Annotated in this window: 57 protein-coding genes (2 of these 57 only partly in view); 18 read left to right on the top strand and 39 right to left on the bottom strand. The window is 42.5% G+C overall.

Features of this window, described 5'->3' with window-relative positions:
- The 10 genes from PSU72_RS04490 to gltX form a co-directional block, all read right to left on the bottom strand.
- Positions 1-969: the 5' portion of a DUF6513 domain-containing protein gene (locus PSU72_RS04490; RefSeq protein ID WP_300431074.1), read on the bottom strand. It extends 474 nt beyond the left edge of the window; only the first 969 of its 1,443 coding nucleotides appear in the window; its start codon is at positions 967-969; its stop codon lies off the left edge, out of view.
- Entirely contained in the window at positions 953-1,504 is a 552-nt protein-coding gene (locus tag PSU72_RS04485) for a flavoprotein (RefSeq protein ID WP_300431072.1), read from the bottom strand. Before PSU72_RS04485 ends, PSU72_RS04490 begins: the two co-directional genes overlap by 17 nt.
- Before the next feature lie 18 nt (positions 1,505-1,522).
- Positions 1,523-2,866 carry an adenylosuccinate synthase gene (locus PSU72_RS04480; protein ID WP_300431070.1) on the bottom strand — a complete coding sequence of 448 codons (1,344 nt, stop codon included), beginning with the start codon at positions 2,864-2,866 and terminating at the stop codon, positions 1,523-1,525.
- A gap of 110 nt (positions 2,867-2,976) precedes the next feature.
- On the bottom strand, positions 2,977-4,137 hold the full coding sequence (locus PSU72_RS04475) for an ATP phosphoribosyltransferase regulatory subunit (RefSeq protein ID WP_300431069.1): 1,161 nt from the start codon (positions 4,135-4,137) through the stop codon (positions 2,977-2,979).
- An 82-nt stretch (positions 4,138-4,219) separates the two neighbouring features.
- Positions 4,220-4,405, bottom strand: a complete 186-nt coding sequence (locus PSU72_RS04470) for a DUF2065 domain-containing protein (protein ID WP_300431067.1) — start codon at positions 4,403-4,405, stop codon at positions 4,220-4,222.
- Between the two features lie 10 nt (positions 4,406-4,415).
- Positions 4,416-5,288, bottom strand: a complete 873-nt coding sequence (gene hflC / locus PSU72_RS04465) for a protease modulator HflC (RefSeq protein ID WP_300431065.1) — start codon at positions 5,286-5,288, stop codon at positions 4,416-4,418.
- A gap of 10 nt (positions 5,289-5,298) precedes the next feature.
- Positions 5,299-6,471, bottom strand: coding sequence for an FtsH protease activity modulator HflK (hflK, locus tag PSU72_RS04460; protein ID WP_300431063.1), 1,173 nt, complete (start codon positions 6,469-6,471; stop codon positions 5,299-5,301).
- Between the two features lie 107 nt (positions 6,472-6,578).
- A complete protein-coding gene (hflX, locus tag PSU72_RS04455; protein WP_300431061.1) occupies positions 6,579-7,706 on the bottom strand; it encodes a GTPase HflX in 1,128 nt (375 codons plus the stop codon).
- A 30-nt stretch (positions 7,707-7,736) separates the two neighbouring features.
- On the bottom strand, positions 7,737-7,973 hold the full coding sequence (gene hfq / locus PSU72_RS04450) for an RNA chaperone Hfq (RefSeq protein ID WP_013147643.1): 237 nt from the start codon (positions 7,971-7,973) through the stop codon (positions 7,737-7,739).
- 201 nt (positions 7,974-8,174) lie between these two features.
- Complete coding sequence (gltX, locus tag PSU72_RS04445) at positions 8,175-9,584, bottom strand: glutamate--tRNA ligase (protein WP_300431059.1); 1,410 nt, start codon at positions 9,582-9,584, stop codon at positions 8,175-8,177.
- Between the two features lie 222 nt (positions 9,585-9,806).
- Between gltX and PSU72_RS04440 the strand changes: the two genes are divergently transcribed.
- Positions 9,807-11,552, top strand: coding sequence for a hypothetical protein (locus tag PSU72_RS04440; protein WP_300431057.1), 1,746 nt, complete (start codon positions 9,807-9,809; stop codon positions 11,550-11,552).
- Between the two features lie 50 nt (positions 11,553-11,602).
- Here the strand turns inward: PSU72_RS04440 and PSU72_RS04435 are convergent, their stop codons facing one another.
- The 3 genes from PSU72_RS04435 to PSU72_RS04425 form a co-directional block, all read right to left on the bottom strand.
- A complete protein-coding gene (locus PSU72_RS04435) occupies positions 11,603-12,976 on the bottom strand; it encodes an efflux transporter outer membrane subunit (protein ID WP_300431055.1) in 1,374 nt (457 codons plus the stop codon).
- Positions 12,977-13,041: 65 nt separating this feature from the next.
- Positions 13,042-16,167: a multidrug efflux RND transporter permease subunit gene (locus PSU72_RS04430; RefSeq protein ID WP_300431053.1), complete on the bottom strand. Its 3,126-nt coding sequence runs from the start codon at positions 16,165-16,167 to the stop codon at positions 13,042-13,044.
- Between the two features lie 100 nt (positions 16,168-16,267).
- Entirely contained in the window at positions 16,268-17,485 is a 1,218-nt protein-coding gene (locus PSU72_RS04425) for an efflux RND transporter periplasmic adaptor subunit (protein ID WP_300431051.1), read from the bottom strand.
- Between the two features lie 305 nt (positions 17,486-17,790).
- On the opposite strand from PSU72_RS04425, the gene PSU72_RS04420 reads away from it, so the two are divergent.
- Both PSU72_RS04420 and PSU72_RS04415 read left to right on the top strand, forming a co-directional pair.
- Positions 17,791-18,411, top strand: coding sequence for a TetR family transcriptional regulator (locus PSU72_RS04420; RefSeq protein WP_300431049.1), 621 nt, complete (start codon positions 17,791-17,793; stop codon positions 18,409-18,411).
- Positions 18,412-18,514: 103 nt separating this feature from the next.
- Complete coding sequence (locus PSU72_RS04415) at positions 18,515-18,838, top strand: hypothetical protein (protein WP_300431047.1); 324 nt, start codon at positions 18,515-18,517, stop codon at positions 18,836-18,838.
- A gap of 9 nt (positions 18,839-18,847) precedes the next feature.
- Here PSU72_RS04415 and PSU72_RS04410 read toward each other — a convergent pair whose 3' ends face one another.
- Positions 18,848-19,396, bottom strand: coding sequence for a flavodoxin family protein (locus PSU72_RS04410; protein ID WP_300431045.1), 549 nt, complete (start codon positions 19,394-19,396; stop codon positions 18,848-18,850).
- A gap of 201 nt (positions 19,397-19,597) precedes the next feature.
- Here PSU72_RS04410 and PSU72_RS04405 point away from each other — a divergent pair, with 201 nt between their 5' ends.
- Positions 19,598-20,005, top strand: a complete 408-nt coding sequence (locus PSU72_RS04405; protein WP_300431043.1) for a helix-turn-helix domain-containing protein — start codon at positions 19,598-19,600, stop codon at positions 20,003-20,005.
- A gap of 68 nt (positions 20,006-20,073) precedes the next feature.
- Here the strand turns inward: PSU72_RS04405 and PSU72_RS04400 are convergent, their stop codons facing one another.
- Genes PSU72_RS04400 through rimO form a run of 3 tightly spaced genes read right to left on the bottom strand, consistent with a single transcriptional unit; the run spans position 20,074 to position 22,271 of the window.
- On the bottom strand, positions 20,074-20,403 hold the full coding sequence (locus PSU72_RS04400) for a hypothetical protein (protein ID WP_300431041.1): 330 nt from the start codon (positions 20,401-20,403) through the stop codon (positions 20,074-20,076).
- A 6-nt stretch (positions 20,404-20,409) separates the two neighbouring features.
- Positions 20,410-20,931: a gamma-glutamylcyclotransferase family protein gene (locus PSU72_RS04395; RefSeq protein WP_300431039.1), complete on the bottom strand. Its 522-nt coding sequence runs from the start codon at positions 20,929-20,931 to the stop codon at positions 20,410-20,412.
- Between the two features lie 2 nt (positions 20,932-20,933).
- Positions 20,934-22,271 carry a 30S ribosomal protein S12 methylthiotransferase RimO gene (rimO, locus tag PSU72_RS04390; protein ID WP_300431037.1) on the bottom strand — a complete coding sequence of 446 codons (1,338 nt, stop codon included), beginning with the start codon at positions 22,269-22,271 and terminating at the stop codon, positions 20,934-20,936.
- Between the two features lie 165 nt (positions 22,272-22,436).
- Between rimO and PSU72_RS04385 the strand changes: the two genes are divergently transcribed.
- Complete coding sequence (locus PSU72_RS04385) at positions 22,437-22,664, top strand: hypothetical protein (protein WP_300431035.1); 228 nt, start codon at positions 22,437-22,439, stop codon at positions 22,662-22,664.
- On the opposite strand, the gene PSU72_RS04380 is transcribed toward PSU72_RS04385, so the two are convergent.
- Positions 22,608-23,513 carry a ZIP family metal transporter gene (locus PSU72_RS04380; protein WP_300431033.1) on the bottom strand — a complete coding sequence of 302 codons (906 nt, stop codon included), beginning with the start codon at positions 23,511-23,513 and terminating at the stop codon, positions 22,608-22,610. The genes PSU72_RS04385 and PSU72_RS04380 overlap by 57 nt on opposite strands.
- Positions 23,514-23,666: 153 nt before the next feature.
- Between PSU72_RS04380 and ygiD the strand changes: the two genes are divergently transcribed.
- Positions 23,667-24,467: a 4,5-DOPA dioxygenase extradiol gene (gene ygiD / locus PSU72_RS04375; protein ID WP_300431031.1), complete on the top strand. Its 801-nt coding sequence runs from the start codon at positions 23,667-23,669 to the stop codon at positions 24,465-24,467.
- Between the two features lie 6 nt (positions 24,468-24,473).
- Here the strand turns inward: ygiD and pgeF are convergent, their stop codons facing one another.
- Both pgeF and rluD read right to left on the bottom strand, forming a co-directional pair.
- Positions 24,474-25,241 (bottom strand): peptidoglycan editing factor PgeF, encoded by a 768-nt coding sequence (gene pgeF / locus PSU72_RS04370; RefSeq protein ID WP_300431029.1) that lies wholly within the window; start codon positions 25,239-25,241, stop codon positions 24,474-24,476.
- 5 nt (positions 25,242-25,246) lie between these two features.
- The gene (rluD, locus tag PSU72_RS04365) at positions 25,247-26,338 is read right to left on the bottom strand and encodes a 23S rRNA pseudouridine(1911/1915/1917) synthase RluD (RefSeq protein ID WP_300431027.1); all 1,092 of its coding nucleotides are present in this window, start codon (positions 26,336-26,338) and stop codon (positions 25,247-25,249) included.
- A 40-nt stretch (positions 26,339-26,378) separates the two neighbouring features.
- Here rluD and PSU72_RS04360 point away from each other — a divergent pair, with 40 nt between their 5' ends.
- Positions 26,379-27,188 carry an outer membrane protein assembly factor BamD gene (locus PSU72_RS04360; protein ID WP_013147627.1) on the top strand — a complete coding sequence of 270 codons (810 nt, stop codon included), beginning with the start codon at positions 26,379-26,381 and terminating at the stop codon, positions 27,186-27,188.
- Between the two features lie 42 nt (positions 27,189-27,230).
- Positions 27,231-27,563 (top strand): hypothetical protein, encoded by a 333-nt coding sequence (locus tag PSU72_RS04355; protein WP_300431024.1) that lies wholly within the window; start codon positions 27,231-27,233, stop codon positions 27,561-27,563.
- Between the two features lie 13 nt (positions 27,564-27,576).
- Here PSU72_RS04355 and PSU72_RS04350 read toward each other — a convergent pair whose 3' ends face one another.
- From PSU72_RS04350 to ndk, 13 genes are all read right to left on the bottom strand, one after another.
- Complete coding sequence (locus PSU72_RS04350) at positions 27,577-28,038, bottom strand: ferritin-like domain-containing protein (protein ID WP_300431022.1); 462 nt, start codon at positions 28,036-28,038, stop codon at positions 27,577-27,579.
- A gap of 161 nt (positions 28,039-28,199) precedes the next feature.
- A complete protein-coding gene (locus tag PSU72_RS04345) occupies positions 28,200-28,685 on the bottom strand; it encodes a hypothetical protein (protein WP_300431020.1) in 486 nt (161 codons plus the stop codon).
- A 55-nt stretch (positions 28,686-28,740) separates the two neighbouring features.
- On the bottom strand, positions 28,741-30,195 hold the full coding sequence (der, locus tag PSU72_RS04340; RefSeq protein WP_300431019.1) for a ribosome biogenesis GTPase Der: 1,455 nt from the start codon (positions 30,193-30,195) through the stop codon (positions 28,741-28,743).
- A gap of 86 nt (positions 30,196-30,281) precedes the next feature.
- The gene (gene bamB, locus PSU72_RS04335) at positions 30,282-31,472 is read right to left on the bottom strand and encodes an outer membrane protein assembly factor BamB (RefSeq protein WP_300431017.1); all 1,191 of its coding nucleotides are present in this window, start codon (positions 31,470-31,472) and stop codon (positions 30,282-30,284) included.
- A 68-nt stretch (positions 31,473-31,540) separates the two neighbouring features.
- Positions 31,541-32,164, bottom strand: coding sequence for a tetratricopeptide repeat protein (locus tag PSU72_RS04330; protein WP_300431015.1), 624 nt, complete (start codon positions 32,162-32,164; stop codon positions 31,541-31,543).
- 45 nt (positions 32,165-32,209) lie between these two features.
- The gene (locus PSU72_RS04325; protein ID WP_300431013.1) at positions 32,210-33,013 is read right to left on the bottom strand and encodes an ABC transporter ATP-binding protein; all 804 of its coding nucleotides are present in this window, start codon (positions 33,011-33,013) and stop codon (positions 32,210-32,212) included.
- Positions 33,010-33,927 (bottom strand): ABC transporter ATP-binding protein, encoded by a 918-nt coding sequence (locus PSU72_RS04320; RefSeq protein ID WP_300431011.1) that lies wholly within the window; start codon positions 33,925-33,927, stop codon positions 33,010-33,012. Before PSU72_RS04320 ends, PSU72_RS04325 begins: the two co-directional genes overlap by 4 nt.
- 70 nt (positions 33,928-33,997) lie before the next feature.
- Positions 33,998-35,284, bottom strand: coding sequence for a histidine--tRNA ligase (gene hisS, locus PSU72_RS04315; protein WP_300431009.1), 1,287 nt, complete (start codon positions 35,282-35,284; stop codon positions 33,998-34,000).
- A gap of 61 nt (positions 35,285-35,345) precedes the next feature.
- On the bottom strand, positions 35,346-36,662 hold the full coding sequence (gene ispG / locus PSU72_RS04310; RefSeq protein ID WP_300431007.1) for a flavodoxin-dependent (E)-4-hydroxy-3-methylbut-2-enyl-diphosphate synthase: 1,317 nt from the start codon (positions 36,660-36,662) through the stop codon (positions 35,346-35,348).
- Positions 36,663-36,665: 3 nt separating this feature from the next.
- On the bottom strand, positions 36,666-37,760 hold the full coding sequence (locus tag PSU72_RS04305) for a helix-turn-helix domain-containing protein (RefSeq protein WP_300431006.1): 1,095 nt from the start codon (positions 37,758-37,760) through the stop codon (positions 36,666-36,668).
- 2 nt (positions 37,761-37,762) lie between these two features.
- A complete protein-coding gene (pilW, locus tag PSU72_RS04300; protein ID WP_300431004.1) occupies positions 37,763-38,524 on the bottom strand; it encodes a type IV pilus biogenesis/stability protein PilW in 762 nt (253 codons plus the stop codon).
- Positions 38,525-38,532: 8 nt separating this feature from the next.
- Entirely contained in the window at positions 38,533-39,636 is a 1,104-nt protein-coding gene (rlmN, locus tag PSU72_RS04295) for a 23S rRNA (adenine(2503)-C(2))-methyltransferase RlmN (protein WP_300431002.1), read from the bottom strand.
- A 30-nt stretch (positions 39,637-39,666) separates the two neighbouring features.
- Positions 39,667-40,071 (bottom strand): nucleoside-diphosphate kinase, encoded by a 405-nt coding sequence (gene ndk / locus PSU72_RS04290; protein WP_300431000.1) that lies wholly within the window; start codon positions 40,069-40,071, stop codon positions 39,667-39,669.
- A gap of 410 nt (positions 40,072-40,481) precedes the next feature.
- Between ndk and PSU72_RS04285 the strand changes: the two genes are divergently transcribed.
- The 7 genes from PSU72_RS04285 (at position 40,482) to PSU72_RS04255 (ending at position 47,516) form a co-directional block, all read left to right on the top strand.
- Positions 40,482-41,717 (top strand): formylmethanofuran dehydrogenase, encoded by a 1,236-nt coding sequence (locus PSU72_RS04285; RefSeq protein ID WP_300430998.1) that lies wholly within the window; start codon positions 40,482-40,484, stop codon positions 41,715-41,717.
- Positions 41,714-43,402, top strand: coding sequence for a formylmethanofuran dehydrogenase subunit A (locus PSU72_RS04280; RefSeq protein ID WP_300430996.1), 1,689 nt, complete (start codon positions 41,714-41,716; stop codon positions 43,400-43,402). The genes PSU72_RS04285 and PSU72_RS04280 overlap by 4 nt, the downstream gene beginning before the upstream one ends.
- Before the next feature lie 21 nt (positions 43,403-43,423).
- On the top strand, positions 43,424-44,083 hold the full coding sequence (locus tag PSU72_RS04275; protein ID WP_300430994.1) for a pyridoxamine 5'-phosphate oxidase family protein: 660 nt from the start codon (positions 43,424-43,426) through the stop codon (positions 44,081-44,083).
- Positions 44,084-44,118: 35 nt separating this feature from the next.
- Entirely contained in the window at positions 44,119-45,027 is a 909-nt protein-coding gene (fhcD, locus tag PSU72_RS04270; protein WP_300430992.1) for a formylmethanofuran--tetrahydromethanopterin N-formyltransferase, read from the top strand.
- A complete protein-coding gene (locus PSU72_RS04265; protein WP_300430990.1) occupies positions 45,024-45,827 on the top strand; it encodes a formylmethanofuran dehydrogenase subunit C in 804 nt (267 codons plus the stop codon). The genes fhcD and PSU72_RS04265 overlap by 4 nt, the downstream gene beginning before the upstream one ends.
- 81 nt (positions 45,828-45,908) lie before the next feature.
- A complete protein-coding gene (locus tag PSU72_RS04260; protein ID WP_300430988.1) occupies positions 45,909-46,844 on the top strand; it encodes a rhodanese-related sulfurtransferase in 936 nt (311 codons plus the stop codon).
- 3 nt (positions 46,845-46,847) lie between these two features.
- Positions 46,848-47,516: a hypothetical protein gene (locus tag PSU72_RS04255; RefSeq protein ID WP_300430987.1), complete on the top strand. Its 669-nt coding sequence runs from the start codon at positions 46,848-46,850 to the stop codon at positions 47,514-47,516.
- A 21-nt stretch (positions 47,517-47,537) separates the two neighbouring features.
- Here PSU72_RS04255 and PSU72_RS04250 read toward each other — a convergent pair whose 3' ends face one another.
- Positions 47,538-48,788 (bottom strand): adenylate/guanylate cyclase domain-containing protein, encoded by a 1,251-nt coding sequence (locus PSU72_RS04250; RefSeq protein ID WP_300430985.1) that lies wholly within the window; start codon positions 48,786-48,788, stop codon positions 47,538-47,540.
- A 253-nt stretch (positions 48,789-49,041) separates the two neighbouring features.
- Here PSU72_RS04250 and PSU72_RS04245 point away from each other — a divergent pair, with 253 nt between their 5' ends.
- The 3 genes from PSU72_RS04245 to PSU72_RS04235 all read left to right on the top strand — a co-directional run bounded on the left by PSU72_RS04245 (position 49,042) and on the right by PSU72_RS04235 (position 51,884).
- Complete coding sequence (locus tag PSU72_RS04245) at positions 49,042-49,644, top strand: cysteine hydrolase family protein (protein WP_300430983.1); 603 nt, start codon at positions 49,042-49,044, stop codon at positions 49,642-49,644.
- 245 nt (positions 49,645-49,889) lie between these two features.
- Entirely contained in the window at positions 49,890-51,410 is a 1,521-nt protein-coding gene (locus tag PSU72_RS04240; RefSeq protein WP_300430981.1) for an aldehyde dehydrogenase family protein, read from the top strand.
- Between the two features lie 96 nt (positions 51,411-51,506).
- On the top strand, positions 51,507-51,884 hold the full coding sequence (locus PSU72_RS04235; protein WP_300430979.1) for a DUF779 domain-containing protein: 378 nt from the start codon (positions 51,507-51,509) through the stop codon (positions 51,882-51,884).
- A gap of 38 nt (positions 51,885-51,922) precedes the next feature.
- On the opposite strand, the gene PSU72_RS04230 is transcribed toward PSU72_RS04235, so the two are convergent.
- The 5 genes from PSU72_RS04230 to cheD all read right to left on the bottom strand — a co-directional run.
- Positions 51,923-54,652, bottom strand: a complete 2,730-nt coding sequence (locus tag PSU72_RS04230; RefSeq protein ID WP_300430977.1) for an EAL domain-containing protein — start codon at positions 54,650-54,652, stop codon at positions 51,923-51,925.
- Between the two features lie 104 nt (positions 54,653-54,756).
- Complete coding sequence (gene cheZ / locus PSU72_RS04225) at positions 54,757-55,425, bottom strand: protein phosphatase CheZ (protein WP_300430975.1); 669 nt, start codon at positions 55,423-55,425, stop codon at positions 54,757-54,759.
- Positions 55,426-55,427: 2 nt separating this feature from the next.
- Positions 55,428-55,826 carry a chemotaxis response regulator CheY gene (gene cheY / locus PSU72_RS04220; protein ID WP_300430973.1) on the bottom strand — a complete coding sequence of 133 codons (399 nt, stop codon included), beginning with the start codon at positions 55,824-55,826 and terminating at the stop codon, positions 55,428-55,430.
- A gap of 152 nt (positions 55,827-55,978) precedes the next feature.
- Positions 55,979-57,049, bottom strand: a complete 1,071-nt coding sequence (locus PSU72_RS04215; protein WP_300430971.1) for a chemotaxis response regulator protein-glutamate methylesterase — start codon at positions 57,047-57,049, stop codon at positions 55,979-55,981.
- A gap of 48 nt (positions 57,050-57,097) precedes the next feature.
- Positions 57,098-57,671 carry the 3' portion of a chemoreceptor glutamine deamidase CheD gene (gene cheD / locus PSU72_RS04210; RefSeq protein ID WP_300430969.1) on the bottom strand. 35 nt of this gene lie beyond the right edge of the window, so 574 of the gene's 609 nt are visible here — the last part of the coding sequence; its start codon lies beyond the right edge, outside the window; the stop codon is at positions 57,098-57,100.

The raw sequence follows: 57,671 nt of genomic DNA, 5'->3' as shown, positions 1-57,671 counted from the left end.
ATGCGCACTTACAGAAGTGGCTAATACCGCATTAATATTCAACTCACTAATCATGCCAAACAACAGTGCGTTAATACCTGTCGTATCGGCATCTGTGAGTTCTGTCAGATTCCCAATCCCCATCATCATTTGAATATCAGGGTATTTCTTACGCAACTTTTGGTAGCGTACTATTGAGTTGGTTAATCCAAAATGAATCGGATCTAAAATTGCGTCAGCAATAAATGGTTTACCAGCTTTTAAACAAGCCTCAATTGCCCTATATAGTGAAAGCAAACTATGCGGTTTGGCTGGAATTAAAATAGGCGTAGAAGCCACTTCATTAGCAACCCATAATGTATTTTCTGTGAGGCTGAGCAAAAAGTCTGCGCCAGCATGTCCTGCAGTAAGTAGATCATCAGTATGAAGCGAATCCACGCTAACTTTAAAATCTAAAGCTTTAAGCGCTTTTACGGTATCTGCTAGGTGTAGGAATGGCACTGCTGGCAGACAACCCAAATCAATCACATTTGCGCCTTGCGACTGGTACTGCTGCGCTTTCTTAATAATTTCGTCTACGCTTAAAAAGGGCGCGTCCACTATTTCTGCAAAAATCTGCACGTCGTATCGGCTCAAATCAGGCGTCACACCCGCGTGACCAAAATACTGTGGCAAATCTTTTAAATCGTTAGGGCCTCGTTCAACAGGCACGCCATATTGCGCCTCTAATTGGCTAATATCGCCTAAACATAAGCCTGGTAAAATTACTTTATCCGCATCACCTGTTTCCTTAAGTCTGCGAGCAATTAATTCGGGGGTCATCAGCGCGGCGACTGAAACACCAATTTGCTGAATGCGATATTTGAATGGTGGAGTTTTAGGGTTGCTTTGAACTTCAGCTAGTATTTTATGCAGGCTTTTTTCAGCCAATTTACCTGTTAGAAACAGTAAATTTTCTGCGGGCTTTTTATCTTTAGTTGCGGATTTCATTTAAGCGCACATGAATTGCATGTGTAAGCGCAGCAATATCAGCAACCACTTGCGTTGCTTCAAAATCAGCGAGTTTTGCCACGTTTTCTAAATCAATTTTACGCGGATAAACTTTAACAACATTGTCACGCGGCGCTTCTGACTCTAGTTCTGGCGCGGTATCACAAGCAAATACAATGCTAGCAACACGCGTTTTACCAGCCTGTGCGAATAAATTAGTGACTAAAGAATCTGAAAAGCCATAGGCCATTTTAGCAATAGTATTGGAAGTAGCAGGTGCAATCACCAAAGTGTGATACTTACCTTCATAAAACAGCTCAACAGGTACGCTGCTTGCTGTTTTATCTTGATACACTCTATGGCCAGTCGCGTCTAACTGCACTTGAAAGCCGTATTGTTTAATGATTTCAGAAGCCGCTTTGCTTAGGAAAATATCAACATTTTCCAGCGTAGCAAGAACCGCTAAAGATTCGCGCAAATAATGGCCTGAACCTGTAATAGCCCATGCTAAGCGCTGCGTTTCTGAATTTACCATTGCTTGAGTAAACTACAATTAAGCGAACGGATGCTCAATCACAATAGTTTCATCACGCTCTGGGCCTGTAGAAACAATCGCAACTGGCACGCCACATAAGGCTTCAAGACGTTTTAAGTAGTTTTGCGCATTCTTCGGCAATCCATCCCAAGTTTTTACGCCAAAGGTATTCTCTGACCAACCTGGCACGGTTTCGTAAATTGGTTTGCAACCAGCAACGTCATCAGCACCGATTGGAAGTAAATCAATTTTCTTGCCATCCAACTCGTAACCTGTACAAATATTCAGTTCTTTAATGCCATCCAATACGTCTAACTTAGTAATACACAAGCCTGTTAGACCGTTAATCATGGCTGAACGGCGTAAGGCCGCAGCATCAAACCAACCACAGCGACGTTTGCGTTTAGTCACAGTACCGATTTCTTGGCCCTTTACTGACATTTGTGTGCCTGGTGCACCTTCAGTATCGATATCTAACTCACTTGGGAAAGGACCGCCACCTACGCGAGTGGTGTAAGCTTTAGTGATACCTAGAACATAATGCAACATATTGGCACCAACACCCGTACCCGCTGAAGCTTGGCCTGCGATACAGTTGCTTGAAGTCACATATGGGTAAGTGCCGTGGTCAATATCGAGCAAGGTGCCTTGTGCACCTTCAAACAATAAGTTTTCACCACGTGCATTCGCTGCATAAAGTTCAGCAGAAATATCGCTAATCATCGGTTTCAAAGCAATCGCATGCTGCATACTTGCATCATATTGCTGATTAAAATCAACGGCCTTTGCACCTAAGTAATTAGTCAGGACAAAGTTGTGATAATCCATCACCTCTTTTAGTTTTTCTGAAAAACGTTCTGGGTAGAATAGGTCATAAACACGTAAAGCGCGACGTGCTACTTTATCTTCATAAGTTGGGCCAATGCCTTTACCTGTGGTGCCGATTTTTTTATCTGCGCTACGTTTAGCTTCGCGCGCAACATCAACTGCTACATGATGACTTAAAATCAACGGACAGCCAGAGCTGACTTTTAAGCGGCTTTTCACTTCCAAGCCATCTTTTTCAAGGGCAGCAATTTCACCTAACAAATGTCCTGCATCTAACACGACACCATTACCAATATAGCAATTAATACCAGAACGCACGATGCCTGAAGGCACCAAATTAAGCTTGTAAACGCGTTGCGCATCGCCCTGACCTACTACCAATGTATGCCCAGCATTGTGACCGCCTTGAAAGCGCACCACACCTTGAGCATGGTCAGTCAGCCAATCAACGATTTTGCCTTTACCTTCATCACCCCATTGTGTGCCGATAACGACTACGTTTTTAGCGACATTCTTTGCTGCTGTATTTACCATGATATTTACTTTTTTACTTAGGTTTAGTTATAGGTTCGGGTGGGTTTAACCCGTCATTTGTCGTGTAATTCTGTTAAGTCGGGTTGAAACCCGACCTACGTATTAATCTACTATTTATCGACGGCAACTACATGCCAGCCAGAATTGTAATGCACAAGCTTTCTATCGCAATTCAATTCATCAAGATTTGACTCAAATCCTGATAACTCTTGAACCACTATTTGCCCATCGGCTCTCAAGCTATCAATTTTAACAGATAAACTGGCATCATCATTAGCTGGTGCAAATATTGCCATCATTGGCTTGGCTGGTTGCAAAGCGGTTACTACGCCGCGTAAATCCAAGCTAAATCCAGTGGCTGGGCGTGCGCGACCAAATGCTTGTCCGACCTCATCATAGCGCCCACCCAGCGCCAATGGGCCTTTGTAGCCTTGTGCGTAAGCGGCAAACACGATACCGCTGTGATAGTGATAACCACGCAACTCGCTTAAATCGAAACTTACCGTAACGTCTAAATCTTCTAAAGCCGTGCTTACTTGGCTTAAGCTTGTTAAAGCCTCTTGTACCGCTGGCATCACGGGTAATACTTTAGACGCTTTAACCAGTATAGATTTATCGCCATTTAACTCGGTTAAATGCAACAAAGCCTCGCGAGTGGTTTTATCTAAATGTTGTGAGAGTGCGGCAACGCTAGATTGATCTTTACTTTGCAAAGCAGCATATAGTTCTTGCTCTAACTGCGGTGCTACTTGACTAGCTTCAATCAAACTACCAAAGATATTTACATGGCTAAAATCCATGTGCAATTGATCAATGCCGATGGCTTGCAAGGCTTTAATAAGTAATCGTTGAATTTCAATATCGCTGGCAACACCTGCATGACCATATAACTCGGCACCCAACTGCAGCGGTTCGCGCGTCTGCGCTAGGCCATCTGGCTTGGTGCGCAACACGCTGCCGGCATAACACAAGCGGGTAATACCTTGATGATTCAATAAGTGCGCATCAATACGTGCCGCTTGTGGCGTCATATCAGCTCGCACGCCCATCAATCGACCGGTGAGTTGATCAACCACTTTAAAAGTGGCTAAATCTAAATCATGACCCACCCCTGTAATTAACGACTCCATATACTCCAACATTGGTGGAATCACATATTGATAGCCATGCACTTTGAACAAATCTAACAAAGTACGACGCAATGTCTCAATTCGAGCAGCTTCGGCAGGTAAAACATCTTCAATATATTCTGGGAGTAACCAATTACGCATTTTTTATCATCACTTTTTTATTACTGTAGCTACTTAAAATATAGCCACTTAAATTTCATTACTTAAATGACTAAATCAGCCGTTATTTACTTAGCAAAAACAATACTAATCCGCCAATCACTGACATTAACCCAACAAAACGTAACTGACCATCTTTGAGCTCTATCATACGTTTAAAAGTATCGCGCCAAGCTTGTGGCAACAATAATGGCAATAGGCCTTCTAATATCAACATTAGACCTAATGCCATTAATAGTGTACTTCCCATTTAGAGGTCTTTATTTCTTAGCAGGACTACGCATGTATTTGAAGAAGTCTGAACCTGGATCTAACACCATCACGTCACTCTTATTTTTAAAGCTGTTTTTATAAGCTTCTGTACTGCGGTAAAACGCATAGAACTCTGGATTCTTACCATAAGCTTGATTATAAATCGCAGCTGCGGAAGCGTCACCTTCACCTTTAGTTTTTTGCGCATCACGATATGCTTCTGCAATAATCACTTCACTCTGCTTGTCAGCATCAGCACGGATTTTTTCAGATGCCGCTGAACCTTCAGAGCGCAACTGATTGGCAATACGTTTACGCTCTGCAATCATACGGTCGAAAACTGATTTACTAATATCTTCAGAATAATCCACGCGTTTCAAGCGCACATCGACGACTTCAATACCCATTTGGCGGGCTTCTAAGTCTGCACTTTTACGTAAGCTATCCATCACTGCGTTACGCTCACCGGCAATCACGTCATGCACAGTGCGCTTACCAAACTCAGCACGCAAACCTGCATTTACAACGTTTGAAAGACGATTTTCAGCAGCAGATTCGCCACCTTCTTTGATTGAAACATAGTATTTTGCAGGATCAATAATGCGCCATTTTACAAACGAATCAACCAACATGTACTTATTTTCGCTGGTATTAAATTTAGCTGGCTCTTCCCAATCTAAAGTCACAATACGATTATCAAATGTCTTTAAATCATCGATAAACGGAATTTTAAAGAACAGTCCTGGCTGTTTTTTCACATCTACAATTTCACCAAGGCGCTTCACAACCACAAACTCAGTTTGAGTTACCATATAAGCAGAAGAGGCTAAGAATACGATGCCCACTAAAGCTAAAACTAAAATACTTGTTATATTTTTCATTATTTTTCGCCTATCTACTTTCTCTATCACGACTGCGGAAAGCATCACGCGAGCGATCCACTGATGGATCTGCCACTGGTGCCGCTGGCGTGTTCAGAGACTGCAATGATTGGGACTGTTGCGGTGCCGCAGCAGCATTAGAATTCATCAATTTATCTAATGGCAAGTACAACATACTGCCAGCTTTTTGATCAACCACCACTTTGCTCACGCTAGATAAAATCTGCTCTTGCGCATCTAAGTACAGGCGTTGGCGTGTGACATCTGGCGCATTATTGTATTGCGCTAAAATCTGCTCAAAACGGCTAGCATTACCACGTGCCTCGCTTTCAATCTTGAGTTTGTAACCCGCCGCTTCAGCCAATAGTCTTGAAGCTTTACCTCGTGATTTAGGTATCACGTCATTTGCATAGGCTTGACCCTCATTCACCTGGCGTTGATTGTCTTGGTTAGCTCTATTCACGTCTTCAAACGCTTCTTGCACTTGCTCAGGTGGTTGCGCACTTTGTAGAGAGACGCTGATAATGTGCACGCCTGTTTTATAACTATCTAATATCGTCTGCATACGTTGGGAAGTATCAGCCAAGCCTTTTTGCAATAAATCATCCAACTTATTTTTACCAACCACTTCACGAATCGCCGACTCGGCAGCCGACATCACAGCATCATCTGTGGCACGATTGTTAAACAAATAATACTTTGCATTATTAAGGTTATATTGCACGGCAAATTGCAAATCAATAATGTTCTCATCTTCGGTCAACATTAGAGCTTCACGCGGTTGTTTTGTTTTGCCACCACCGCCTTCACCCGTAGTTCTATAACCCACTTCTAAACGGCGTACTTGCTCCATATTGACTACAGTCACTTTTTCAATTGGATACGGTAAATGCCAACGCGGACCAGGTTCAGTGGTGTCATCGGTCATTTTACCAAAGCGCTGTACAACACCTTTAGAACCAGAGTCAACCATGTAGAAACCCGTTGCCAACCAGATTAACAATATGACAGCGAGGATTGGAAGGATAGGAAGGCTAATGTTTCCACCATTAGAGCTAGCAGGCTGATTACCACTACCTTTGCCGAACATATTATTAATCTTGCGGCTTAAATCGCGCATGACTTGATCCAAATCTGGCGGACCTTCATTATTTCGCTGAGCCCATCCGGGAAATTTAATCATTTAAAACTCCAAAGAAACTTAATCGTACAAATATATTTAAAGCTGAAAATTTCAGACTATTCACGACATTACAAGTTGCACTCAACTCAACACCGTTAAACTTAAGACTAAGCATAAACACTCTCTTCAGTGCTGAGTTTCTGCAAATACTGACTGTGTTCCGCCATGGCTAGTCTTAACAAATCCATTCCTTCACCTGTGCTAGCCGATGCGTGTATGGATGTGATTCTACCATATTCATCTCGGCTGATAGAGGGCGGCAGACCGACTCTATCTATTTGGTTGTGCACTAAAATCTGCGGTACATTAGCTGCACCGATTTCTAACAGCACTTTATTGACTTGTGCAATTTGCTCATCGCGATTGGTGCTTGCAGTATCGACGATATGCAGTAACAAATCTGCCTGCGCGGCTTCTTCCAAAGTTGCGCCAAAGGCTTCAACCAAAGCATGCGGTAAATGTTTAATAAACCCAACTGTGTCTGAAAGCACGACAGAGCCTGCATCTGCAATATAAATCTTGTGCGTTGTTGTATCGAGCGTTGCAAATAACTGGTCAGCTACGTAAATATCAGCCTTGGTTAGGCGATTAAAAACTGTAGATTTACCCGCGTTGGTATAGCCCACTAGCGAAACAGTCATGACATTAGAACGCTTACGCGCTCTACGTTGCATGCCGCGTTGCGCCTTGAGTTTAATGAGCTTTTCACGTAATTGCTTAACGCGTACACGCAACATACGGCGATCTAGCTCTAACTGTGTTTCACCTGGACCGCCACGTACACCAATACCACCTTTTTGACGCTCTAAATGCGTCCAGCCTCTGACTAATCGCGTAGATAAATGTTCTAGCTGTGCCAATTCAACTTGAAGCTTACCTTCATGGCTCTGCGCACGTTGGCTGAATATATCGAGAATTAAACCCGTTCTATCCACCACACGAGCTTTCAGCAAACGCTCTAAATTGCGCTGTTGTGAGGGAGATAAATCATGATTGAATACTGCGATATTAGATTCACTAGCTTGCATCATCTGCGCTAATTCATCAGCCTTACCACTTCCGATAAAGAGCTTGGCATCTGGTGTGGCACGTTTACCTTCAATTGTGCCGCGTATGGACAAGCCTGCGCTAATGCTGAGTTGACGAAGTTCATTTAAGCTTTCTTCGTAATCATTATCGCCAAAATCAACACTCACCATAATGGCAGCATCGCCACCACTTGGCCTTTCAAACATATCTTTCAACGGTTAATTTACCAGTCCTGTTTAAGCTTCATCTTCTGGCAAACTAACATTGACCATGCGCGCTGGCACGATAGTTGAAATCGCGTGCTTATAGACCATTTGAGTCACAGTATTTTTTAGCAAAATCACATATTGATCGAACGAATCAACCTGACCTTGTAATTTGATGCCATTGACGAGATAGATGGATACAGCGACGTGTTCTTTACGTAAGGCGTTAAGAAATGGGTCTTGTAACATTTGCCCTTTTTGAATCATGATGTCTCCTATTGCTTGGAGTTAAATAAATATTACGTAGCACCAGCTACATTACTGATGTTACTCTTGTTGAGATTTAGAACAATATAATTCGTTCTATTTTTTATCAAAATATCACAAAATTCTAAAGCACTTAGCCAATATGAGGTGATAGGCTAAAATTTCAATAGCCATCACCAATATTCATATGAAATTAAAATGCTATTTAAGTGCTGAGTTAACTCTAGCTAACACTTCATCTTTACCTAACAGCGCCATCACTTGATCGATACTTGGTGATTGTGCAATGCCAGTGAGCATCACTCGTAAGGGCATCGCTACTTTAGGAAATTTAAGTGAATTACTAGTAACAGCGGCTTCAATCTGATGATGGATTGCCTCTGCTTGCCAATCAATACTACGCAGGGATTGAACCAAAGCAGCTAAAACAGGTTTAATTTCGGCCGTTAAATGCTTTTCAGCAGAAGCTTCATCAATGATAGGATTTTGATAAAAATAAGCGATGCTAGCGGCTAGTTCATTCAAAGTGTTCGCGCGCTCTTTGTACAAATCAATTACGGCTGGTAAAGCTGGCTGCTCACTTATCGCTACACCAAGTTTGGCTAATCGTTTAGTAATGTCTTTAACCAAATATGCGTTATCAGCTTGCTTGATGTAATGGGCGTTCAGCCAATTGAGCTTTTCAGTATTGAATTGCGCGGCAGATGGCGTGATGTGGTCTAAATCGAACCATTCTGCAAACTGTTGTTTACTGAATACCTCTTCGTCACCATGGCTCCAGCCTAATCGCGCCAAGTAATTAATCACCGCTTCTGGCAAATAACCGTCATCATCATATTGCATCACGCTCACAGCACCGTGGCGCTTAGAAAGCTTTTGCCCATCATTACCTAAAATCATAGATAAATGTGCATATTGTGGAATAACGATTTTTGCATCTAACTCGGCCAGCGCTTTAAGCATATTGATTTGGCGTGGCGTATTATTCACATGATCATCACCACGAATCACCTGTGTAATACCCATGTCGCTATCATCAACCACCACGCAGAAATTGTAAGTAGGTGTACCGTCAGCACGAGCAATAATCAAATCATCAAGTTCAGCATTGGCAATTTCAATGCGGCCCTTCACCATATCATCCCAAGCCACTACCCCATCTACCGGATTTTTAAAGCGAATAGCAGGTGCAACACCTGCTGGCGGCATAGGTAAAACTTTCCCAGCTTCTGGGCGCCATTTGCCGTCATATCTAGGCTTTTGTTTATTAGCCATTTGCTGCTCGCGCAAAGCGTCAAGCTCTTCACGGCTAGAATAACAATAATAGGCGCTTCCAGCATCCAACATGGTTTGAATCACTTCTTTATAGCGATCCATACGCTGCATTTGGTAAAAAGGACCTTCGTCATAATCCAGTCCTAACCACTGCATACCATCTAATATTGCTTGCACCGCTTCCGGCGTGCTACGCGCCACATCGGTATCTTCAATACGCAGAATAAAATCTCCACCATGCTTTTTTGCAAAAGCCCAAGAGAATAAAGCGGTACGAGCACCACCAATGTGCAGAAAACCAGTAGGGCTAGGAGCAAAACGAGTACGAACAGTCATATTTAACAGTAGTTTACATTAACAATAAAACGGTTATTTTATCATGCGATGATAAATAGCTCTTATGTAATCAGGTTTATATCATCTATAATTTCACATAATTTGTACTACATAAGCTAGTCAATCAAACTTAGAGAAGTCACAACTGCTGGCACGCTACTTGCTTTTGTTAAAACATATTCGTATTTTAATCATTTATCAAAGTATTAAAACACACCAAAAATGGAATTCTTTAAAAAAATATTTAATCATTCTCCATCGTCAAAGGGCGAAATAGTCTTCGCATGGGGCAAAGAGTTAGATGCCATGGATGATGTGTCTGCGATTGAGCATGCAACACAACAACTTAACGCTGACGCCAAAAAGGATATTTTTAAAGATGACCAACACATAGACGCATTGTTTGCGATTGACGAAAAAATACACATCATTGTCGATAGAATCACATCCCACTACATCAATATCGACAATTTGAGTGTTGAACTGGAAGAGCGTATTGCCAATGCTGTGTTTTTATATCACCGCCAGCTTTACCTTATTTACAACACACTGATTGATAATTTAGCGCCCTTCCAACCACAATCTTTAATTGTGATGTTGGCGCGCGCCATTAACAACGCAACACAAATGATTAAATGGCGTTTTTACAATTACCAAAGCGCCCCAGCGAATGTTTGGTTGCAATTATCTAAGCTTTATTTAGTCGCAGAAAAGCAATCCATACTTGAGAGTTATGTAAGAGCTTACCCAGATAAAGAAATCACTACATTGTCCTCTGCCTACATGCAGGCTTGCATGCTAGGCAGTTTAGAGAGCTTAAGCTTTCAGCGTAAACAGATTGAGTTAGTGAGTAAAATGCTAGCCTATTGGACGCCAAAGATTCTTATTCAAAGTACATATGATGAGAGTAAACATCTATTTTATATAGATACCGCGAGTGATGCAGCAGCAAAACGGATTAGAAACTTCAAACCTTTACCGAGTTATCGCTATTGGTGTTTTGATAGTGTGAATCTAAAGATTGAATTATGTCTTTCACTGATTGAATACAACATCTTGCCTAAGCAACAAGAGATGAAAGATTTTATTAGCAATCAATATGCTGTACCTACTTTGGAAATTTTAAAAACAGAATGGTCGCGTGCTGAATATAAACGTCAACGCAGATCGACTGAACGTGCGAAAACATCCAAATACGCAAGTACTACTTATGGCTTTGAATACACTTGCTATCACATCAAGCAGCATGAAAATATGCGCATTCAGCGCGTAGGTAAATCTTACCAAGGCAACAAATCGTTTGATGAGCGATTAGCCACGCACTCTTTGAGTAAGGATCAGAACGGTCCGAATGTCATTTATTTAGATTTGGGTGCCGCTCAATCTAAAATCATTGATGAATGCCCTAAAGGCATCGGCATGTATACGAATAAACCTGCGAGTGAAGTGAGCTTAGGTATGCTAATGGGCGTGACCATTAGCGATCAAAAAGACGCCACTAAAATCGGTGTGATACGCAGCATAAAACCTGTCATTGGTAACGAGCTACATATTGGCATTGAGCTATTAAGCACAACCGCTTTCTGTGTAGAAGCGCATAACGTAAGTGCTGCCGCCGCTAAGGCTAAAAATGCGGCTGAAAATAGTTCAGTAAAAAATACACCTATTGTCACTAGAAAAGAATTCAACGAACCTGTGGGCTTTAATGCTAATGCAAGCGACACTAGCTTTACCTGCTTATATCTACCAAGAGAGTTTACAATTCCTCAACACAAGTCATTACAGCTTGAGTCGTTAATAGTACCCAAGCTGCATTACAATAAAAACGATACTTATAGAGTCAATATTTCTGGCGCTGAGATGTTAGTTAAGTTTACTGAAACTTTAGAACATCATGAAAATTGGTTACGCGTTATTTACACGCAAGTATTTGAAAGAAAAGCGGCAACTGCCTCCTCCTTAAGTTAAGAGGGTTAAGTTGCCGTCCACATTGATGACTCAATGTTGTCTAGTTTATATTACTTAGCTTGACTCTGCGCTTCAGCTTTCCAACCACCACCTAGTGCTTTGAATAAACTTACCGTAGCCGCTAATCTAGCTTGACGACTTTGCACGTAAGATAAAGCTGAGTCGTTATAAACACGTTGCGCGTCTAACACATCTAAATAAGCTGAATAGCCTGATTTATAGCGATTCTCAGATACATCTAACGCTTTTTTAGCGGCGATTTGGCTTTTATTAAGCGCATCTTCACGTTCAGTGTTTTGACGTAAATCTACTAAGGCATCATTCACTTCTCTAAAGGCCGTTTGTATTGCGCCTTCATAGCTCGCTAATGCTTGCTTTTGTTTTGCACTTGCCTGATCAACCTTAGAGTTAAGCTTACCTGAATCAAATATCGGCAAATACAAACTTACGCCACCTGTCCAGATACGTGCGGCTGACTTCAATATATCGCCTAGCTCCAAAGACTCGCCACCTAAACCAGCGGTGAGTGAGATGGTTGGATATAAAGCGGCTTTCGCCACGCCGATATTGGCATTGGCAGCAATCATCTGCTGTTCAGCCTGCGCAACATCTGGTCGTGCTTCTAGTAGACTAGAAGGCAAGCCAGCTGGCGGCGTTGGAGGAACTGGTAACGCTTGTATGTCCGCACTGGCGATATTAAGACTCAAATCACCAGTCAATACGGCTAACTGATGTAAGCTCAATGCCCTTTGTCGGGTAAGTTCAGCCAACTGAGCACTTAGGTTTGCACTTGCCACTTCGGCCTGATACACATCTAAAGCTGACGCGACTCCACCTTCTAAACGGCGTTTAGTCAAACCTAGACTAGCTTCACGGCTTTTCATGCTCTCTTGCGTAAGCGTGATTTGCGAATCTAAACTACGCAATGTTAAATAATTGGTAGCGACCAAGCCTGATAATGAAAGCGCGACCGTATCTTTTGCATATTGACTAGAGAGTATTTGTGCTCGCACTGATTCTTTAGCACGACGCAATTTCCCCCAAAAATCAATCTCAAAAGAAGTACCTAACTCGGCTTTAAAATCATTGCGCGGATTCGTCGTGACAGGATTTCCACCCAACTCAGTCACGCGTGATCGATTAGCGCCTGCATTCAAATCTACTTGCGGTAGTGTGGCTGCGCCAATTTCCCTCGCCAACGCATCAGCCTCTTCTACACGTGCAACAGCAAGCTTAATGTCAGTGTTGCTTTGTAAAGATTTGCTCACCAAGTCATTCAACAACTGATCTTGATAAGCTGTCCACCAAATGGTTGAGACTTTGCTTTGCGCCTGATCTGCCTGCTCTGAGTATTGGCCAGGCACTGCCAATTGTGGGCGCTCATAATCTGGCCCCACCGATTTACAGGCAGAAAGCAAAGCCATTGGTACTATTAAACAAATAAGTTTCATTTTAAAAAGGTTTTTCTTATTCAAAGTTAATGGTTGCATCACACTGTCTCCTGCTTATTGAGATCTGTTTCAACATGTCCGTGGTGACGCACATGCTTGCCAGACAACCAAGTAAAGAACAGTGGAATGAATATCGTCGCAACAAATGTGGCCAATATCATACCGCCGAACACGCCAGTACCCATTGAACGTCGCGCTGCCGCACCCGCACCAGAGGCAATCACCAACGGTACGATACCTAACACGAACGCCATTGAGGTCATGACAATTGGTCTAAACCGCATTCTTGCAGCTTCAAGTGCCGCTTGAGCTACAGGCATACCTGTTTCCATTTTCTGGCTGGCAAACTCCACAATCAAAATCGCATTTTTTGCCGCTAAGCCCACTAGCGTAATCAAACCAATTTGGAAGTAAATGTCATTTGGCATGCCACGTAACAACACAGCAAGCAACGCGCCTGCCAAAGCAAATGGTACGGCCATAATCACAGCCAATGGTAATGCCCAAGTTTCAAATTGTGCAGCAAGAATCAAGAACACCATGATAATCGCAAATCCAAATGCCATAATCGCCGCTGAACCTGTACGTTTTTCTTGGTATGCCTGACCTGTCCAAGCAATTTGGTAGCCTTCTGGCAAGTTTTCTGCAGCCACTTTTTCTACCATTTTAATCGCTTCACCAGAACTAACACCAGGCGCACCGCCACCTAATACTTTGGCAGAAAGCAAGCCGTTGTAACGCTCTAACTGCTCAGCACCAACAATGTTGCTCACTTTGCTTAAAGCTGAAAGTGGTATCATTTTGCCCGCATTTGAGCGCACATACACTTTGCCTAAATCTTCAGCTTTCATGCGGTATTCAGCCTCAGCTTGTAACTGCACTCGGTAAGTACGGCCTGATTTATTAAAGTCATTCACGTATAGCGAACCCATCGTACTTTGCAAAGTAGCGTAAATATCCGCCACTGGCACACCTTGTGAAATGGCCTTAGCTTCATCAACCTCAACAAATAACTGCGGTACAGTTGGGCGGAAGAAAGTGTTAATGCCTGCTAACTCTTTTTCAGCTTTTAATGCATCAACAAAGCTATTCACCACAGTTGATAAGTGCATAGGGTCAGTATCGCTGCGGCTTTGCACATACACCTCAAAACCACCTGAGCTACCCAAACCACGAATCGCAGGCGGATTAAAAGCAATCGCCATACCATCTGGCTGCTGCATACCAATACCAAATAGCTTACCTACAATACCTTCTGCAGTAGTTTGACGTTCAGCCCAATCTGTCAATCGAACGAACATCGTTGCCGCACTAGTTTTGTTACCGCCACCGATCAAGTCAAAACCATATACCGCAAACTCGTGTGCTACCGCAGGATCTTTTGAAATTTCAGTACGCACCGCTTGAGTTGTTTTGATGGTTCTACTCAAAGTTGCACCGTCAGGCATAATCACCGCAGTCACTACATAGCCCTGATCTTCTGCTGGTACAAAACTACCCGGCACCGTTCTAAGTAAAATAACTACTACGACAATAATTGCGCCGAAAACTAGCGAGCCAATAAACTTATGATGTAACGTTAAATCAACTGTTTTTGCATAAATGTTAGTTAATTTCAAAAAACCACGGTTAAACGGTTTAAAGAATGCTGATTCTTCATGCACGGATTTTAGTAATATTGCACATAAAGCTGGGGTTAGCGTTAGTGCCACAAGACCGGAAATCACCACCGCAACGGCAACAGTGACCGCAAACTGACGATACATTTCACCTGCAATACCGCCTAAGAACGCAACCGGCACGAATACCGCACACAGTACAAGTACAATCGCAATCACGGCGCCAGATACTTGCTCCATTGATTTAATCGCAGCAGTAATCGGGGACAGTTTTTCCTCTGACATTAGCCGCTCGACGTTCTCCAGCACCACAATCGCATCATCCACCACAATCCCGATGGAAAGCACCATCGCAAATAACGTCAGCGTATTGATGGAGAAACCGAATATCCATAAGCCTGCAAATGTACCAATCAATGAAATAGGCACAGCAATGAGTGGAATTAAAGTCGCACGCCAGCTTTGTAAAAACAGGAATACAACTAGCACAACCAATACCATCGCCTCACCTAAAGTTTTTACAACCTCAATGATTGAAGACTTAACAAAGTCACTGGTATCGTAAGGTACTTCCCAATCCACACCAGCGGGAAAGCGTTGTTTAAGCTCAGCCATTTTGACTTTAATAGCATCTGCAGTATCAAGCGCATTAGCACCTGTTTGTAAGAAAATAGGGATACCTACACCTGGCAAACCGTCTAAGGCAGTACGTACGTTATATGTTTGTGAGCCTAATTCAATACGTGCAACATCTTTCAGGTATAACACACCGCGCGGACCATCTGCACGGATAATAATATTGCCAAACTCGCTAGGATCAATCAAACGACCTTTAGCTGTTACCGTATAAACCAATTGCTGGGTTGAAGGGGAAGGTTCTTGACCAATTTTACCCGCTGCATACTGCGCATTTTGTACTTGAATAGCATTGGCAATATCAGTAGTCGTCACGCCTAGTTGTGCCATGCGGTCAGGTTTTAACCAAATACGCATAGAGTAATCTTGTGCACCAAAAATGTTAGCATCGCCCACACCTTTAATACGTTTAATTTCATCTAATACATTGAGCGTAGCGTAGTTACTTAAATAAAGTGGATCGTATTTCTTGAGCTTATCAGTCAACATTACGACTAGCAAAATGTCGTTTGAGCGCTTTTGCACCACTAAGCCAGTTCTACGCACTTCATCAGGCAAACGTGGCAAGGCAATATTCACGCGATTACTCACGTTAAATGTTGCCTGATTCACATCAGTACCGACTTCAAATGTAGCAGTAATGGTTAATGTACCGCTAGAGTCAGCGCTAGAGTTAAAGTACAGCAAACCTTCAACACCACTTAACTGCTCTTCAATTGGCGCAGCAACCGTTTTAGATAATGTTTCAGCACTTGCACCAGGGTAAGTTGCAGTAATCAGTACTGTTGGCGGCGCAATTTGCGGGTATTGTGCAATCGGCAACTTCAGTGCTGCGGCTAAGCCTGCCAGCACTATGATGATAGACAAAACGCTGGCAAAAATAGGCCGTGTGATAAAAAATTTGGTCATATTATTTCTCGTTTTTACTTGGTTTAATCTTAAATTTGGGTTTAATCTTAAATCTAGGTTTAATCTTAAATATTCTTCATTTAAGTATTATTAGTTAGACTTACTTTGCAGCAGCATCTTTAGATTTATCAGCTGGCGCTGCAGGCGCTTCTCCCGCAGGATGTGGCGCAACAGCAGCCCCTGGACGCAATTTGATGACATTATCAACAATCACTTTTTCACCAGCCTCAAGACCACTTAATACTACCCAGTCTGTCCCTACCCAGTTACCAACAACAATCGGTTTAATAGTCGCTTCGTTTTTATCATTCGCAATGTAAACAAATTTGCCTTGGTCATTTGTTAAAACTGATGTTTGTGGCACAACAAACACGCCATCTTTATGACCAGTAGTCACACGAACACGTACAAACTGACCCGGTAATAAACTTTTATCAGGATTTTCAAACGTTGCGCGTAATTGCTGAGTGCCAAGTTGAGGGTCTATACCACTTGCAGCAAAGTTTAAACTTCCTTTTGAAGCGTACTCCTTGCCATTTGGCATGATTAACGCCACTTCTTTTACGTTAGATGACGATAAGTGCCCGCCCAATTGCGCCAACTCACTATCAGACAAACTGAAACGTGCCCAAATTGGGCTTATTTGGCTAACTGTCGTCAACAAACTAGTATTAGCATTCACTAACGCACCCTCTGAAAACTCAAAACGTCCAGCAATGCCTGAAAGTGGTGAGGTTACCGTTGTGTACGAAAGATTTAACTGCGCCTCACGAACACCAGCCTCGGCTTGCGCTAATGCTGCACGTGCTAAGGTGCTGTCAGAACCAGCATTATCAGCTTCACGCTTACTAATAGACTGTGACACCAACAAACCATCTAAACGCGTTGCTTCACGTTGAGTTTGCTCTACATGGGCTTGCTGTTGAGCTAACTGCGCTTTAGCATTTGATAAGGCAATTTGAAATGGCACAGGGTCAATCAAAAACATGGCCTGACCCGCTTTAATTGGCGCACCCTCTTCAAATAGTTTTTTAAGCAAAATACCACCGACGCGAGGACGTATTTCAACTTCTTTTGCACCTTCAGTTTGCGCTACGGCTTCCGCACTAATCGGCACACTGGTTGCTTTTAACTCAATCACACCGACTGGCATGGCTGGCATACCGCCACCTGCTTGTGCAGCATCATTTTTTTTACTACAACCATTTAAAGCCAAGCCAACCATCAGTGCGATTGTGGTAAGTTTTACCGCCCCTGCTAATGATTTACTTTTTAATAAATGTATTTGAGGGCGTTGTTTCGCGACGTTGAATAACATTGTTGGCTCCACTTATTGAATTGATTTCTTTATTTAATTGATTGCTTAGCTTAATTATTGCTTAGTTAAATTAGCTACTCAGCCATTTCGTTTAATTAGTTATTTAGCACAATTTCATCTATATCAATGATTAATATAGAGTTTTTATCATTTATCAGAAAATTTTACTTGCTTACATTCTTGTTTGTATGTATATTATATACAAACAAGAATGTATGTATATATATTTTACAAATATTTAACAAATTGATTTGGGTTACCTAATTCATATTAAGTAAACTACTTAAATGGCGAGAACAATTTAAATGGTTAGAAAAACTAAAGAAGATGCAGAACTCACGCGAAAACGCATTATTAACTCTGCGCGCGCAGTATTCTTAGCACGCGGCGTAAGCCGATCAACCCTAGAACATATTGCTGCACATGCAGAAGTCACGCGTGGCGCCGTATATTGGCACTTTAAAAATAAAACTGATATTTTTCATGCTATTCGCGACCAAGTGTTTCTGCCGCTCATAGACCGCATGGATGACTCACTGACCTTAGCGAGTAATGAAGATCCTCTCACCCAAATTGAAAATAGCCTTTGTGTCACTTTCGATGACCTCAATAACAACATCGAAATGCGTCAAACGTATGAAATCATGATGATTAAATGCGAATACGTAGACGAATTCTCTTTAGTACTTCAACAAATCCTAAGCAACTGCTCTAGCATCACAGGTAAAATTAAGCTCGCCTATGAGCGTGCAGAAGCGCAAAACCTTCTCGCATGTAAACATACACCGCTAGCTCTAGCATTAGATACTCATTTGTTTTTTGGCGGTTTATTGCATATGTGGGTTAAAGATGCTGACGGCTCTATGTTTAGGAATCAAGCCAAAGAGCTCATCAAGTCACACATCAATTTACGCAGAAAACAGTAATTATCAGCAAAACGCTTGTTAATCACTAAGCATGGCTATATTATCAGCGTGAAATGACAATATAGAGCCATGTCACTGTGGCTAGTCTGGCTTCGGAGGCGATGTGAAAGTACAAATTGGCGAAATATATGGTAAGCAAACTTCGGCTAAATTTGTTATGTACAACGTCATAAAAGTAACGCCATTGCTAGTCACATTGCAAAACATCGACAATCCATTAAGCCTATTTGAAATCACCACACAAAAGCTCGCAAGTTCAGGTTACATCCGTCTGAGTCAAACGCCATTCATAGATTTAGAAGCAACAACGCCAAAACGCCGTCAAGCCACAAAAAAACCTACACGCTGTCCACTTACTTTCGACTTTTTAGAAGAGCGCGCTGACAGCCAGCGCCCTGCTCCTATTCATCAAGACTTATTCGCTTAAACGTCGCTATTAAGCCTTAGCTGCAAACTCCGCAATACGCACGCCTAATAATCTAGCGGCTTCTAAATCACCCCTATTCACTTCATCTACTGATGAATCGCTGGGTGATGCCATTAACGCACCAGCAAAACCACCCACATAATTCACGTCACCGTGCTTTGCCGTCTTAGTATTTGGTGACATTAACGCAGTGCCCACCCAAACCCCACAATGCTGCATAGCCAATGTCATTAAATACTGAATCGTTGACGCCTTATCACCGTTAACTGAGGCTGAGTTAGTAAATCCTGCAAAAACCTTATTTTTCCATGCTTGCGTAAACCATCTTTTGGAGCTGGCATCCGCAAACTTCTTAAATTGCCAGCTCACAGAACCCATATAAGTTGGTGAGCCCATAATAATCGCTTTAGCAGCATCTAATTTGGCCCAATCTGTATCGGCAATTTCACCGTTCTCACTAATTGCGATTAAATCTGCTTTTGCGCCTTCAGCCACGGCTTCGGCCTGCTTCTTTGTATGGCCATAGCCACTGTGGTAAATCACAACTACATTACTCATTTTTATTCTCCAGAATTTAAAGGTGACAGCTTCATTTTACTAAGCGCAAATCCGTCTATTAGACAACATAAGGCTGTATGTTTTATTTAGTTAGCAAAGTATAATCACATTAGTCACTTTAAGTAAGTAGGCACTAAAACGTTATATAAGCACCTTGTAGATACCTAGATAAAAATATTTTGAGAAAGACAGAAAACTAACATGGACGGCACTGAAAACTTAAACACCGTGCAATTAAGCACTCAACCCGAAGCATCTGCATTTAACGCAGACTGCCCTACGCGCTTGATACTTAATAGAATCGCCGACAAATGGACTGTGTTAGTGATGATATTGCTAGAAAGCGAAACCAAACGCTTCAGCAATCTGCAACGCGAGATAGGTGGAATATCACAAAAAATGCTCACGCAAACCCTGCGTGGCTTGGAACGTGACGGCTTAGTCAGCAGGAAAGTACACGCCACCGTACCGCCAAAAGTAGAATACTCACTTACTCCGCTAGGACACACGCTTAAAGACTTACTTTATGCAGTGAAAACTTGGTCTGAAACGAATATTAATGAAGTGCTAGCTGCACAAACGACTTACGATGAATTGAACAGAAAATAACGCAAAAGTCTGTCATTTCAGCGTAGATCAAGTAGCGTGGGTTCTTGAACCCACGCGTAGCGAACCTTTTAGCATTTCACCGCGTGGGCAAACAAGTTGCCCACCCTACTTGACTGAATTTGAAAATATTCCGAATAAACAGAAATCCATGAAACGTCACCGCCTTTGACCTTAAATCCCCTGCTACCGCGCCTGCGTTGTTCAGCTTCATGGGAGTTTTCGGCAAGCGGCTGTTTGAGCCAAGTGATTTTATTGGCGAGTTTCCGATTGACGCCCATGAAGTTGAGCAACGCAGGAAACAAGCGGGAGGGGGTGCCTTTTTGTTTGGTTACTTTATTTTGGGCAAGCAAAATAAAGTAACTCGCCGAGGGGCGAAAAAGTTTATCAATAGTCGCCACCAACGATTATTGATAAGTAAACATTCGCTCAAGTAAATTCTGATTTTTTGTTTGCCTAGATTCATTTAAGTCTTCTCTTGAAGGGACAGATTCGATACTTTCAATATAATCAACTGGGAAATTATGAAAACGAGCTCCAGCAATAACGAGGTTTTTATACCAAGTGTACGGAATAAGTGCTGAATTTATGTGTGTTATAGAAGCCATATAGATGTAAGCTCTGTAATCACTTCCATCTAAAGTAACACTCATCAGTTCTTCATCATATCCATTGCCAATACCTTCAGCTTCATCAAGTGCTGCCTTATGGGATATATCAAACTCATAAAGTACTACATAAATCTTACACAAAATATCTAGTGTTTTACTTAAAAGACATTTTCCAGAATCATCATTACTCTGTTTATGAAACACCAATTGATACCCAGACAACTCAATCACCCCTACAACTCTAGCTGACGGAACACGCTCTTGAAGTCTGAGAGGATGCAGATTTGAACCATAAGCAAGATAGAAAACTTTAGGCATAATTAACCCCTCGGTGGCCCGCCCCTCAAATCATGTCCATCAGCACTATAAATCTCAACTTCAACAAAATCGCCTGGCGTTAAACCATCGGCATCTTCCATATACACCACGCCATCAATCTCTGGTGCATCGGCTTTAGTGCGACCTATCGCTTCAATATTACCCTCAGAATCCTGCACAATTTCATCGACTAAAACTGTTTGAATGCTACCGATTTTGTTGTGTAATTTGGCCGCGCTAATTCGCTCTTGTACAGCCATAAAACGGCTTAAACGCTCTTGCTTCACTTCTTCTGGCACTTGGTCTGGCAGTTCGTTGGCTTTTGCACCATCGACCGCAGAGTAAGCAAAGCAACCTACTCTATCTAACTGCGCTTCTTCTAAAAAGTCTAATAACATTTGGAAATCATCTTCAGTTTCGCCTGGGAAACCTGCGATGAAAGTACTACGCACGGTAATATCTGGGCAGATTTCGCGCCATGCTTTAATGCGAGCGAGGTTATTCTCTGCATGCGCTGGACGTTTCATGGCTTTTAAAATACGTGGACTGGCGTGCTGAAATGGCACATCCAAATAAGGCAGAATCAAACCATCTGCCATCAAAGGAATTACTTCGTCTACGTGCGGATAAGGATAAACATAATGCAAGCGCGTCCATACACCTAAATCACTTAAGCTTTGACAAAGCTCAGTCATACGCGTTTTCACTGGACGACCATTCCAAAAACCTGGGCGGTATTTAACATCTACGCCGTAAGCAGAAGTATCTTGTGATATGACTAAAATCTCACTCACACCCGCTTTAACTAAGTTTTCCGCTTCATTCAACACTTCACCAATCGGGCGGCTGACTAAATCGCCACGCATACTTGGAATAATGCAGAAGCTACAACGGTGGTTACAGCCTTCTGAAATTTTTAAATACGCGTAATGACTAGGCGTTAAGCGTATACCTTGTGGCGGTACTAAATCAATAAATGGCTCATGTAATTTTGGCAAGTTAGCATGCACGGCCGTCATCACTTCTTCTAAAGCATGTGGGCCTGTAACCGCTAGCACACTTGGGTGTGCAGCCTCGACCACGCCCTTTTTCGCGCCTAAGCAGCCAGTCACAATCACTTTACCGTTTTTGGCAATCGCTTCACCAATGGCATCTAGTGACTCTTCTACCGCGCTATCAATAAAGCCGCAGGTATTAACCACAACTAAATCAGCATCTTCGTAACTGCCTGAAATTTCATAGCCTTCTGCACGCAATTGGGTGAGAATACGCTCTGCATCTGAGCCCGCTTTAGGGCAACCGAGAGAGACGAAGCCAACTTTTGGATTTGATAAACTCATTTTAAAACTCACATTTCAAATTTAAATAGGGTGACACTAAAATTAAAACGTCTAAACTAGACTAGGCGCTAAAAAAATTTAGGTGCGATGCATATGTTTTATATGTGAGCGCTTAAAATTTTAGCAACAACGTATAGTGACGATGTTTTAGTTTTTAAAAAAATTATGTACATTATTGCAATTGCTTGGCTTTACATCACCGTACTAATGGCAGCGACTGAAAAAACCATCACGGCAGGCCTGCTAAGCTTTGTGTTTTATGGGTTACTACCCTGCGCGTTGTTATTGTGGATATTAGGCGTCAATCATAGACGCTTTAAAAAACACCAAAAATCTTTACTCGAGGAAGAAGTGGGCGACCAAGATGGTGCTGACACCAATCGAGATGAGTAATACTTGCGCGATCGTCGCTTTTAATTCTGTGCGTTTATGCAAACCTGGAATCAAATCTGCCACAGCGACATAAAGTAAACTAGAAGCTGCCAAGCCTAAAATAACAGGTATCCAGCTTTGCACATATTGCAGCGCATAATAAGCAATCAAACCACCGACCATCGTCGCGACACTTGAAACCAAGTTAAAAATTAAGGCCTGTTTCTTCGTATATCCTGAATGCAGCAAGATTAAAAAATCGCCGACTTCTTGTGGAATTTCATGCGCAATAATGGCTATTGCAGTTACAAGCCCCAATTTAATATCAGCCGTAAATGCAGCAGCAATCAAAATACCATCAATAAAGTTGTGAAAGGTGTCGCCTATCATAATCATCAAGCCACTTCTGCCACCATCATGTGTGTGAGCATGGCTATGCGCGTCGCTTAGCAATATAGTTGGCTGCTGCGCGGTCACTGCGCGATATTTAGCACCTCCTTCTTTTTCTGGGTGAGTGACAGGGCAATTTTCTTCTGTATGTACCGCGTGCACTTCACAATGGTCGCCGTGGCAATGGCGCCAGATGACTAATTTTTCTAAGACAAAAAATAAAAGTAAGCCAAATAACAGCGTTGCGGAAACTTTTTCTACACTGCCGGCAATACTAAACGCATGCGGCAAAATCTCTAAAAACACAGCGCCTAACATGGCGCCAATGGCGTAACTCACCAGCATGGGCACCCATGAGGTTCGCACGTTAAGCGCAAATAATGCGGCCAAACAAACACTCAATACTCCGCCCAATAAGCTGGATAAAACGATCCAACTAAGTACAGATAGCGGTGCAGAATTGATGGCTAGGTTTAACATAGAGTTTCAAATAAGGTGATTTTAACAACTGACGAAGTGTGCATTATACTGAATATATTCAAGCAAAGTCTTAGTCGTACTTGATTGCTTGTTAAAACCGTTATCATCCCAACATAATTTGGTATATCAATCGATTAGCACAATTAAATTTATATGATTAAAAACCAAGAAAATATCACGCGTATGCCAGCCATCTTTATAGGGCACGGCAACCCGATGAATGCGATTACAGACAACCCATATCGCGATGCTTGGCTGGCTTTGGGTAAACGTTTGCCCAAACCTAACGCGATACTATGCATTTCTGCACATTGGCAAACGCGTGGCACACAAGTTTGTGCAGTAGAAAAGCCGCAAACCATACACGATTTTGGCGGATTTCCTGCAGAGTTATTCGCTCAGGAATACCCCGCGCCAGGCTCACCAGAATACGCAAAAATGGTATGCGATTTATTTCCCAACAATAAAGTAACAAGCACCTTAGATTGGGGCTTAGACCATGGAGCTTGGTCAGTTCTACAGTCACTTTTCCCTATGGCTGATGTACCCGTTTTTCAGCTTAGTTTAGATGTAAATTTAGACTTTTCCGGGCATTTTAAGTTGGCTAAGCAGTTAGCAAGCCTACGTGAACAAGGGGTAATGATAATAGGTAGCGGCAACATTGTGCATAATTTAGGCAAGCTCAACATGCAAGGCAAAACACCTGAATGGGTGATTAGTTTTGACGATTACATTAAAAAAGCCTTGGAATTAGAAGATGAGGCCGCCTTATTAGACATCTCTCGCGATGGTGACTCAGCAAGATTTGCTGTGCCTACTGATGAGCATTATTTGCCACTGCTTTACATAGCCGCCGTTAAACACGCTGATGACAACATGCAGTTTATAACAGAAAATTTTGAGTTGGGCGCATTAAGTATGCGTAGCGTGATTTACCAGTCAACAGTGAGTTAGAAGCTGTTAATTAGCCAGCCAAATTAAACTCGCCATGCGCCCCGTAACATTATCGCGTCTGAATGAAAAAAAGCGTGCTTCATCGGTGTAGGTGCAGAAATGTTCACTACTAAGTTCATCGTAAAGCCCCAGGTCGCCGCCGCCGTAGATTTGCGTTACACCTAGTTTATTTAAGCGTTGTTGGGCGATTAAATACATATTGCAAAGCCATTTGCTGCCATGCTGCTTGAATGCTTGTTCTGCCTGACTATCATGTTGCATAAATTGCTGACGCACTTCATCACCCACTTCAAAAGCATCAGGGCCAATTGCAGGACCAAGCCAAGCTAAAATCTCGCTTCTTTCAACAGGTAGTTTATTTACGGCCGCCTCAATAGCACCATCACACAAACCACGCCAACCCGCATGCACAGCAGCAACCACTGTGCCAGCTTTGTCACAAAGCAACACTGGCAAACAATCTGCCGTCATCGTCACGCAAACCACGTTAGCCTGAGTAGTAAAAGAAGCATCGGCGTCTTGCAAGCAGGTGCTTTGCGCTGCATCTATCACTTCAACACCGTGTACCTGATTTACCCACACAGGCTCACTTGGTAAATAAGGGCTTAATAGTTGACGATTTTTGGCAACAGCAATCCCATCATCATTGACGTGTGCACCAAAATTCAAGCTAGCATAGGGCGACTGACTCACACCACCATTGCGCGTGGTTTGCAGCGCTTTTACATTGTTAGGTGCTGGCCAATTTGGAATAATAAACTGTAAATCAGACATGGTATTTACTCCTCGTCTTCGAGCTCCAAATCATCATCGTCATCAAAGTCTTCGTCGTCCTCATAATCTTCATCAGAAAGATAAGGCTCAGAACTAAACTCAAACTCTTCTTCGTCTTCATTACGCGGATCTTCATGGCGCATGGCTTCCAGCAAGGCTTTCATGTCATCTGCCAGCTCAATTTGCCATTCCATAAATTCATTGGTCGCTGGATGCATCAAGCCAAGCTTAATGGCATGTAATGCTTGCCTGTTGAATTGACTGACTTCATCACGTAAAGTTTGTGTCATCACACGAATAGGAATGATGCCGCGGAAACCATACACAGGGTCGCCGACGATAGGCGCTTTCAAAGACTGCATATGCACACGAATTTGATGGGTACGACCTGTTTCCAGATTACAACGCAAATAAGTTTGCACTGAAAAACGCTCTAATATTTCATAACGCGTAATGGCTGGCTTACCCATACGGTTTAGCGCCATTTTGGTACGTGAACGTGGATCGCGACCAATCGCTTGATCTACCACGCCATTACGCCACAACTGACCCCATACAATCGCGCGATATTCGCGTTTAACGGTTCTTGCCTGCAACTGACGCACTAAATTAGTTTGTGCAGCTAAAGTTTTTGCCACTACCAAAATACCGCTGGTGTCTTTGTCTAGCCTGTGAACAATACCCGCACGTGGTACATCTTTTAATTCTGGCGCATGAAATAACAACGCATTAAGCAGCGTACCGCCCCAATTACCCGCCGCAGGATGAACCACCATGCCGGCAGGTTTATTAATGATCATGATATGATCATCTTCAAATACAATATCCAGCGGAATGTCTTCTGCGACATAAGCGTAATTTTCTGGCTTGGCTTGTACCTGCACAACAATCTGTTCGCCCCCCCACACTTTGGTTTTGGAAGTACTAGGCAATTGGTCTACAGTGACTAAGCCTTCTTTAATCCAAGTTTGTAAGCGTGAACGTGAGTGTTCGGGCAACATGCGTTGCAATGCAACATCTAAGCGTAACCCGCCTAAATCATTTGAAATAGTCAACGTAAGAGTATTATTAAGTGGTTGTGGAGTAGCGTCTGTCATCGGTTATAATTATTACTAATTTCTTAAAGTAGGTTTCGGCATGAAGTATATCTTAATTTTAATGTTCGCCTTGTTAATGAATGGTTGCGCTATATTTGGTGCACCTACAGAACTGGATGATACCAAAGGCTTAACAGCAGAACGCATTTATCAAATGGGTTCAGAAAAAATGCGTGATAAAGACTATGATAAAGCCATTGTTTATTTTGGCAAGCTAGAGTCTCGTTACCCTAATGGACGCTTTGCAGCTCAAGCCCAGCTTGAAACTGCCTATGCTCACTTTAAAAAACAAGACCCAGTTTTATGTGTTGCAGCGGCCGACCGTTTTATTAAATTACACCCCAATCACCCTAACGTTGATTACGCCTATTATCTAAAAGGCTTAGCCGTATTTAACGAACGTGGTGTCATTGAAAAACTAACAAAACAACAAATTAGTGATCGCGATCCACGCTCACTACGTGATTCATTCGTGACATTTAAAGATTTAGTCACACGTTATCCAAACAGCAAATATGCAAAAGACGCCACGCAACGCATGGTTTATTTGGCAAATAGCTTATCCGATCACGAATTAGATGTAGCTAATTACTACATGAAGCGCCAAGCTTACTTAGCTGCTATTAATCGTTGCAAATATGTGCTGGAATACTACCCACAAACACCTGGTGTTGAACAAGCATTGGTCACCATGATTAGCGCTTACGACTTAATGGGCTTAGATGACCTTAAAAAGGATACTGTACGCATTTTAGAAACGAACTACCCGAATAGTGCGCTACTAGGCAATGGTGCCCCTGCTGACGAACGCGTTTGGTGGAAGTTTTGGGAAAGTCTCTACACAAAATAGTGATCTAAATGAACGTATTTAGATTTTTTGCGCCAAATCAGCATGGGATATTTCAATAAATTACCTGGATTTACTCAATCGCCTTCTGGCTTAGAGTGGGTTTTACTTAAAAAAATACCGCGAATATTTTTTATTAGTGCGTTTTTTCCATGTGCAATTATATTAAAACTGTATTTATTCAATGACGCTTTAAATGCAGAGCAGCTAAAAATCATTTATCAGTGCCTAGGCGTGCTATTTAGCCTTTGGTTCTTTATAGGCACTGTAGCGATTGGCTGCGTAGTGGTGATTGTGATGAAAGGGCCTGCGTATGTAGCAGACCCTTATGAGCTTCCAGTTGAGAACAAATCTTTAGAAAATCATCCCAACCTTTGAGGCATGGTTAAACTCAACCTTGAAATTTAGCAATTTCTCCTGGTTTTCTTAACATTTTATCAACTTCGCCTAGATGCAACTCTTCTTGGTAAATCATCTCACGTGCATACTCTTCTAGCATCACTGAGTCACCCTCAACCAGTTTCAACAAGGCTTTATAAGCATTCAGAGAAACAGTTTCGTGTGCTAGCGATTCACGCAGAATATCGCCAATATCATGGTTATGTGTTTCGAGTAGCGGCCCAATAGAAAGTGATGGGTGAGCGCCTAAATGCGTGATCAACTCTCCAGCCTTATCTGCATGGGTCAGAGACTCTGCAGCTTGACTACGCAACCAGGAAACAATAGGAATGCGGTTATAGCCAAACACCATTAATGCATAATGCGTATAGCGCACAACGCCAGCGAGTTCTAACTCTAAAATTGTATTTAATGCTTTGGTTACTGGGGTTGAAATATCGTGATCTGCGGCCATTTTTATTCTCCTGAATCTAGTAAAAATTGAGTTTTTAAGCTCTAAGGGAGACAGTGTATCGTAAATAAATATAGCTTGCAGAATTGCGAATAGTTCGCATTTTTAGTATCAACAGTATGGATATAGCGAAACTAGATATTAACTACAATTGATGACGCTAGTTAATTTAGGTTGATAAAATTAGACTGACTTTTTTGATGCTTATCGCGTTTAAGTGCTAAATAATTAGCGCGACGACCAGCGATAAAATGATAGGGAAATAAGACTAACAACACGCCACCAACGATCCAGTGCGTCCACAAAGCAATTTCTCGGGTTTCATCCGCGTAGTATAGAAACAAGCCTGAAATTAATAACAAGCTCATCACAGTCACCATAAAACCACCAGAAACACGATTCCGCTTACTTTTCCAACCCGCTTTGATGTGCGTTGGTATCACAGCACCAAATAGTAATACAAGAAAATAAGCGGCAACACCATGTGCCATAAGTATGCTGTGATTTTCAACGGCTATGGGGGTGATTTGAAACTCATGCGCTAACAAATACCAACTACCAGAAGTTGCGCATATCACGAACACGATATGTGTTGCTAATGATTGCCAACGTGGCAGGTGCGCTACCTTACTTCTGTGCTTGTATATCATAGATTATCTTCACGAACACTTACGCGACTTAGTTAAGAGGTTACCTATCAACTGACTATCGCTTTTTGGCGCTTCTATCTTTATCTTCCACGTCTTTTTTCGCTTTTAATTCGGCACGGTGTGCTGTTTTACGGCGACGCATACTCACAATACCTTCACCAGGTTTACGTTTGTCTTCATCTTCAGCAAACGGATTGCTACCTTGCTTGTACTGCACACGTAATGGCGTGCCTGATAGCTGGAAGGTTCTGCGGAAAGTTTTTTCTAAGAATCTTGTATAAGCATCTTTTACGCCATCCACATGATTACCATGCACCACGACAATAGGTGGATTGCTACCACCTTGATGCGCGTAACGCAGCTTAGGTCTAATGCCTTTGCTGATCGGCGGCTGGTGCTGCTGTAAGGCATCAATTAGCACGCGGGTAAGTTGTGGCGTAGCAAGTTTAGCAAACGCCGCTTTAAAGGCAATATCGACTGATTTAAATAGCTCTGGCAGACCTTTTTTGCGTAACGCAGAAATATAATGAAACTCCGCGAAGTCTAAAAACATCAACTTACGGTCGATTTCGCGTTTAACCCAATCGCGCTCTTCTTCTTTCAAGCCATCCCATTTATTGATAGCCACAACCAGCGCACGACCAGCATCTAGGATATAAGCAGCAACGTGTGCATCTTGCTCAGTGATACCTTCTTGCGCATCCACTACCAAAATCACCACATTAGCTTCTTCAATAGACTGTATGGTTTTAATGACGGAGAATTTTTCAATTGCTTCAAGTACGCGACCGCGCTTACGCACACCAGCAGTATCTATAAGTGTGTAATGTTTACCGTTTTTTTCTAAATCGATTGAGATAGAATCACGCGTGGTACCAGGCTCATCAAACGCAATCACGCGTTCTTCACCAAGCAAGGCATTTACAAGTGTAGATTTACCTACGTTAGGACGACCTACAATCGCGACTTTAGGTATTCTCTCACCTGTTTGGTCTAACTCTGGCTCTTCTTGCTCTTCATGAAAACTTTCAAGCGCTAGGTCGATAATATCTTTCACACCTTCGCCATGCGCAGATGAAATTGACAATGGATCGCCTAAGCCCAACTCGTGAAACTCCGCGCTAACAACGGCTTTGTTCATCCCCTCAGTTTTATTGACTGCGAGCAATACTGGACATTTACTTCTACGTAAACGGTTAGCAATCTCCATATCTTGCGGTGTTGCGCCTTGACGTCCATCCACCAAAAAGATAATCACATCAGCTTCATCAATCGCCAAGAGTGTTTGAACCGCCATGGCCTTAAGAATGCCACTATCCGTGTTCGGCTCAAAACCACCCGTGTCTACCACTAAGTATGGCTGACTCGCACCGATTCCACGGCCATAGTGACGGTCGCGAGTTAGCCCGGGCAAGTCCGCGACTAATGCGTCACGACTTTTAGTCAGTCGATTAAATAAAGTGGATTTGCCGACATTGGGTCGGCCAACCAAAACAACGGTAGGTAACATACGAGCCTTCTAATAATTACTTGAGCCAGATAGCGCGTTGGCTAAGGCTTTAAACTTTTTCTATTTCTGCAATTTTGCTGCGGCGATCATTTAACCTGAATTGCATAAATGCCGCCGTCACGTGTTTGTGCTAACACGGTCGTGCTATTGATTGCTGCCATCATTGGCATAATAGGACTATTACTAGTCTTAACTCTCGAGGCGAGTGCGCCATCATCACGACTTAAAAAGTGAACGTAACCTTCTACATCGCCTACTGCTACTAGACTTCCCATGGGCACTGGTGCTGATAACTGGCGGTTTTTAAGCGCGGCTTGGCGCCAAAAAGTTTTGCCTGTAGTGTAATCTAACGAATAAACCGAACCCATGGCATGTGATACAAATATTCGACCGTCTTCTACACTAATCCCAGATAAGCTTGATATATCACGGTTCCAAATCACTCTGCCAGTTATTCTATCAACCGCTGCAATTCTGCCTTGGTAAGCTACAGCATATACTAACGGTCCATCTACAAACGGTAAGCTGGTAATATCCGCGATACGTTCAATCTCGGTTACCCCTTTAGGCTGAGCGACAGAAGCTTCCCATAACAACTTTCCGTTATCGGCGCGTATTGCTACCAGCTTCCCACCACCAAAACCCGCATACACCGCGCCACCATCTACCACCACACCTGCGCTGCTACGCAAAGTAAGCGCAGGGCTGGTGCGATCATAAACCCATTTGCGGCTACCATCATTTGCATTAATGCCGTAAATACGACTATCACCAGTTCGAGCAATTACAATGCCATCAAAATACTTTGGTGCACTTAATATTTCGCTGCTAAGTTTAGATTTCCACTGTAGTTTGCCTTCAATATCATATGCATAAACCACACCTTTTTGCGTACCGACTAACACTAAACTACCGCCTACACCCACACCACCTGATAATTTTTCACCTGCGTTTACGCGCCAAACCTGCTTGCCATTCGTAGCATCTAATTTAACAACTTCCCCATTTGCACTCGCTGCATAAGCATAACCAGCCTCAAGTACTGGTGAAAAATCAAAGTCCTCAGCAGGGCCTACTTTGGCTTGCCACAGAAGTTGAGCGGTGGCTGTTTCTTTTATCTCTACCAATGGATCAGGCGCATCTGCAGCCTCGCGACCAAAAATCTTGTCTGATACGTCCGTTTTAAGGTCTGAAATTGTGCTGCAGGCGGTTATCAACAATAAGCTTATAACAGCCAATAGGTTTAATGATGCTTTTTTAAATTGATGTAAAGACAATACAATGCTCCAGCTTATTTATTTGCGCCGATTACTTAAGAACGAGACTTTAAATATTCAGGTTAAATTTAACCCAGCGCTTCCAGTTTTTGCTGTGTAAGCGCACGGAATTTACCATGTTGATCTAATTTAGCCAGTGCTTCTTGATAAGCTGTTTTAGCCTCTACACTTTTACCTAAACTCACTAAAACATCACCTTTAAGGTCAGCAAACAAACCATCAAATCCTGCGTCATGCGGAGCATTTAATAACTTTAAAGCGCCTTCAAAATCTTTTTCTTCTGCCAAAATATTAGCTAATTGCAAGCTAGCTAAAGCGCTTACTGAAGTTTCTTTTGCGTTTTTAATCGCCCAATCTAATTGTGCTTTTGCGCTTTTAGCATCATTCGCTTGGTAATTGGCTTTAGCAGCAAACAAAGCTGCACGGCCTGCGTAAGGTGTTCCAGCAAACTTATCCATCAATACGGCAGATTTAGCCTGTATAGACTTCAAGTCTTTTTCATCAGTAATTGTGAGTTCCTGATATTCAGTTGATGCTTCAACGGCTTGTTTACTTTGGTAATAATGCCAACCCTGATAAGCAGAATAAGCCAGTAACACGCCAATGACTAGTGTACTAATCATCTTGCCGTTTTGTTTCCACCAGGCTTTTAGTTCATCAATCTGTTCTTGCTCTTCTAAATCGTATGCCATTACTTTTTCCTAATATTTTCTAAAACCAATTAATTTAATCAAACTTTATGCATTGACTGCTTTCTTACCAGGAATAGCGGCCAACAGATTCTGCGTGTATACATGTTGAGGATGTTGATAAATATCTTCAACTTTACCCTGCTCTACCACTTTACCGCCGTTCATCACGACAATATCATCAGCGATGTGGCGCACTACGCGCAAATCATGGCTGATAAATAAATAACTCAATGCCATTTCGGCTTGCAACTCTTTCAACAACAACAAAATCTGCGCTTGTATTGAAACATCTAGCGCTGAAACTGGCTCATCACACACCACTACTTTAGGCTGCAATACCAAGGCTCGCGCAATACCTACTCGCTGCCTTTGCCCACCAGAAAACTCATGCGGATATTTTTGCATATCTGCTTCAGTTAAGCCTACGCGCTTTAGCATCGCAATGACTTTTTTTTGCTGTTCAGCTGTGTTACCAAGCTGATGAATCAGCAAACCTTCACCGACAATCTCACCCACACGCATGCGCGGGTTCAGCGAGGCAAATGGATCTTGAAACACCATTTGCAGGTTTTTACGCACAGCTCGCAAATCGCTGCCGCTTAATTTTGCCAAATCCTGACCAGCAAAAAGTACTTCACCGCTATCTAAGGGTTGCAATTGTAACAGACAACGTGCCAACGTGGATTTACCACTACCAGATTCACCTACAACCGCCAGCGTTTTACCTTCAGTTAAGCTTATGCTTACGTCATCCAAAGCTCTTACCAAGGTTGTACCAAAGCCAAACTTGCCGCTACGCTGCGTATAGGTTTTCACTAGGCGATTAGCTTGCAAAATGATATTACTCATGCGGCTTTCTCCTCGTTTAACCCTGATTCTTTCAGCTCAGTATTTTTTAGCCACGCATAATCTATAGGCTTAAGTGGCTTTTTGCCCTCAGCATCAGGTACGCAATCTAGCAGCGCTTTGGTATATGGATGCTGCGGATTACCGAGCACCTCATCTTTAGTGCCAGATTCAACAATCTGACCTCTAAACATCACCACCACATTGTCTGCAATATCCGCTACAACACCAAAATCATGCGTAATAAACAGCATACCCATATTCATGCGTGTTTTAAGTTCATCTAGCAATTTAAGTATCTGCGCTTGCACCGTGACATCTAGCGCAGTAGTTGGCTCATCGGCGATCAACAAGCGTGGTTCGCAAGCAATACTCATGGCGATCATCACACGCTGCCGTTGACCACCTGACAGCTCATCGGGATAACTATTGGCACGGCTTGGCGGTATACCCACCATTTCTAATAGACTGGCAATTTTAGCTTTTAAAGTATCACCCTTTAAGCCCAAATGCGTCGTTAAGCTTTCACCTATTTGGTAGCCTACCGTGAGTACCGGATTCAATGAAGTCATCGGCTCTTGAAAAATCATAGCGATTTTTGCACCTCGAATTTTTCGTAAGCTGGCTTGATCTAATAAGGTTAAATCTTGCTCACCTGACTTGTTGTCGTTTAATAAGCCATCATTAAATATGACTTTGCCAGAAGTTAATTGAAGCTGTTTAGACAACAAACCCATCACGGATAAAGCTGTTAAGCTTTTACCGCTTCCCGACTCCCCTACGACACAAGTTGTTTTTCCCGCAGCGATGCTAAAACTAACATCGTTCACCAATAATCGCGATGGCGTTTTTTTGGGTGAAATACTCACATTTAGCAACTGCAACAGGGGTCTAGCTTCATTCATTTCAGCGGTCATTTTTTCGCTCAACGTTGAATATCTATGGGGTTATCTATAGCTTTATCAAAACACTTACCATTCGCAACACTTAAGCAAGCGCCACAGTTAAATACTCTATGGCTTGCTCAATACTACATTGCTGTTGCTCACCTTTTACTGTGGCTAACATAGGTTTTAACGTCACTTGCTTGCTTGCAACTTCGTCATCACCAATGATTAAGGCAAACTTAGCTTGGCTTCGGTCTGCTTTTTTCATTTGAGATTTAAAGCTACCACCACCTGCATGCAATATTACTTGAACACTAGCATTACGTAATTGTTCAGCGATACTAAATGCGACTTGCTCTGCTTGCTCACCTACATTGACCAAATACACGTCTGGCGCATCATCTGCTGTAACGCCATATTCCTGCATCAACAAAAATACGCGTTCTAAACCAATACCAAAGCCACATGCAGGCGTTGCATCGCCGCCCAATCTCTCAACTAAAGCATCATAACGACCACCGCCAGCAATGGTACCCTGCGCACCTAACTTAGTCGTCACCCATTCAAATACAGTGCGATTGTAATAATCTAAGCCACGCACCAATCGCGCATTCACTATGTAAGCCACGCCAGCTGCATCTAACAACTTACACAGACCATCAAAATGTGCGCGGGTTTCATCGCCTAAAGAATCAATTAATTTTGGCGCCGCTTCACACATCGCTTGCATGCGTGGATTTTTGGTATCTAAAATGCGTAAAGGGTTCGTATGTAGGCGACGTTCTGCGTCTTCATCCAGCAAATCTGCATGCTGTTCAAAATAGGCAATCAGTACTTTACGATATTCAAGACGCTCATGCGCATCACCTATGCTATTGATTTGCAACTCAACGTCGGCAATGCCTAACTCGCGCCAAAGTCTGGCTAACAATACGATTTGCTCGGCATCCACTTGTGGGCTATCAAATCCAAAGGCTTCCACGCCAATCTGATGAAACTGGCGCTGACGACCTTTTTGCACATTTTCATGCCTGAACATTGCACCGCTATACCAAAGCCTGACTGGGCCGTTATAGGTTAAATTACTTTCCACAACCGCACGTACGCAACCGGCCGTGCCTTCTGGACGCAATGTCAATTTGTCGCCATTGAGCGCATCCTCCCAAGCGTACATTTCTTTTTCGACAATATCTGTGTGCTCACCTACAGAACGCACAAATAAATCGGTCGACTCCACCAAAGGCATGCGGATATTTTTATAGCCATATTGCCCTAATACGCGGCGTGCTGTGTCCTCAAGCTTAAACCACAATGGCGTCGCTTCAGGCAAAATATCGTAAAAACCTTTAATACTTTGGAATTTTGTTGCTTTAGTTTTTGTTTGCATGTTTTTTGTTGAATGATCAACCATAGTTCGTTACTTCAATGACTTATTTAGTGGGTGGCTATTAGTTAATAGCTTGAATAGGGATTGTTTTTTGCGTGGTTTTAACTTTAGCTAGATTAACATGCAGCTTGCCACCTTCAGCATAATGCGTTTGCACATAATCCTCCACAATGGCTTGAAACTCTTGTGCAATATTATCCCCTTTGAGTGTGACGGTTTTTTCGCCATCCACAAACACAGGGGCGACTGGCGTTTCACCTGTGCCGGGCAAACTAATGCCGATATTCGCCAACTTGGATTCGCCCGGGCCATTCACCACGCAGCCCATCACAGCCACGCTCATATTCTCAACACCAGCGTATTGACCACGCCAGATGGGCATTTGATTGCGCAAGTAGCTTTGAATTTGCATGGCAAGCTCTTGGAAATAGGTTGAAGTTGTTCTACCGCAGCCTGGGCAAGCAGTCACTAACGGCGTGAACGAACGTATGCCCATGGTTTGCAAAATCTCTTGCGCGACAATGACTTCTTTTGTACGAGATTCGTTAGGTTCTGGCGTGAGTGAAACGCGAATGGTATTACCTATACCTTGCTGCAGAAGCAAAGCCAATGCGGCGGTAGATGCGACAATACCTTTTGAACCCATGCCTGCTTCAGTTAACCCCAAGTGTAATGGGTAATCGCTACGCGTTGCTAGTTCAGCATATACTTTCACTAAATCTTGCACATTGCTCACTTTGCAAGAAATGATGATTTGATTAGGCGATAAGCCTAATTCAACCGCTTGTGCAGCGCTTTCCAGTGCTGACTGTATCAAGGCCTCGCGCATCAATGCTTCTGAAGATAAGGGCTCAGCTAACTTAGCATTATCATCCATCATCTGTGCCATTTTAGCTTGGTCTAAACTGCCCCAATTCACGCCAATTCGCACCGCTTTTTTATACTGTACTGCCGCTTCTATCATAGAAGCAAACTGCTCATCACGCTTAGAGCCTTTACCCACATTACCTGGGTTAATGCGGTATTTAGCTAATGATTCAGCGCAATCAGGGTAAGCCGCGAGTAATTTATGACCATTGTAATGAAAGTCACCTACTAGCGGCACATTGCAGCCCAACGCATCTAAACCACGACGAATATTGCCAACTTGCGCAGCAGCTTCTGGCGAATTAACAGTAATGCGAACAACCTCACTACCTGCTTGCCATAGCTCAAATACTTGATTAATGGTTGCTTGCGCATCAGCAGTATCAGTATTGGTCATGCTTTGCACAACTACAGAGCTAGCGGCAGTACCAGCTAAACCGCCGCCCACAGGTACATGACCAATCATGACTTGAAGAGTATTGCGCGCTGATTTAAGTAAAGAAAGACTCAATGATTACTCCAGAGTAAGGCGAGCAACATTGTTTTTTGTTTTATCGCTCAAATCAACATTCTGACCTAAAAATGTAAGCTTGGTTGCTTTCGCGTTGCCAATCAGCACCTTAAAAGGCGGCAAGCCGTTAAAGCCATCCTCGCTATTCGGCTGTAGCATTTTTTCATAAACCACTGCGCCAGATTTGTCTGTGACACGTACCCAAGTTTGCTCTGTCACCGCAATACTTACGCCTTTAATTGCAGCAATTGAGCTATCGGGCTTTAGACCGCCCTTGCCTACATCGGCCACTCTCGCATCAGTAGAAATAGTCTTTGTAGTTGCTGCAGCGGGCGTAGCCTTTGCGGCATTTTCTTTCAATGTGTTGAAATCTATAGTCGTTTCTTTTGGCAAGTGAAGGTTTTGCGTAGTCACCGCGGAGCCACTTGATGGTGCTGGATATGCTTGCTCAGTTTTAGGCAACACGGCTATGGCACTCGGCGTAGTTTGATTAGACGTTTCTTTTGCATCGCCAACAGCTGCTGCAGGCACATTCAAAGCGGCTTCGGCATCCGCTTGCGCTAAACGTTCAGCTGCAGGTAAGGCCACTTCTGGCAAGGTAGCAACCTCTGGAGGCGCTGTTTCTACCGCTGTACTAGCAACCTCTTCTGTCGCGCGCTGTGCTGATTTCTGCATGTAATTGATGTAGTAAAACCACACAGCAATAGCAAGTAAAACTAATCCACACAGCAATAGGTATTTAGAGGCAGAAGAACCATCTTTACCTGGCATCACTTGGTTCATAGATGTTTTTACACTCAAGGTGCTAGGCGAAGCATCTGGCATACGCGCACGATAGCTAGCTAACAAAGGCTCAGCATCCAGCTCCAAGAATCGCGCATAATTACGTATAAAACCTCGTGTAATCATTGCTGGGGGCAAACTAGAAAAATTATCATTCTCTAAAGCTTCAATTTGCTTAAGACTTAAACGCAAATTATTAGACACGTCTTTCAATGCTAGCTTTTTGGCATTTCTAGCTTCAGAAAACACCTCGCCTAGCGGCGCAAAACCTATCACTTCTGTCTCGGTAAGATTAACTTGCACTTCATCAGTCATGGTTATTTTCCACTCTCTAACAACTTAGCTTGCTCAGAATCTGGATACTGGCGCCTTAGTTGCAAAGCATAACTAGCTTCAGCATCCTTTCCGCCGACTACGCGTTCAACCTGAATACCCAACCACAAAACTTCTGGACCTGGTCGGCTTAACATCACGTTTTGTAAAGTTTTCTTAGCTGCAACCGCGTCATTACGTTTAAATTGTAATGATGCGAGTTGGTAGGCAGCAACCTGCGATAGCGGCTCAATTTGCAAAGCTTGTTGCAAATAATTTTCGGCTCCGGCCATATTCTTTTTGCGTATAGAACAGATGGCAGCATTAGTGTAAGCCATCGCTGGTGTGGCATATAGAGGATTTTTTAGCGCTGCTAAAAATTCCGTAATCGATTCATCTACCCGATTTCTAGCACACAGAAAACTGCCATAATTATTATGCGCTTCGGAGTTTAATGGTTCCAACTGAATTGATTTTTTAAAGTTAGCATCAGCGACATCATCTTTACCAAGCTCGGCATTCACTAGACCTAAGCCGTTGTACGCGGAAGCAAAGCTGGGATCGATTTTAATTGCAGTATTAAATTCCTCTAGTGCAATTTCTAATTGTTTTTGCTGAAAATAAACTGCACCCAAATCAGTATGAGCACGTGCACGAGATTTTGTATTTTCAGTGTCTTTTTCTTGCTGCTGCTGATTGGCACAGCCAGTACCAAATAAAGCAACGACCAACAGCGTAAGCGAAAATTTTAAAACACTTAATTTCATCTCTGGCCTCATTCAACAATCTCTATTGGAATTCTGTTTGCCGTACGTTTGGTTTTATCTAACACTTTGCCCGCTAGCTGACCGCAAGCTGCATCAATATCCTCACCGCGCGTTTTACGCACAGTCACTACATATCCTGCTTGCATCAAAATATCACGGAAAACACGAATATGGCTAGCTTTAGAAGTATCGTACCCGCTATTTGGAAATGGATTAAACGGAATTAGATTAAACTTGCAAGAGACATTTCTCACTAAATCAAGCAATTGATGTGCATGTTCAACCGTATCGTTCACGCCATCCAACATCACATATTCAAATGTGACGAAATCGCGAGGTGCTTTTTCTAAGTAACGATTACATGCTGCCATTAACTCTTTAAGTGGATATTTTTTATTGATAGGCACAATCACATCGCGTAGCGCATCGTTAGGCGCATGCAATGAAACAGCCAATGCAACAGGGCAATCTTCTTTTAATCTATCCATCGCTGGCACCATACCGCTGGTTGACAGCGTGACGCGGCGGCGACTTAAGCCATACGCATTATCGTCCAACATAATTTGCATGGCGGTGACTACATTATCGTAATTCGCTAATGGCTCGCCCATGCCCATCATCACTACATTACTAATGATACGATCGTTTGCTGAAAGCAAATCGTACCCACTTTCTTGCCTCAGTGACTGGTTAGCAATAGCTAGCTGTCCAATAATCTCTGAAACACTTAAATTTCGGTTAAAGCCTTGACGGCCTGTACTACAAAACGTGCATTCAAGCGCGCAACCCACTTGGCTTGAAATACACAAAGTACCGCGATCATCCTCTGGGATAAACACGGTCTCTATGCTATTAGCTGTGTCAGTACCAATCAACCACTTACGCGTACCATCATTAGATACTTGCTCTAACTGCACGTTTGGCAAAGTGATTTCGGCTTCTACCACCAACTTCTCACGTAATACTTTGGCAATATCAGTCATCTGCTCAAAATCATGCACACCAAAATGATGCATCCAACGCATTAACTGCTTGGCACGAAAAGGCTTCTCGCCTTGTTCTGCGAACCATTGTGCCAGTTGTGGCTGATTGAAATTGAGCAAATTGACCAAAATTGTGATTACCTAAAAATGACTAACTAATTAACCAAAAAAGTATTTAATTTCGATTGCAGCATTTTCCGCTGAATCTGAACCGTGTACTGCGTTAGCATCAATGCTTTCAGCGAAATCAGCACGAATCGTACCTGCAGCCGCTTCTTTTGGGTTAGTAGCGCCCATTAAATCACGGTTAACTTGAACAGCGTTTTCGCCTTCAAGTGCTTGAATCATCACTGGACCTGAAATCATGAATTTTACTAAATCAGCAAAGAACGGACGCGCAGCGTGAACAGCATAGAAACCTTCAGCCTCAGCTTTAGTCAATTGTGCCATTTTAGCTTCAACAATTTTTAAACCTGCGTTTTCAAAACGCGTAAGAATTTTACCGATTACATTTTTTGCCACTGCATCAGGTTTGATGATAGAAAGCGTGCGTTGAACAGCCATAACAACTCCATTAAATTAACTTATTGAAAAGAACGATAAAATACCATTTTTAACGCTTTAAATAAACCACCATTTTCATCATTTCAAGTCATCTTTTTAGAAAGCTCTAATCTGTATTAGGGCAATAGTCGACTATTTACAGATAGAAACTATAATAGCCGCTATGAGATGCAATGAAATCGGTGGCAGTTATAATGATTGTTAACCCTTGACTGCACTTCGCTTCGTAAAGGCTAAACTTGCCTACGGGCAAGGTTTCGATCCGATCAAAAAGCCACAAAATGCTGATTGCACTAACTAACATTGCGAAAATAGCGGTTAACAATCTTTGCATCACTTCAAAAACAAACTTACATTTACATGCTTAATTGTTGTTTCAATTTTGTAACAATGTGGCAGAATGATAGTTAATGAAACCATCAATCAATACAACTTTACCAATAACGCATTGCTGCCCGGCTTGTGGTTTGCTGTGCGATGATTTGGTGTTAAATTCAACTTATCCGTTGAGCATTAAAAATGCTTGCACAAAAAGTATTAGCTTCTTTGAGAGGGCTTTTACTGGTAAAGCTGCAACGTCAAGTGTGGCTGGCAAACCTACCGATTTGAACAGTGCAATTCAAGCTGCAGCTAACATTCTAAACAAGGCGAATCATCCATTATTTGCAGGCTTGGGTACAGAGGTGCAAGGTATGCGTGCAATCATGCGCTTGGCAGAAAAAACTAGTGCTACTCTTGACCATATGCACTCCGAAGGCACGGTACGTAACACTTTAGCCATGCAAAATAGTGGCTGGCAAACTACAACACTGACTGAAATTAAAAATCGTGCAGATGTAATTTTGGCGATTGGCACTGACATTGTTAGCAGCTATCCACGCTTTTTTGAGAAATTGGTATTGAATACCAATACTTTGTTCAATAGGCCTAAACCTGAAGTGATATATTTAGGTCTTGCTGAAGAAGCTGCAAAGCTACCTGAAATTATGAGTGCATTGAATGCGCTCATGAATGCTAAAAATCCGCTGAATAAAAAACCCGACACTGACTTGATTGGTGGCGTAACAATCGCTTCACTTAAGCTGATTCTAGCAAAGTTAAAAGCTGCGCAATATGGCGTGGTGGTTTGGTCGGCTAGCGCTTTAAAATTTCCACAGGCTGAACTCACGGTGCAAAGTATTACCCAGCTCATTGCTAAACTCAATGAAACCAATCGCGTTGCAGGCTTACCGCTCAACTCGGGCGATGGCGACTCTAGCGTTAACAACACTAGTACTTGGCTATCGGGCTACCCTACTAGAAACCGCTTCGTAAATGGTCATCCTGAGTATGACGCTTATCACTTTTCTACTAAACTCCAATTAATGAATTGCGATGCATTGTTGTGGGTCAGCACGTTTAATGCGTACTTGCCGCCAGATTGCGAAGCGCCAACGATTGTAATAGGCCATCCTGATATGCAGTTTAAAAAGCAACCTGATGTGTTTATTCCAGTTGGCATTCCTGGTGTTGACCACATAGGTACTATGTTTAGAATGGATAGCTCTGTTGCCATGCCGCTCAAAAAATTACACGAAACTGAATTACCTAGCCTAAGCGACGTGGTGAATAGAATAGTCAGCCAAATAGAAGCAAAACTATCATGATTACACTTCTTAAAAACGGCAGAATTTACGACCCAACATCAGGTAAAGATGGTGTAGTTCAAGATATTTATATCAAAAATGGCCGCATTATCGCTAAACCTAGTGCTTCTGAAAAAATCACACAGACCTATGACTTAACGGGCAAGGTAGTAATGGCGGGCGCGATTGATATGCATAGCCACATCGGTGGCGGCAAAGTGAATATTGCTCGCATGATGCTGCCAGAGTATCAAGAAACCAAAAAATACACTGAGCCAGAGGCGCATGTTTGTACGCCGAGTTGTAGTCACCCTACAATCAACCATGCTACGCCTAGTGCTACCGATACAGGTTTTCGTTATATTGAAATGGGTTACACCGCGGCTTTTGAGCCAGCGCTCATGCCTGTCAATGCACGTCAAACACATCTAGAAATGGCTGATACGCCAATGATAGATAAAGGTGGCTATGCGATGCTGGGTAATGATGATTACTTTTTACGCATGCTCACCGCTAAAAAAGATCAAAAAGCAATTAATGACTACGTGGCGTGGATACTCAATGCGACGCAATCAATTGGTATTAAAGTGGTGAACCCAGGTGGTATTAATGCGTTTAAATTTAACCAACGCAGATTAGATTTAGATGAAAATAATAGCCATTACCAAGTCACTCCACGTGAAATATTAAAAAGTTTAAGCACCGCCGTGCATCAACTCGGCATTGCTAAACCTTTGCATGTGCATTGCAATAACCTTGGTGCAGCTGGTAACTTTCAAACTACGCTAGACACGATGAGCGCCTCTGATGGCGTTCCTATGCATCTCACACATATTCAGTTTCATAGTTATGGTACAGAAGGTGATAAAAGGTTTTCATCAGCTGCGGCACAAATCTCAGAAGCATTGAATAAAAACAAACACATTACTGCCGATGTAGGTCAGATCCTATTTGGTCAAACAGTGACCGCCTCTGGTGACAACATGATGCAGCAGTTGAATGCAAAACATGCTAATCCGAAAAAATCCGTCATTATGGATATTGAGTGTGATGCGGGTTGCGGTGTAGTGCCTTTCAGATATAAAGACCAGAATTATGTCAACGCCTTGCAATGGGCGATTGGTTTGGAAATATTCTTATCGGTTGAAGATCCTTGGCGTATTTTCTTAACCACTGACCACCCTAACGGCGCGCCATTTACCAGCTACCCACATTTGATTCGTTTATTAATGGATAAAACCTTCAGAAACGAAGCCTTTGCCAAACTGAATTTAGACGCGCAGGCAATGAGCAACTTAACTTCGCTAGACCGCGAATACAGCTTGTATGAAATTGCCATTATGACGCGTGCAGGTGCCGCAAACCTCATCGGTTTGAACGACCGTGGGCATTTAGGCATTGGTGCCGGTGCAGATATCACGATTTACACAGATCAAACTGACCGTGAAGCGATGTTCGCTAAACCTGACTATGTTTTTAAAGATGGCGAGCTGGTCGTCAAAGACGGTAAAGTGGTTAAAGTCGTTTGGGGTGCGACACATACTGCTAAACCGGCTTTCGATATTGCTGTAGAAAAAGATTTAAAAGATTATTTTGACAAGTACCACACAATGCAATTGGATAGTTTTAAGATTAATGATGATGAAATTAGTAGTGATGGACGTGGTAGCATTATTGTCCATGAAAATAAAAAAGCATCTCATTAACTTTAAAACGAAGGAACCAAAATGAGTAGATTGTATGGGGAACAACATCGTAAGCTGCAAGACGAGTTTGGCACACGAGGTATGGCTGATCGTGTAGAGGATCTTGTTTGTAGAACTGAATTTGATGATGGGGCTAAAGGTTTTATTTCTAGCGTCAATATGTTCTTTTTATCCACAGTCGACCATCAAGGCCGCCCGACTACGTCATACAAAGGCGGCGATGCTGGCTTTGTAAAAGTGCTTGATGACACCACATTGATATTCCCAAGCTACGATGGTAACGGCATGTTTTTCTCTATGGGGAACATCACTACCAATCAAAATGTTGGCTTACTATTTATTTCTTTTGAAGCGCCTAATCGCCTGCGTGTGCAAGGCACTGCAAGCATTTCAAAAGACCCAGAGCTAATGGCGCATTACAAAGAAGCTGACTTTGTTGTCACCGTAAAGTTATCTGAACTTTGGCAAAACTGCCCAAGGTATATCCCGAAAATGGAAAAAGTGCGTGATTCCCGTTACGTACCACGCGAACATTGTGAAACACCATTAGCAGGCTGGAAACAACTAGATTTAGTACAAGATATTTTGCATGAAACAGATGCTAAAAAGGCCAAAGAAATTGGCATCATCCCCATCGAAGAATGGGTTGGTAAGATTATTGCAGGCGCACCCGACGCTTAGCTAATTAGGCGCGTAAATTTTTTAATAGATAACTCATGATCATTAATGGCGTACAAATAGATGAAACCTTTGCTGAAGCATTTAATATGCGCGGCACACGCGTTATCATTACAGCACAAAACCTAAAGTGGGCATATCACGCAGCAAATGCGATGACAGGCTTTGCAACCTCAGTGATTGGTTGTGGTGTAGAAGCTGGTATTGAACGCGAAATGACTGAAGATGAAACCCCCGATGGCAGACCTGGCGTGAGTATTTTAATGTTCGCCATGGGCAGCAAAGTACTTATGCAGCAACTTGAAACGCGCATGGGACAGTGCATACTCACCTGCCCTACTGCTGCGGCATTTTCGGGCATCGATAGTGATGAAAAAATTAATCTAGGTAAAAACTTACGCTTCTTTGGCGATGGCTTCCAAACATCTAAACTGATTTCGGCTAAACGCTACTGGCGCGTGCCAGTGATGGATGGTGAATTTTTATGCGAAGAAACCACCGGTATGGTGCGCGCGATTGGTGGCGGTAACTTCTTGATTTTGGCCACTTCACAGCCAGCAGCACTTGCAGCGGCTGAAGCAGCTATCACGGCAATGAAAAAAATCCCTAACGTGATTATGCCCTTCCCTGGCGGCGTTGTGCGCTCAGGTTCTAAAGTGGGCAGCAAATATAAAACCATGTTTGCCTCAACTAACGATGCATTCTGCCCAACGCTAAAAGGTGCTACTAATACCGAGCTATCACCTGAAATTGAAAGTGTAATGGAAATCGTAATTGACGGCATGGGCTTTGAAGATATTGCCGAGTCCATGCGTGTTGGCATACAGGCCATTTGTGATTTAGGTGAAGCCAGTGGTGTGAAACGCATATCTGCGGGTAATTACGGCGGAAAACTAGGCCCTCATCATTTTAAATTGCACGAAATTATGAGTGGTGTAGCCAAATGACCCAACTTACCTTCACACTTAAACAAGCACTCACGCACTCATTGGATTGCTCACCGCTAACGCCAGACCTTTTAAAGGGTTTGAGCATTAGCCAAATCGGTGCAATCAAATTAAGCAATCAACTCGTGTCAGAGTTATTCGAAATTAATGGCGACGATACTGAAAATATTGTTTTCAAGAATAGCGGCCAGTACTTTGATAATGTCGGCAAGAACATGACTTTAGGCAGCATCACTTTAGAATGTGACGCTGGCGCATATTTAGGTTTCGGCCTAAAAAATGCCTCCATACATTGCAAAGGCAACGCGCAAGCTTTTGCTGCCTGCAACATGGTCAGTGGCCTGCTCAAAATAGACGGCAATACAGGTGATTTTCTAGGTGGCGCTTCGCCAGGTCTACGCAAAGGCATGCGTGGTGGTACGGTTATCGTTAAGGGCAACGCTGGCGATCGTGTGGGCGACCAAATGCGCAGAGGCTTGATTCTAATTGAAGGCAATGTAGGCGATTACTGTGCCAGTCGCATGATTGCTGGCACTATAGGTGTACTAGGCAACGTCGGCGAATACGCCTGTTTTAATATGAAGCGCGGTACATTACTGTTGGCCAAGCTGCCTAAATTGCATGCAACTATACAAGACTGCGGCACGCATACTTTGCCATTTTTAAACTTAATGTTTAAATCTTTCAAACCGTTCAACACACAATTTTCTAATATTGAAACCAAGCGTGTACAGCGCTTTGTGGGGGATGCCGCATGTAGCGGCAATGGTGAGATTTTATTAATTTCACACTCGTCCTAATGCTCGCTTAAGCAATTACACGCTCTAATTCATACGCTCTAGTGATAAAATACCGTTTTATTACAGTTCATTATCAAAAAAATGTCTAAGTATTTAACTGCTGCGCTTTACAAATTTGTCAGTCTGCCCAATTACAAATTACTGCAAGCGCCAATTCTAGAAGCCTGTGTCACCAACAACATCAAGGGCACACTGCTACTCGCGGAAGAAGGCATTAATGGCACCATTGCTGGCTTGCCACAAGATATTCACAACTTACTAAACTTCTTGCGCTCTGATGCAATATTTGGAAATTGCTTTGCAGATTTAGAATACAAAGAATCATTTGCAAGTGAGCATCCGTTTTACCGCATGAAAGTGAAACTCAAAAAGGAAATTGTCACGCTTGGTGTTCCTGGCGTTAGTCCAACTAAAAAAGTTGGTACTTACGTTAAACCTGAAGATTGGAATGCGCTGATTTCTGACCCTGATGTGATTTTGATCGATACACGCAACGACTATGAAGTTGATATTGGCACCTTTAAAGGCGCAATTGACCCAAAAACCACCACTTTCCGTGAGTTTCCAGAATACGTTGCCGAGCATTTTGACAAAACCAAACATAAAAAAGTCGCGATGTTTTGCACAGGTGGTATTCGCTGCGAAAAAGCTTCTTCCTATATGATGGATCAAGGTTTTGAAGAAGTTTATCACCTGCAAGGTGGTATTCTAAAATACCTAGAAACCGTGCCAGAAGCTGAAAGCATGTGGGAAGGCGAATGCTTTGTATTTGATCAACGCGTGGCCGTTAAACACAATTTAGAAGTAGGTGAATTTGACCAATGCTACGCCTGCCGTCATCCGCTATCGCCAGCTGAGATGCAAAGCACACAATATACCGCTGGTATTTCTTGCCCTTACTGTTATGACAAGCTTACTGAAGAAAAAAAAGCCAGCCTGACAGAGCGACAAAAACAAGTGATTCTCGCTAAACAACGAGGTCAAGCGCACATTGGTGAAAAGCAGAAAAATAACTAACGAATGAACCAATCTCGCGAGCAAGAAGCAATCAGTGCATATTTAAAACTACTACAAGCTAAAGGCGCAACGACTAATGTGCTTTATAAGCACTCATTATTTTTAGATAAACTGGCAGAGTCGCTTGCTAATAAACTTCTTGAACCAGCGATATATAGCAAAGTCATCGACACTGTGCTAAAAACCATCCCAGCAGATGACTGGCATACTAACCTCAATACCGCGCGTGAGTTTTATCCGTTTTGGATTAAAGACATTAAGGCTATTGCCGCCTTTAATTTAAACTATGGTTTTGATGTAGCTGCCATCCAATGGAAGCCGATAGCAACTTCATTAAAAGCATTAATCGAAAGCTTAGAAAAAGAAAGTTTCGATACTGCTGAAAGTTGGCCATTAAAAGCTTACGCATTAGCCATGCGCGACCAAGGTGCTGAGCAATCGCTGGTAGATACACGTATCAAACTCGCTAAAGTGATGGCTATTCGTCTACGTGATGCGCCAATAAAAAATCATAAATCCTATCGCACAGCAGCTGAGTTAACTTTACCGCTTTTTAAGATGACCGAAGCTAAACAGTTGTTTTTATTGGTAGTGCGGGAGTTTTATAACTTTTGGACAGGTAATCCAAATGCGGCAAGTATGCTGCTTAATGATTATTCCAACTATAATTAATGGCTGTTATAGCAAGGATAGTTAACTAGATTTTCGTGCAAGTAAAAAATAAGTTTCGACCAAACCCTTACCTTTTACATCAACATCCGCTTTTTCTGAAAATATATAAGCGTCTTTTATCAACGCTTGCGTTTCACGCGTCACTTGTATGTTATTAGGTTTACAGGTACTTTCCATTCGGCTGGCTAAGTTCACGGTATCGCCCCATAAATCATAACTGAACTTTGTGCTGCCAATCACTCCCGCAACCACTGGGCCTGTGTGAATACCGATACGCATATTCAAATCTATGCCAGTTTTAACAGCGACTTCCTGTAGCACTACCTTCATGTCAAAAGCCATCTCAGCTATCCGAGCAACATGGTCTGCGTACATGATAGGCGCACCAGAAACAACCATATAGGCATCGCCGATTGTCTTGATTTTCTCTACTTGATATTTCTCTGCCAGCTGGTCAAATTTTAAAAACACCTGTGACAGCAAATCAATTAATTGCAAAGCAGGCATTTTTTCAGAAATCTGCGTGAAGTTAACTAAATCAGCAAACATCACAGTCACAGATTCATAATGATCGGCAATACGCATATCATTGGCTTTTAGGCGCTCAGCAATGGCCGCAGGAAGGATGTTAAGTAGTAGCTTTTCTGAGCGCGCCTGCTCTAACTCTAACGAAATCATAACCCGCTCTTTTTGTGCCTGAAAATAACGCAGAACTCCATATAGTATGGATGCTGTGCCGGTAATATTCATCAGGAAAAACGCATCTTTCACTGTGGTTGGAATTGGCATGGCATTGCCCGCGAAATAATGATTTAATTTCCACGAAATAAAAGCCAATCCTACAAAAAGTAAGAACCAAGGTGTTGATTGACGTGTGCCCAAAATCATTAGAGCGCCCACAGGCGACAATATCGCCCATATTGCCACACCACTAGATGCGGCAAATCCACCAATTGCCCATTGCATAACAAAAGGCATGACTAACAGCATGACTAACTGTGTAAAAGTAAAATATTCAAAGCGCTTGAGGCGATAGAATAAAAAGAGACTCACGTAAGATATAACAAGGTACACATAGGGCACAGCCGCAATAACGGCGTAACCTTCACCTAAGCTTGATAAGGTAAATATCCAGAAAATACAAACAATGCTCTCTGCAATCACTAGCAAAGACATAATCGACCGGCCTAACGCTTCAGGCGTAGGCGTGGAAAATCTGCGCCAAAATTCTCGCGTCAATACTGAGGGTGCTGTCACTAAAATATCCGTCATATTTGGATGGTGTTTTTCTGTTTTTAATTAGTTACCAATATACTGCAGCTCAAGTACTATAGCTTAAGATGAGGTCTTTTTCTAGACTACTTCTATAATAAGATACGCATGTAGCTTATTGATTAGCTTTGAGTTTTGCAAATTAAATTATTGAAGATTGCATAACGACTCATAAAATAAAGTTGCGTTGGGCACTTTTAGCATTTCTACAAGTCACTTACCTTAAGAAGTTTCAACCCTAATGGAGTTTACTATGGTCACAGCCTCACAAACTTTACGCGATATCACTGGCATGGGCTATCAGCCAGCCAATTTAAAAGATTCAGCTCTGATACTCATTGATATTCAAAATACCTACCGACATGGCCTAATGCAACTCACAAATGTAGAACCTGCAATTATTGAAGCGCAGAAACTACTTAAATTAGCACGCGAACTTAAAATTCCAGTCATCCATATTCAACACGATGCTGGCGTGGGTTCGCCTTACGATATTTCGGCTGATATTGGCGCAATTGCTACTGAAGTTGCACCAATTGCTGGGGAAAAAGTGATTGTTAAAAATTACCCCAATGCATTTGTAGAAACAACCTTAGATGCTGAGCTTAAATCGCTTGGAATTAAAAATATTGTTTTAGCTGGTTTTATGACGCATATGTGCGTGAACTCAACGGCACATGGGGCATTTAATTTAGGTTACGCATCTACCATTGTCGCCAGCGCGACTGCAACTAGACCATTATTAAGTACAAATGGAAAGGTCTTAACTGCTGAAGAAGTGCATCTTGGCGCGCTCGCATCAAGTCGAGACCTATATGCCGTGGTAGTAGATGACATTAATGTATTAAACAAATAAACACATTAAGATAATTTATATAATATATAAGACATATAAAAATATTTACAAATCTGTAACATTTTGCTTGATTTGCTAGCCTCTAAGGTTTATTGTTTAGTTCGCACTTATCTTTCAAACCCTATATTTACAAGGGTTTTTCGTGGATTAAGTTAACTTTTAAACATAATAAAAATAGTAAGCAAGTAATGCGGTTTGCCAGATAGAAATACTATATTAACTACAGAAAAACTAGAGGAGTCAGCATGAGTTTAGATCTACTAAAAGGCCTTGGCGTTAAAATTCCATATAAAACTAAATATGATAATTTTATTGGCGGAAAATTCGTAGCGCCAGTTAAAGGTGAATATTTTGATGTTATCACTCCAATTACAGGGAAACCTTATACAAAAGCAGCCCGCTCTAGCGCAGAAGATGTAGAACTGGCATTAGATGCTGCACATGCTGCCGCAGACAAATGGGCTAAAACATCAGCAGGAGAACGCGCTAACTTAATGCTGAAAATTGCAGATCGCATGGAAGCGAATCTTGAGCTTTTAGCTACGGCTGAAACGATTGATAACGGTAAGCCAATTCGCGAAACAATGAATGCAGATATTCCATTGGCAATCGATCACTTCCGCTATTTTGCTGGTTGTATGCGTGCACAAGAAGGTAGCTTGAGTGAAATTGACGAGAACATGGTGGCTTACCATTTCCATGAGCCTATTGGCGTAGTTGGTCAAATCATCCCTTGGAACTTCCCTATTCTGATGGCAGCTTGGAAACTTGCACCAGCAGTGGTTGCTGGTAACTGCGTAGTCATGAAACCTGCAGAATTTACACCTATCAGCTTATTGATTTTAATGGAAATCATCGCTGACATCTTACCTCCGGGCGTGATTAACGTGGTGAACGGTTATGGTCGTGAAGTGGGTGCACCACTAGCCAACAGTCGCCGTATTGGCAAAATTGCCTTTACTGGCTCTACTGTTACTGGTCGCGTGATTGCGCAAGCTGCAGCCTCTAACCTAATTCCAGCAACACTAGAATTAGGTGGTAAATCACCTAACGTATTCTTTGAAGATATTGCAGATGCTGATGATGACTTCTTTGATAAAGCCGTTGAAGGTTTAGTATTGTTTGCCTTTAACCAAGGTGAAGTATGTACTAGCCCATCACGTGCATTGATTCAAGAATCTATCTACGATAAGTTTATGGAACGCGTATTACCTCGCGTTGCTGCCATTAAACAAGGCAATCCATTAGACCCAAACACCATGATAGGTGCGCAAGCTTCTGAAGACCAAATGAATAAAATCATGTCTTACATGGATATTGGTAGACAAGAAGGTGCTCAAGTTTTAATCGGTGGTGAACGTAATGTACTTTCAGGCGACTTTGCTGAAGGTTACTACATTCAACCTACGCTATTAAAAGGTCATAACAAAATGCGCGTGTTCCAAGAAGAGATTTTTGGCCCAGTGCTAGCTGTAACAACCTTTAAAGATGAAGCTGAAGCGCTTGCAATTGCCAATGACACTGTATTTGGTCTTGGTTCTGGCGTTTGGACGCGTGATGGCAGCCGTGCTTACCGCATGGGTCGTGGCATTAAAGCGGGTCGTGTTTGGACTAACTGCTACCATGCCTACCCTGCACATGCGGCATTTGGTGGCTATAAAGAATCTGGTATCGGCCGTGAAACTCACAAAATGATGCTAGACCACTACCAACAAACTAAAAACTTGTTAGTAAGTTATAGCCCTAAAAAACTTGGCTTCTTCTAAACTTGAGTTAAGAAAACACAAGGTTTAGTATTAAAATTAAATGTAATATTAAGAGGCGGCTTTAACCGCCTCTTATTTTTTGTTCTGGAGATCAAGATGGCTGAACGTGTATCTGCAACCCCTGCCGCTATTGAACTGATTCACAAGTTAACAGCGCAGCATGGTCCGATTTTATTTTTACAATCTGGCGGATGTTGCGAGGGCAGCGTACCACTATGCATGCCAGCCAATGAGTTTAAACCTGGCGCGTCAGATGTCATCATAGGTGAAGTTGAAGGTGCAACCTTCTATATGGGACATAACCACTTTCAATTCTCAGAGAATATGCACACTATATTAGATGCAATGCCTGGTTCTAGTGGCTCATTCTCATTAGACTGTGGTTCAGGAATGGCCTTTATTACACGTGGACGCCTGTTTACTGACGAAGAATTAGAAACCCTGCCACCAGTTAAAACTTTTGGCTTAAATTAACTATTTTTGTTTAACATCTCATTACTGATAAATCTGCTCTACTCAAATAACTCAGGTTTAGCAACGCCATAGCCCTGTGCGTAATCCACACCAATCTGTTTGAGCATATTGATAATCTCGTCATTTTCGGCGAACTCAGCAATAGTGTGTAAGCCCATCACATGACCAACATTGTTAATTGATTCAACCATCGCACGGTCTATCTTATTTTTCACAATAGCTTTAACAAACATACCATCAATCTTAAGAAAATCGACTTCAAGATTTTTAAGATAGGCAAAAGAAGATAATCCACTGCCAAAGTCATCTAGCGAGAAACGACAGCCAATCTGACGTAAAGCATGCATAAATTGTCGTGCTTTATTCAAATTTGCAATGACAGAGGTTTCGGTAATTTCAAAGCAAATCCGACTAGTATCGACTTTGTGCAAATTAATCTGTTCAATCACATATTCTAAAAAGCCATCCTCTGACAAAGTTTGACCTGATAAATTGATTGCACACACATAAGGAAAAGCCGCCCCTTTGCGGGCGATAATAGCAAGCGCCTCCCCTACTACCCACCGATCTATTTTAGGCATCAAGTGATATCGCTCTGCAGCAGGTAGAAAATACCCCGGTGGGTAATAGGAGCCATCCATCGCCTGCATGCGAATTAACAATTCGCAGTGAAGTTCAGCGCCTTCAGTTAAGCTTGCCATGCGTTGAATGTATAAGACAAACTGTTTATGTTCCAGCCCTAAATGTATTCTAGAAACCCATTCAAGTTGATTGTTATGTTCTTTAATATCAGAATCGTCAGAGCGGTAAATGTGTATGCGATTACCACCTTGTTCTTTAGCTGTATAGCAGGCTGAGTCTACCGTGCTGAGCAACTCACTCAAAGTTAAATTCTGCAGTGGTGAAATTTCGGTAAGGCCCACACTAGCGCCAATTTTGAACACTTTATCATCAAAACTGAAACGATACTCCCGCACTACCTCTAGCAAACCTTCAATGATTTCTTGAGCTTTGACTAAATCGCAGCCCATTAACAATAAGGCAAACTCATCGCCACCCAAGCGCGCTAGCGTGTCTGAGCTACGCACTTTGGCTTTAATGTGATTAGTTAGTTGTTTTAGCAACACATCGCCCGCCATATGCCCGCAGGTGTCATTGACTATTTTAAACTGATCTAAATCGATATACGCAAGGCAATGCACCCGATTGGCTATCGCTGTATCATCTATGGCAGCTTGGGTTTTACGGTCAAATTCATAGCGATTAATCAGACCTGTCAATTGGTCATGTCTCGCTTGAAACGACAATTGATTAGACAAAGTTCTAAGCATGGTCACGTCGTGAAGCACGGTAACAATGGCAAAAGTATGGCCATCACTGTCATAAAGCGGAGAAGCCGACTTGCGTATCACAAACTCCTCCCCATCCGCACGCTCCAATATGACTTCTTCTTGCAAGCTATATGAATCAGTTAACCATTCACTATTCACGGGCGTAGTCCTATCTTCAGCTAATAATCTAAATAAAGACCTTAATGTTTTAATCTTCATTTCGCTTAAAGTAATGCCTGTAAGCCACTCAGCGGCTGAGTTCATATAAAGCACATAACCCGCTGAATTACTGGTGATGACGGCATCGGCAATGCCTTCAAGCGTCACTTGGGCGCGATCTTTTTCTAATTGAAGTTCGTACTGAGAGTCTTCAATGCGATCCAGCATGCCATTGATACCGTGCGACAAGCTTGCCAGTTCGTCATGGCCGTTAAGTTGCCTAATCCGCGCCGAGACATTTGCAGAGTCGCTAATCCGTTTTACATCTTCACTCATACGCTCTAAACGAATTAACACCATTCTGTCTAATGTCCAACTAATGGCCGCTAACATTAAAGCGATAATTGAAGTAGACCACGAAAGGAAACTAGAAGTAGACTCTCCTTGCTCAAATATTTCACGACTGCTCAAGGTTGATACCATCAGATTGGCTTGGTCATTCACACTTTTCATCAGCGTATAACCAGCCACCTCTGTGCCATTTAAAGGTTTAACAACCGTGCCACTGGTTACTAATTTTTTCTCCAAATCAGCATTCTTACCATTTAACCATTGCTGAATCGTGAGCTTGGCACCTATGACTTTTTCAATATGCTCAATAAGCATTTGATCCACATGACGCACCATAATCAAAGTACCACGACTGATGCTTTTACCAGCGCTTGGTTGTATATCCATAGCCGTCACGATACAAACGCCTTCTGGCGTCCAAATAAATCCAGTCAAATGGTCTTTAGAAGAACTTAAAAAGATACCGCCTTTACTGACCGCTTGTTCAAGTGATTTTGGGATAGGCCATGGCTTATTGTTTATAAAATCAAACCCGCGTTTATAGACAGCAACGCCTTCTGGGTTAACGAGCAGAATCGCTTTGATTTTGAGGTGATTGAAGGTTTCGTTGGTATAGTTAGAATCGATATAGTGGGCATCCGGCTGTACTGCATACTGGGCCATATATTGATATTGCCCCATATACTCATAGGTATTATCCCAATGCGCGTATTCACTTGTGATGCCTTCTAACTGCTGAGATTGCTCATTCAATAGCGTCACTGCACTATTGACCTGAATTAAAGTTTTATTTGACTCTAACTTTGCATAGCCATCCAGCAATACTGTTCGCGCCACCGTAAACAGTATAGTGAACAGTAACACCATTCCTGCCGCCACGACTAACAGCATCTTGGCGCGTAATCCCGTAAAGTGTTTTTCTGCCATGTAGTTTACCAAGAGTATTTATGATTGGACTATTGAAACTAGCCAATGCTAATGAAGTCATGCAACAATTGGTTCTAGGCGACCAATTTTAGTGGGCCGTGCGATTAAAATCCTAAGCTATCTAACAAATCATCCACTTGCTCTTGGCTTGCGACAACATCTACTGCGGTTGGATCAATCTGCGGACCATTCATTAACGTGGCTTTGTCATCGACTTCTTTTTTAGTCGGAGTTGGAGAGAAGTCTATTAGCACTTGTACCAATTGCTTCTCTAAATCTTGAGCCAATCCTGTGATTTTCTTGATGACCTGTCCTGTCAAATCCTGAAAATCTTGCGCCATCATAATATCCATCAACAAAGCTTTGGTTTCAGCGGTATTTTTAGCAGTCAACGCTAAAAATTCCAAAGTTTCATCGGCAATGACGTTATATTCGCTTTTTAATGAAGGCTTTTCTAATGCTTCTTTCCAACTCTTCTCTAGCGATGCTGCGCCATTGGCCAATTCAGTTTGCAGTGGCGTTGCTAAGTCAGTAGCATTCAAAACGCGCTCTGCAGCTTGTTCTGTCATGCGTGACACATAAGCTAAACGGTCACGTGCATCTGGAATGTCTTGTGCAACTTGCTCAAGAATTTTATCTAAACCCAAACCACTTAAACTGTCATGCAATAGCCTAGTCACATGACCAATGCGATTCAGCATCTCGTCACCTTGGTTAGCTACTGGCATGGGTTCAACATGTGTTGCTTGCTGTTGTAAAGACTCGCTATTCATCACTAAGCCCCTGCTTTCTCAAGCTTCTCAAATATTTTAGATAACTTCTCGTCCAAGGTTGCTGCTGTAAACGGTTTAACCACATAACCATTGGCTCCTGCTTGTGCAGCGGCAATAATGTTTTCTTTTTTAGCTTCAGCCGTCACCATTAATACTGGCAAATGCTTCAATTCAGGGTCGGCGCGAATGTTTTGTAGCATGGTCAGGCCATCCATATTAGGCATATTCCAATCCGACACCACAAACTCGAATCCGCCACCCTTAAGCTTGCTAAGACCTACTGCGCCGTCTTCAGCTTCATCCACATTGGTGTAACCAAGCTCTTTTAATAAATTTCTGACGATCCTGCGCATGGTTGAGAAATCATCCACCACAAGAAACTTTGTATTTAGGTTGGCCATGCATTACTCCATTAAAAATAGTCGTTCATAGAATTCGAAATCAGCTTCAAATACATTAAATGACTTATTCTGATTCTTTCTGTGTTAATTATTACTTACTTTACTTTAAGTTTTATTCAAGATTAGCGACACAAAAGTGACGCTTTTCCTAATTACACACGAAGCGCGCGTGAGCTGTTCGCCATGAGGTAATTCAATACCAGCTTGGGTAAGTCATTCAAATGTGCCACTTCATCTACACCGCCATGCGCCACGGCCTCTTTAGGCATGCCATAAACCACGCAACTTTCTTCATTTTGAGCAAAGTTGTAGGCACCAGCATCTCTCATTTTAGCCATACCAACAGCACCGTCTTTGCCCATGCCAGTTAAAATCACGCCAATAACGTTCTTACCAGCATATTCTGCAGCAGATTCAAATAACACGTCGACTGATGGTTTGTGTCGATTGACTGGTGCTTCATCACTAAGCTGCGTGACATAATTTGCGCCACTTCTAGCTAACAACAGGTGTTTATCACCCGGTGCGATATAAGCATGGCCAGGCAAGATACGCTCACCGCCTGCCGCCTCTTTCACTGAAATCTGGCATAGCGAATCTAAGCGATTTGCAAATGACTTGGTAAAGCCAGCGGGCATATGCTGTGTAATTAAAATACCAGGGCAGTCTGATGGCATTTGTAATAGAAACGATTTAATCGCCTCCGTTCCGCCTGTAGAGGCACCTATAATCAATAACTTCTCACTGCTGATTAATGGATTACGCAAAGGCGCTGGGGGTGCACCGCTGCTTTGAGTCGTAGCATGACGTTGTAATGTCGAGATTCTTGCTTGGGAAGCAGCACGAATCTTATCCGCAATAATATCGGTATATTCACGCATACCTTCTGAAATAGACATTTTAGGCTTGGTCACAAAATCTATTGCGCCAAGCTCAAGTGCACGCATGGTGATTTCTGAACCACGTTCAGTTAATGTAGACACCATCACCACTGGCATTGGGCGTAGACGCATCAACTTTTCTAAAAAGTCCAAGCCATCCATCTTTGGCATTTCCACATCCAAGGTCAGCACATCTGGATTCAACTGCTTAATCATTTCACGTGCAATAATTGGATCAGGTGCAGCGCCCACAACTTCCATATCACGTTGACTATTGATAATCTCAGTGAGTAGACTACGAATTAATGCGGAATCATCAATGACTAGTACTCTAATTTTCATGTTATTTTCTCTTCTTGATTTAGAAGTTTTTCTTATAAAATTAAATCATCAAAACAAATCAATTTCACCACCCACATCAGCCACTTTAAGCTTGCTTGCATAAGCCTCTTCGCGCTGGACTAATGTATCGTTGTGCATATTTTTAAGCTTTTTAACTAGCACTCTGCCAGTTTTTGGAAAGTAATAAACTTTTCTTGGGTAAATATCCAGCAAGTCTTCGCTAGTCACTCGAATACGCTCTTCTTTTAAGAATTTACGTACAAAGACTGCGTTACGATCACCCACATTCATAGTGGTAAAACTTTTCAGCACGTTACCGCCACCAAAAATCTTGGCTTCTAAGTTCTCTCGGCGGGCGCCATTGCGCAATAATTGATTAATTAACACTTCCATGGCATAGGTGCCATATCGCATAGATTCTGAAACCGGGCTGTCTTTATCAGCTGCGGCACTATCAGGCAGCATAAAATGATTCATGCCGCCAATACCAGAGATGCTGTCACGTATGCAGGCTGATACACAAGAACCCAATACCGTGACTATGACCATATCTTTATCGGTGTAGTAGTATTCGCCAGGCGATATTTTTGCTGCGTTACAATCAAAAGTGCGGTCGAAATAG

It is taken from the genome of Methylotenera sp. (assembly GCF_029945535.1).
Classification (GTDB): Bacteria; Pseudomonadota; Gammaproteobacteria; order Burkholderiales; family Methylophilaceae; genus Methylotenera.
This window is presented reverse-complemented; position numbering and strand designations above follow the sequence as displayed.

Excerpts from the sequence above, each read along its gene's own strand:
- cheZ (WP_300430975.1), bottom strand. The coding sequence starts at position 55,425 with ATGAATAGCGAGTCTTTACAACAGCAAGCAACACATGTTGAACCCATG.
- PSU72_RS04425 (WP_300431051.1), bottom strand. The coding sequence starts at position 17,485 with ATGTTATTCAACGTCGCGAAACAACGCCCTCAAATACATTTATTAAAA.
- hflC (WP_300431065.1), bottom strand. The coding sequence starts at position 5,288 with ATGAAAAATATAACAAGTATTTTAGTTTTAGCTTTAGTGGGCATCGTA.
- PSU72_RS04240 (WP_300430981.1), top strand. The coding sequence starts at position 49,890 with ATGAGTTTAGATCTACTAAAAGGCCTTGGCGTTAAAATTCCATATAAA.
- PSU72_RS04355 (WP_300431024.1), top strand. The coding sequence starts at position 27,231 with ATGGGATATTTCAATAAATTACCTGGATTTACTCAATCGCCTTCTGGC.
- PSU72_RS04485 (WP_300431072.1), bottom strand. The coding sequence starts at position 1,504 with ATGGTAAATTCAGAAACGCAGCGCTTAGCATGGGCTATTACAGGTTCA.
- PSU72_RS04360 (WP_013147627.1), top strand. The coding sequence starts at position 26,379 with ATGAAGTATATCTTAATTTTAATGTTCGCCTTGTTAATGAATGGTTGC.
- PSU72_RS04475 (WP_300431069.1), bottom strand. The coding sequence starts at position 4,137 with ATGCGTAATTGGTTACTCCCAGAATATATTGAAGATGTTTTACCTGCC.
- PSU72_RS04405 (WP_300431043.1), top strand. The coding sequence starts at position 19,598 with ATGGACGGCACTGAAAACTTAAACACCGTGCAATTAAGCACTCAACCC.
- pilW (WP_300431004.1), bottom strand. The coding sequence starts at position 38,524 with ATGAAATTAAGTGTTTTAAAATTTTCGCTTACGCTGTTGGTCGTTGCT.
- ndk (WP_300431000.1), bottom strand. The coding sequence starts at position 40,071 with ATGGCTGTTCAACGCACGCTTTCTATCATCAAACCTGATGCAGTGGCA.
- PSU72_RS04305 (WP_300431006.1), bottom strand. The coding sequence starts at position 37,760 with ATGACTGATGAAGTGCAAGTTAATCTTACCGAGACAGAAGTGATAGGT.
- PSU72_RS04245 (WP_300430983.1), top strand. The coding sequence starts at position 49,042 with ATGGTCACAGCCTCACAAACTTTACGCGATATCACTGGCATGGGCTAT.
- PSU72_RS04380 (WP_300431033.1), bottom strand. The coding sequence starts at position 23,513 with ATGTTAAACCTAGCCATCAATTCTGCACCGCTATCTGTACTTAGTTGG.
- PSU72_RS04230 (WP_300430977.1), bottom strand. The coding sequence starts at position 54,652 with ATGGCAGAAAAACACTTTACGGGATTACGCGCCAAGATGCTGTTAGTC.
- PSU72_RS04330 (WP_300431015.1), bottom strand. The coding sequence starts at position 32,164 with ATGGCATACGATTTAGAAGAGCAAGAACAGATTGATGAACTAAAAGCC.
- PSU72_RS04215 (WP_300430971.1), bottom strand. The coding sequence starts at position 57,049 with ATGAAAATTAGAGTACTAGTCATTGATGATTCCGCATTAATTCGTAGT.
- PSU72_RS04420 (WP_300431049.1), top strand. The coding sequence starts at position 17,791 with ATGGTTAGAAAAACTAAAGAAGATGCAGAACTCACGCGAAAACGCATT.
- rimO (WP_300431037.1), bottom strand. The coding sequence starts at position 22,271 with ATGAGTTTATCAAATCCAAAAGTTGGCTTCGTCTCTCTCGGTTGCCCT.
- PSU72_RS04320 (WP_300431011.1), bottom strand. The coding sequence starts at position 33,927 with ATGACCGCTGAAATGAATGAAGCTAGACCCCTGTTGCAGTTGCTAAAT.
- PSU72_RS04395 (WP_300431039.1), bottom strand. The coding sequence starts at position 20,931 with ATGCCTAAAGTTTTCTATCTTGCTTATGGTTCAAATCTGCATCCTCTC.
- PSU72_RS04345 (WP_300431020.1), bottom strand. The coding sequence starts at position 28,685 with ATGATATACAAGCACAGAAGTAAGGTAGCGCACCTGCCACGTTGGCAA.
- hflK (WP_300431063.1), bottom strand. The coding sequence starts at position 6,471 with ATGATTAAATTTCCCGGATGGGCTCAGCGAAATAATGAAGGTCCGCCA.
- der (WP_300431019.1), bottom strand. The coding sequence starts at position 30,195 with ATGTTACCTACCGTTGTTTTGGTTGGCCGACCCAATGTCGGCAAATCC.
- PSU72_RS04350 (WP_300431022.1), bottom strand. The coding sequence starts at position 28,038 with ATGGCCGCAGATCACGATATTTCAACCCCAGTAACCAAAGCATTAAAT.
- hfq (WP_013147643.1), bottom strand. The coding sequence starts at position 7,973 with ATGATTCAAAAAGGGCAAATGTTACAAGACCCATTTCTTAACGCCTTA.
- pgeF (WP_300431029.1), bottom strand. The coding sequence starts at position 25,241 with ATGTCTGATTTACAGTTTATTATTCCAAATTGGCCAGCACCTAACAAT.
- cheY (WP_300430973.1), bottom strand. The coding sequence starts at position 55,826 with ATGGCCAACCTAAATACAAAGTTTCTTGTGGTGGATGATTTCTCAACC.
- ygiD (WP_300431031.1), top strand. The coding sequence starts at position 23,667 with ATGATTAAAAACCAAGAAAATATCACGCGTATGCCAGCCATCTTTATA.
- PSU72_RS04440 (WP_300431057.1), top strand. The coding sequence starts at position 9,807 with ATGGAATTCTTTAAAAAAATATTTAATCATTCTCCATCGTCAAAGGGC.
- PSU72_RS04435 (WP_300431055.1), bottom strand. The coding sequence starts at position 12,976 with ATGGCTTTGCTTTCTGCCTGTAAATCGGTGGGGCCAGATTATGAGCGC.
- PSU72_RS04280 (WP_300430996.1), top strand. The coding sequence starts at position 41,714 with ATGATTACACTTCTTAAAAACGGCAGAATTTACGACCCAACATCAGGT.
- PSU72_RS04255 (WP_300430987.1), top strand. The coding sequence starts at position 46,848 with ATGAACCAATCTCGCGAGCAAGAAGCAATCAGTGCATATTTAAAACTA.
- PSU72_RS04235 (WP_300430979.1), top strand. The coding sequence starts at position 51,507 with ATGGCTGAACGTGTATCTGCAACCCCTGCCGCTATTGAACTGATTCAC.
- PSU72_RS04285 (WP_300430998.1), top strand. The coding sequence starts at position 40,482 with ATGAAACCATCAATCAATACAACTTTACCAATAACGCATTGCTGCCCG.
- PSU72_RS04470 (WP_300431067.1), bottom strand. The coding sequence starts at position 4,405 with ATGGGAAGTACACTATTAATGGCATTAGGTCTAATGTTGATATTAGAA.
- PSU72_RS04260 (WP_300430988.1), top strand. The coding sequence starts at position 45,909 with ATGTCTAAGTATTTAACTGCTGCGCTTTACAAATTTGTCAGTCTGCCC.
- PSU72_RS04265 (WP_300430990.1), top strand. The coding sequence starts at position 45,024 with ATGACCCAACTTACCTTCACACTTAAACAAGCACTCACGCACTCATTG.
- hisS (WP_300431009.1), bottom strand. The coding sequence starts at position 35,284 with ATGCAAACAAAAACTAAAGCAACAAAATTCCAAAGTATTAAAGGTTTT.
- PSU72_RS04480 (WP_300431070.1), bottom strand. The coding sequence starts at position 2,866 with ATGGTAAATACAGCAGCAAAGAATGTCGCTAAAAACGTAGTCGTTATC.
- hflX (WP_300431061.1), bottom strand. The coding sequence starts at position 7,706 with ATGTTTGAAAGGCCAAGTGGTGGCGATGCTGCCATTATGGTGAGTGTT.
- PSU72_RS04250 (WP_300430985.1), bottom strand. The coding sequence starts at position 48,788 with ATGACGGATATTTTAGTGACAGCACCCTCAGTATTGACGCGAGAATTT.
- rluD (WP_300431027.1), bottom strand. The coding sequence starts at position 26,338 with ATGACAGACGCTACTCCACAACCACTTAATAATACTCTTACGTTGACT.
- PSU72_RS04410 (WP_300431045.1), bottom strand. The coding sequence starts at position 19,396 with ATGAGTAATGTAGTTGTGATTTACCACAGTGGCTATGGCCATACAAAG.
- PSU72_RS04325 (WP_300431013.1), bottom strand. The coding sequence starts at position 33,013 with ATGAGTAATATCATTTTGCAAGCTAATCGCCTAGTGAAAACCTATACG.
- PSU72_RS04385 (WP_300431035.1), top strand. The coding sequence starts at position 22,437 with ATGTACATTATTGCAATTGCTTGGCTTTACATCACCGTACTAATGGCA.
- PSU72_RS04275 (WP_300430994.1), top strand. The coding sequence starts at position 43,424 with ATGAGTAGATTGTATGGGGAACAACATCGTAAGCTGCAAGACGAGTTT.
- gltX (WP_300431059.1), bottom strand. The coding sequence starts at position 9,584 with ATGACTGTTCGTACTCGTTTTGCTCCTAGCCCTACTGGTTTTCTGCAC.
- PSU72_RS04430 (WP_300431053.1), bottom strand. The coding sequence starts at position 16,167 with ATGACCAAATTTTTTATCACACGGCCTATTTTTGCCAGCGTTTTGTCT.
- fhcD (WP_300430992.1), top strand. The coding sequence starts at position 44,119 with ATGATCATTAATGGCGTACAAATAGATGAAACCTTTGCTGAAGCATTT.